Source organism: Nocardia sp. NPDC058499 (assembly GCF_042719915.1).
GTDB lineage: Bacteria > Actinomycetota > Actinomycetes > Mycobacteriales > Mycobacteriaceae > Nocardia.
In genome coordinates, this window is sequence record NZ_JBHXMZ010000001.1 from 775,221 (window position 1) to 825,515 (window position 50,295).

The window sequence follows — 50,295 nt, forward strand, 5'->3', positions numbered from 1 at the left end:
AGGCTGGTGGGGGGGGGACGTGGTGGGGAAGGGGGCTTCCCCCCCCCTCTTGTGCCTTTTTGGCGTTCAAGAAAAAACGTCCGAGAACAACAACCCCCTTTTTGTTGGTGGAGGCCCCCCCTCTGTCCCCCCGCCACATCTCATCCGGGCAGGATCGCCTCGATCAACCGCGCGAGCCCGTATTCGAAATCGCCGGCCGGATCACCCGGCGCCTGGTACAGCTCGCCGACCGCGGCGCCCACCCGCGTCGACAGCGGGTATTCGGCGGCGGGCATGACCTCGGTCAGCAGGGGACCGTAGGTCTGCCACCAGTCGGCGTCGGATTGCTCGCGCGTGCTGCGGGCCGCGGCGAGCGCGGTCCGGGCGTTACCGGTGGCGAACTGGGTGAGGACCGAGATCACCCGGTCCATCCCGGGATCGTCGAGACCGATACCGTCCACGGCCGCCAGCTGTTGCTCGTAGCGCCGCGTCCGACCCGGCCCCAGCACCATCCGCCACGACGGCACCTCGAACAGCCACGGATGTGCCAGGAACTCGTCGCGGACCTGCCGGGCGACGGCGGACAGCCGCTCCCGGGCGGGTACTTCGATGGGCAACGGTGCGTCGGCCCCGGCCACCGCATCGACCATCAGCACCGTGAGCGCCTCCTTGCTGGGCACATAGGTGTACAGGCTCATGGGCCGCAGCCCCAGCTCGGCGGCGACGGCGCGGATGGACACCTTCTCGTAGCCCTCCCGGTCGGCCAGGCCGATCGCCGCAGTGACGACATCGTCGACACTCACGGTCTGCCGGGGGCCGCGCCCACCCGTCCGCGGCGGCAGGCTGTGCCGCCACAAAAGCTCCAGCAGGGTTCGCGCCGGGTCGCCGGCCCGCTTCGTATCGCTTTCCCGGCTCCCGGCAGAACCTGCTGCGTGACCGTGTTCCGCCGCATTCGGTGCCGACTCGCTCACGCTGTATCCGCCGGTCGGGGTACGGCGGGCTTGTCCGTGCACCGCCGCCGAGCGGTGCACCGGATGATGCCTCCGGCGATCGGCCGATACGGGTAGCCGTCCATGGATCTCCCTGTTCTCGGTCCGGGGCGCCGGCCGTGCGGCAGGGCCCGGGAACAAATCCGGTAGCGTACGCGTTCCGAATATTACTCCGTACGCAATACGATGATATTGGGGGTGCCCCCTGCCGACCGTCGAAACCACCTACCTGCCCGACCGGCACATGTTCGCACTGTGGACGTGGACGGGTCGCGATACCGGACCGCCGCCCCCGGGGCTCGGCGATTTCGCGACTCTGCCGCTGACCGTTCCCGGCGGAACCACAGCGCAGCTCCGCGCGGGCAGCGCCCACCTCCAGATCGCGCAGGTCCACTGCGCTCTGGTGGAACCCGAACGATTCGCCGCTCTCCCGGTCGACCGTCCCGGAAACTCCACACGCGCCTGGCAATCGAATCTGACCGGTACCGCGGCGCAGCTTCCGGTGGCCGCACACGCCGTCCCCAACACCCAGGGCACCGCGATCGTGGACGCCGAGCACGCCCTCTCGGTCCTGCGAGATACCGCCGAGACAGCCGATCGGATGCGGACCGGGTTGAAGGCCGACCTGCGCCCCTATCAGGTACGGGGGATCGCCTGGCTGCGGGACACCGTCGCACACCACGGCGGCGCGGTCCTGGCCGACGAGATGGGCTTGGGGAAAACCTTGCAAACCATCGGGCTACTCACCGAACGCGCCGAGCAGGGCACTCAACTGGTGGTGTGCCCGACCTCCCTCGTCGGCAACTGGGTGCACGAGATCAACCGCTTCGCACCGGGTCTGCGGCCGGCGCCCTGGCGAGGCGGGCCGGTGGAAACCGCACCCGGAACCGTCGTCGTCACCGGCTATCCCGTGCTGCGCCTGCACGGCAGCGGGCTCACCGGCACCGAGTGGGCAACGATCGCCTACGACGAGGCCCAAGCGCTGAAGAATCCGCGAACCCAGGTGGCGAAGGCGGCGCGGGCACTGTCCGCAGGCGCGGTCGTCGCCCTCACCGGGACGCCTGTCGAAAATCACCTCGACGAACTGTGGGCGCTTCTGCATCTCGTCGCACCAGGGATCTTCGGGCACCGCACCCAGTTCCGGCGGCGTTTCGTGAAACCCATCGAACAGGGGTCGTCCGAGGCTGCCGCACGGCTGCGGGATGCGGTCGAACCCGTACTGCTTACGCGCCGCAAGGATCAGGTCGCTGCCTCGCTGCCCGCAAAGATCCACTCGGATCTGCTGTGCGATCTGACCCCGGAACAGGAACGGCTGTACGACAGTCTGCTCGACCGGGCCGTGGACGAGGGTTTCGGCACCGGCGCCGGGCGGCAGACCCGGATCCTGGCGGCGCTGACCGCCTTGAAGCAGGTGTGCAACCATCCCGGGCTCGTCAGCGGCGAAACGACCGAACTCGCCGGGCGATCCGGCAAGCTCGACCTGTGTGCCGATATCGTCGCCAACAATCTCGACAATGCCGCGCCGACACTGATCTTCACCCAGTACCGCGGCACCGGTGAGCTACTGGTCCGGCATCTAGACGAACAGTTCGCGATCACCGCGCCCTTCTTCCACGGCGGGCTTTCGCAGACCGAACGCGCCACCCTCGTCGACGAATTCCAGTCCCCGGAAGGCCCGCCGGTACTGGTTCTGAGCCTGCGGGCGGCCGGCACCGGGCTCACTCTGACCCGGGCCGCCGATGTGATCCATTTCGACCGCTGGTGGAATCCCGCGGTCGAATCCCAGGCCTCCGACCGCGTGCACCGCATCGGCCAGACTCGCACCGTCACCGTCACGACCCTCACCTCGGCCACCACCGTGGAGGAACATATCGCGGATATGCAGCGGCGGAAATCCGCGCTGACCGATTTCGGCGCCGGCACCGGTATCGCCGAACTGGCCCGGCTCGACGACGACCGGCTGGTGGAGATCCTGCGACGGAAGCGAGGCAACTGATGGCGGACAACGAATTCGGTTACACCCGCTGGGGGATGGACTGGGTGCGCCTGGCCGAACCACTGCGCCAGACCCGCCCGGATCCGCTGCTGCCCCGCGCCCGCAGTATCGCCCGCAACAACGGCGTCCGTACCGAGGCCGAGGGCCGGATCGTGCGGGCGCATATCCACCGCGGCGGTCGGGCGTCGGTCACCCATATCGAACTCACACCGCTCCCCCGGCCCGTCGTGACCGCGCTGGCCCCGATTGTGGGAACCGCACCAACGGTGCCGACCGACGAGATGTACGCCGCCGCGGCCGATGCGGGCCTGCCGCTGGCTCCGGTTCCGGCGGCGATCGACTGCTCCTGCACCGCCCGCACCGAACGATGTGTGCACGTTCTGGCGACCTTTTACGCCGTGGCGCGCCAGGTGGACGATAACCCTCGGTTCGGGCTGGACCTACAGGGCTACTGCCACGATCCGGGGCCCGACGATTCCGCGGCACCCACCGAGGCCCCGCGCTGGATACCCCTCAACGCCGTCGATCCCGCAACGTACTTCGAGGTATGAGCGACGCGTCGGATACCGCCGGTTGCCTCGTTCGGCGGGCCTCATCGCTGGGCAGCCTTCTCACCGGCGCGCCGCAGCACGCCACGTGTCGGGTGATGGCTGCCCATACGACGCCACGCTTCCCGGTGATCGACCACCTGTCGAACCGCTGCCGCATAGCGAGGGAGAAACCCGCTGTGCGCGTACCCCAGGACGGTCGCTCATCCGGCCCCAGGGATGCCGAGAAGGGTGCTCAGCGCGGCGGCGCCTTGCAACAGGGCCGCGGAACGGGAGTCGATCCGGGTATCGCGCGCCGTCAGCGCAGTCGCGAGATCGTTCCAGTGGCGCCGCCCGCGGAGCTCGGGGACCAGCTGACGCAGGGATTCGATACCGTAGCCGGCCAGGCGGAGCTGGTGTACCAGCCGCGCGGCCCGTACATCGTCGGGTGAGTAGACACGGGTTTCCCGGGTCTCGGCGCGGCGCGGTACCACCAAACCGGCGGCGTCCCAGTGCCGCAGTGTCGAGGAGCGCACCCCCAGGGCCCGGCCGAGTTCGGAAATACTCATGGCGTCCGTGGGGCGGATATCGGTGAGGGGTTCGTCCGCGATGGTCCGGGCCGCGGTCCGTGCGGCGTGCAGGTCCCGGCGTTCGCGGTCGAGCCGGGCGTGCGCGGTATCGAGCAGCGCGAACACCCGGTGGCGATCTCCGTCGTGCACCGCGCGCAGGATTGTTTTCGCCGAGGCCGGGTCGGTACCGGAGGCCAGCGCGCGATACGCGCGCGCCGACCGGATATGGACCTCGCCGTACACCCGGTACCCGGTTGCGGTCCGGGTCGCCGGGGGCAGCGCACCGTCGCGCTCCAGGTTGCGCACCTGCTGAACGGAGTACCCCGTGCGGCGTGCGACCTCCGCGGTGCGCAGACCTGCGGAGTTGCGAGTTTGCATGTCACCACCTGCCATATTCGGGTCGAAGTCTCCACAAGCAATTCAATGTAACGCTTGAACTCATGACCATCGACGAGATCATCGGATACCTCACCACACTCGACGGCGTCCTGACGCTGCGGCCGGGCCCCGGCGACGGCTCCCCCGAAATCGCCTGGGGCGATACCTTCTTCTACTACGCGCCGGACGGCGAGGTACCGGCCCGGACCCAGCCGTTCGCCACCATCGTGACCAAGAACTATCCAGGCGACGAGCAATCACAGCTCGACCGCCCGGGCAGTTTCCGCCTGAATATCAGCGCCGGCCCGGAAGCGTTCCGCGAGTGGACCGGCCACACGCCTCGCGACGCGAACTCTGCCGAGGACGATCCCAGCGCACGCGACACCGTCATCGCCCATCCCGTGTACGGAACCGCGGGCTGGCTGGCAGTCGTCGACCCGGGGCAACGTACCTCCGCGGCGGTTCGGGAACTACTCGGGACTGCGCACGGCCGCGCCCGCTCACGCACGGAAAAGATATGGTAGACAACCGAGCGCCTGGCCGGCTTCCGCCGGCGGTGAGCGGGCGGTGGCGCCCGTACCGAATATGTCCACGCCCGTGCCCATCGGCACTCGGGGCACTGTTGCATCATCCGATGCGGCTGATGCCTCAGAGCCCGGTTCCGGGCTACGCGTTCGCCTCGCCGCCGACCGTGACGAAGATCCCCCTGATGCCGAGCCCAGCCGGTCCAGCGAGGAACGCGAGTGTGGCAACGTTATCGTCGGCAGCACCGTAGCCCGAGCGGCGCCGTCGGCCGGGCCGACCCGCGGAAAACGTGCCGGCGGATCACATCCGGCGCAGCGCGGCGATGCGTTCGGTAAGCTGATCTGCCGTGGCGAGGGCCGTGGGCGGGCCACCGCACTGGCGGCGCAGTTCGCCGTGGATGACCCCGTGCGGTTTACCCGTGCGGTGGTGGTGCATCGCGACCAGGCTGTTCAGTTCCCGGCGCAGTTCACCCAGTTTGTCGGCGGTCGCCACCCGCTCGGCGGCATTACCGGCGGCGGCCCCACCGGCGGGGTCGGGAACCGGTGTGGTGGAAACCGGTTCGGGCTTGGACCGCTCGGCGACCTGACGCGCCTGACGTTCACGCAGGAGTGCGCGCATCTGCTCGGCGTCGAGAAGGCCCGGAATACCCAGATAATCCGCCTCTTCGGCACTACCGGAGAAGGTTGCCGTGCCGAACGAGGACCCGTCGTAGATCACCTGATCGAGTTCGGCATCGGCGGCCAGCGGAACGAACCGTTTCTCTTCCTCACCCGGTTCGTCGCGCTGCTTGTTCGCCTCGGTCAGCAGCTCGTCGTCGAGACCGTCCTTCTCCCGATGCGGCTTCCCGATCACATGGTCGCGCTGTACCTCCAGTTGCGCGGCCAGGTCCAGCAGAACCGGTACCGAGGGCAGGAACACACTGGCCGTCTCACCGCTGCGGCGGGCACGCACGAAACGTCCGATGGCCTGCGCGAAATACAGGGGTGTGGAGGCGCTGGTGGCGTATACCCCGACCGCCAGCCGCGGGACGTCCACGCCTTCGGAGACCATGCGCACCGCGACCATCCACGGCTGGTTACCGGCGGCGAACTCGCCGATCCGGGCCGAGGACGCCGGATCATCGGACAGCACCAGCACGGGTTTGTTACCCGTGAGATGTTCCAGGAGTTCGGCGTACAGCCGGGCGCGTTCCTGGTCGGAGGCGATCACCAGTCCGCCCGCGTCGGACATACCGCCTTCGCGCAGCTGTGCGAGCCGCATATCCGCGGCGCGCAGGACGGCGTAGATCCAGTCGCCGGCGGGATCGAGCGCGGTACGCCAGGCCCGGGCGGTCTGCTCGGCGTTCAGCGGTTCACCGAGCCGGGCCGTGTACTCCTCGCCCGCGCTGTCGCGCCAATGCGCCTCACCCGAATACGCGAGGAAAACCACCGGGCGCACGACACCGTCGGCCAGCGCCTCCGAATAGCCGTAGGAATGATCCGCCCGCGACCGCGGCAGCCCGGCTTCGTCGGGTTCGTAGGTGACGAACGGGATCTGGCTGTCGTCGCTGCGGAACGGGGTACCGGTCAGTGCCAGCCGCCGGGTGGCGTCGCCGAAAGCCTCGGCCACCGCATCACCCCAGCTCTTGGCGTCACCGGCGTGATGGATCTCGTCCAGAATCACCAAGGTGCGGCGGTTCTCCGTGCGCACCCGATGCTTGAACGGATGCGCCGCCACCTGGGCGTAGGTGACGACCACGCCGTGATAGTCCCCCGACGTGCCGCCGGTCGTATTGGAGAAGTTCGAATCCAGCGCGATCCCCGAACGCGTCGCCGAGGCAGCCCACTGGTGTTTGAGATGTTCGGTCGGCGCGACCACGGTGATCTGGTCCACCGTTCGATCGGCCAGCAGTTCGGCGGCCACCCGCAGCGCGAACGTGGTCTTACCTGCGCCGGGGGTGGCAACAGCAAGGAAATCACGGGGTTTGGTGGCCAGATAACGGGTCAGGGCGCGCCGCTGCCAGGCACGCAGGGATGCGCCCGGAACTGCCGTCGCCGTGGCGCCGTTCGTATCGGTCACGGAGACAAACACTAGCGGCCGCCGCCGCAATGGTGCCAAACCGGCGCGGCCGCCGCGACGGGTGTCACACCTCGATCGCGCCGCGCCGGTCACCGGTGATTCACCTGCCGACCGCCGACACGTTCGCCATGCGCCACGCCACAGGGTGGATCGGTAGGAGATGCTGGACTGACCATGCACAGCTACGGAAACGGATACGGGAGCCCGCGCCGGGATACCTCGTGGCTGCGGCATGCTCTGGTCCAGACGCGGCGGCTGGTCGTCCGGGTGGCCGTGAAGTCCTGGAACGATTCGATCTTCGCCAAATCCGCCGCCGCGGCGTTCTGGCAGACGTTATCGCTGGTACCACTGTTGTTCGGACTGCTGGGCGGCCTGGGCTATGTCAGCGGCCTGTTCGGCCCCGACACCGTCGAGATCGTCGAATCGAAAATCCTGACCTTCAGCCGTGATCTCTTCAACCCCAGCGTTGTCACCGATCTCATCGAGCCGACCGTCCGCGATGTCCTCGGCCAGGGGCGCGCGGCCTTTGTCTCGGTCGGCTTCGTGCTTTCGCTCTGGGCGGGCTCGTCGGCCATGGCGACCTTCGTCGACGCCATCGTGGAAGCACACGGCCAGCAGGACGCGCGCCACCCGGTCTGGCAGCGCATCTTCGCCCTGCTGCTGTACGTGCAGTTCCTGATCGCGGCGGTGTTCATCCTGCCGCTGATCGCGCTGGGGCCGGTGCTGATCGGCCGGATCCTGCCCGACAGCTGGCGCGAACCCGGGCTACGGCTGATCGATTCGTTCTATTACCCCGCGGTGGGGCTACTACTCATCGTCGGCCTGGCCACGCTCTACAAATTCGCGCTGCACAGCTCACTGCCATACCACCGGCTGTTCTGGGGAGCGCTGCTGGCCGGAGTGTTCTTCATGGCGGCCAGCGAAGTGCTGCGCCGCTACCTCACGCTGGTCACCCGCACCGGGGTCACCTACGGCGCGCTGGCGACCCCGATCGCCTTCCTGCTGTTCACGTTCTTCCTCGGTTTCGCGGTGATTCTCGGCGCCGAGTTCAATGCCGCCGTACAGGAGTTCTGGCCGGCGCGGGCGACCCGCATCGAACAGTTCAAGGCTTGGCTCGCCAAACGCCGCGATACACCGCCGGGCGAGGATCGTGAGCCGCCGGAACCGGGTTCGCACCGGATCCCGCCGCAGCACCGCGGGCACGCACGCCACAACGGCACCGGTGGCAAACCGGCGCCGTCGACCACGCGCTGATACGGCGCTCAGTCGCCCTTACGCAGCTGCTCGTAGACCTTCTTGCATTCGGGGCAGACGGGCGAGCCGGGCTTCGCCGAGCGCGTCACCGGGAACACTTCACCGCACAGCGCGACCACCATCGTGCCCATCACGGCACTTTCGGCGATCCGGTCCTTCTTCACATAGTGGAAGAACTTCGGGGTGTCGTCACCGGTGGTTTCGTCGGTGGTCGTATCGGGGCGAACCAGAGTATCGGTACTCACGCACTCCATGATGCCGTACCGCGCGGCCGTCCTCACGCACCGCCGGGTACCCACCGGGGTTACGCCCACGGCGCGGTAGTGCAAGACTCGAAGGTATGCAGCAGCACGGCGAAGACTCCGGGCGCGGCCCGGAGCACATCGACGCCGGTGCGAGCGGTCTCGGTGAAGACATCGGCGCACCGCGGCCGGCGCGTACCCCCCGTTCGTCCGGATACTTTCCCGGTGACGACGCGAAACACGCGGCACTGATCACCGAGGCGGCGCCTTCTTTCCAGGACCAGCATCGCGCCCGGGTACGCCGTTACACGATCATCATGGCGTTCCGGATTCCCGCGCTGATCCTGGCCGGTATCTCCTACTCCGTCTTCGGGAACGCCCTGATCGCGATCCTGATCATGGCGGCCTCGGTCCCCCTGCCGTGGGTCGCGGTGCTCATCGCCAACGATCGCCCGCCCCGGGACAAGAACGAACCCAGCCGCTGGGACCAACCGCGCACCGCGCTCGAGGAACGCAGCCACGACGCGATCGACGGATAGCGCGCTCCCGGCAGCACCACACGCGGGTGGCAGAGTACTGCTGTGCCCATACACGGATCGACCGCCGCCTCACCGCTGACCGCACTGTGCCCGGACCTGCGCGCGGCGCTGATCCGGGTGGGCTACGACGCCGGCACTCTGCTCGACGTCCTGGGCCCGGAGGTGCACAGCGCGCTCGGTCGCGGTGAGCCGGTCCCCGTGCGGCGAGTCGCCCGCACCGCGGGCGACCTGGGCACACTGGTGCGGCTGTTACTCCTCGGCGATGCGGTCCCGGAAACCGAAGTTGCCGCGGCACTGGCGCCGGTCGCGGTGGCCGATGCCGTCGCGGCCGGCCTCCTGTCCACGGAGGGCGATCTGGTGCGCGCGGCCCTCGATCTGCGCCCGCTCGATACCGGCGCGGGTAATCGCTGGGTCCTGTCCGATCTCGACGATTCGATGCACCGCCGGACGCTGACCGAGGACCATGTGCTCGGCGTCGGTCATGCCTCGCTGTCGTTGCTGCGGGCGACCCCGACCGCGCCCGTCGGTTCGGTGCTGGATCTCGGCACCGGCTGCGGTGTCCAAGCGATACACGCCGCCGGCTACGCCCGTTCGGTGACCGCCACCGATATCAATCCGCGCGCCCTGTGGCTGGCCGAAGCGACCGCCGCGCTGAACGAGCTCGACCTCGAACTCCTCCCCGGATCGTGGTTCGAGCCGGTGGCCGGGCGCGCGTTCGACCAGGTGGTCGCCAATCCCCCGTTCGTCGTCGGTCCCGCCCGGATCGAGCACACCTACCGGGATTCCGGGCTCGCCCTCGACGGAGCGAGCGAACTGGTGCTCTCCCGCGTCCCGGACCTGCTCGCACCCGGCGGGACGGCGGCCGTCCTCGCCGCCTGGGTACACAACGAGGACGAGGACTGGCGGCAGCGTGTTTCCGGGTGGCTGCCCGAATACGGCATCGACGCATGGGTCGTCCAGCGCGATATCGCCGACCCCGCCCTCTACGTCGGCACCTGGTTGCGCGACGCCGGCCTGGATCCGCGGAGTCCGGCGGCCCAGGAACGGGCCGGGGAATGGCTCACCGCCCTCGACGGGGCCGGCGTCACCGGAATCGGGTTCGGGTTCGTCTACCTGCGCGCGATCGACGGGCCGACCGAGGTGCTGGCCGAAGATCTGACCCACGGTTTCGAGGACCCGCTCGGCGCGGAGGCACTCGCCCATTTCGAACGGTCGGCCTGGTTGCGTACGGCGGCAGCGGACCCGGCCCGCGCCTGGAATGCCCGCTACCGGGTGGACCCGGCGACCGCGCTGGAACGGGTCTACCTGCCCGGCGACGACGGCTGGGATCAGCGGGTGACCCGCCTGCACCGCGGCGACGGGCCACGCTGGCAACACGAAGTCGACGAGACCACGGTCTCCCTGCTGGCGGGAATGCGATCGGACGGTCTGCCGTTGTACGAACTGATCGAACTGCTGGCATTGTCCCAGGGATCCGACGAGGTGGACCCGGAATTCGCCGCGGCGGCACTGGGGGTGGTCACGGGCTTGGTGCGGCACGGACTGGTGCACCCGGTCTAGACGCTCACCCTGCGGCGGTGGCCGTTCCCGGTGTCCCGGTCTGTTCTGTTCTCAGGAACTTCTCAGAACGCATCGCTGAAAACCGCAGTTCAGAGCGGTTTATCCGCGCCCGGCGAGGGAACTTTCCCTATGTCGGGTCCGTTGTTCGGAGTGAGACACCACCGACAGGAGGCAAGTCATGACAAGCCCCGCCACCACTCGTGTGCGCCCCAGTGATATGGACCTCGACGCCCAGAGCCCCGCCGCCGACCTGGTACGCGTGTACCTGAACGGGATCGGACGGACCGCGCTGCTCACCGCCGCCGACGAAGTGGAACTGGCCAAGCGCATCGAGGCGGGTCTCTATGCCCAGCACCTGCTGGAGACCGGCAAGCGTTTGTCGGCGACCCGCAAGCGTGATCTGGCGATCGTCGTCCGGGAGGGCCAAGCCGCACGGTCGCACCTGCTGGAAGCCAACCTGAGGCTGGTCGTCTCGCTCGCGAAGCGGTACACGGGCCGCGGGATGCCGCTCCTGGACCTGATCCAGGAAGGCAATCTCGGCCTGATCCGCGCGATGGAGAAATTCGACTACGCCAAGGGCTTCAAGTTCTCGACTTATGCCACCTGGTGGATCCGCCAGGCCATCACCCGCGGTATGGCCGATCAGAGCCGCACCATCCGGCTCCCGGTTCATCTCGTGGAGCAGGTCAACAAGCTCGCCCGGATCAAGCGCGAACTGCATCAGCAGCTCGGCCGGGAGGCCACCGACGCGGAACTGGCCGCCGAATCGGGTATCGCGGTGGAGAAGATCTCCGATCTACTCGACCACAGCCGCGATCCGGTGAGCCTGGATATGCCGGTCGGCAACGACGAGGAAGCCCCGCTGGGCGATTTCATCGAGGATTCCGAGGCGACATCGGCCGAAAGCGCCGTGATCGCCGGCCTGCTGCACCACGATGTCCGCAGCGTGCTGAACACCCTCGACGAACGCGAACAGCAGGTCATCCGGTTGCGGTTCGGCTTGGATGACGGGCAGCCGCGCACTCTCGATCAGATCGGAAAACTGTTCGGTCTGTCCCGTGAGCGGGTCCGACAGATAGAGCGCGAGGTCATGTCGAAACTCCGCAAGGGCGAACGAGCCGACCGGTTGCGCGCCTACGCCAGCTGAGCGCCGAACACCCCAGAAAAGCAACGATGACCGGCCACCTCGGCCGGTCATCGGTCGTTCGGGGAGACGATCGGCCGCATCCGGCTGCGCACGGGGCCGGCCCGGCCGCCCGTCCCTATTCATTCCCATCCGGCGCTGATCGGATCACATTTGCACGGCGGTCCGCCGGATTTGCGGCCCCGGTTTCCGAACCATGCCCCGGCCGGAGAGCCGCCATCACAACCCCGAAGCGGTAGCTCCGACCGTGCACCTCTCGGTGCCGAGACGAATGCGATTTGCGCACCGGCCCCGGACCTGCCGCGGCACCTGGACTGCCGGTCGACCGCCACGGCCGGTACCCGGCGTCAGCCCAGGCGCCGGGGGCCGGTGTCGAAACGGCTGGGCTGCGGGCCGATGCGGGCGCGGGCGTACAGGATCGCGGCCGATTCCGGACTGGCCAATACCGGCTCGCAGGACAGTTCCCGCATTTCGGGGAGGTCGTCGAACAGGGCCGATATACGCCGGGTCAGGTCGATCAGGGCGGCCTTGTCGACCCGGGGGCTGGCCGGGGTGCCATTCAGCAGCGGCGCGGCCCGGGGGGCGTCGATCAGGGCGGCGGCCTCCTCCGCGGACAGTGGTAGCGCGCGATAGGCCCGATCACCCAGAAGTTCGATAATCGGTCCCGACAGCCCGAATTCGATGACCGAGCCGAATGCCGGATCGTCCTGAACCCGCAGCACGCAGCCCACACCTTTGGGTGCCATGCGCTGGATATGCAGCAGTGGATCGCCGCACAATTCCACCAGATCACGGTAGGCCTGGCGTACCGCCTCGGGCCGCCACAAATCTAAACGCACCCAGCTCATATCGGGCCGCCGCCGCCAGCTTTCGTTCGTCGCCTTCGCGGCCACCGGATACCCGAGCTCCGCGGCCGCGGCCACCGCCGAATCGGCATCGCGGACCGCACGGAAGTCGACGACGGAGATTCCGTAGCAGGCAAGTAGCGCGACGGTCTCGTCATCGGCCAGCCGTCGACCGCTACCCGAATCGCCCATCCATCCGGCCATCAAGGCGACCGCTCGTTCGCTGTCGATCCCGGCCGGCCGGCACTGTTCGGCTTCCGGCCGGGCGGTGCCGTCGTGTCCCGGCGTCACCGGACGATCACGCCAGCGGGCATAACGCTGTACCCGCGCCAGTGCCCGCACCGCGCGCGCCGGATCCGGGAACGACGGGATGGAGCCGCGGATGGCCGCCGCACCGGGACCGCGCACCGCGAGCAGATCAGGAATACCGTCCCCACTGGCGAACGTGGTGAGTACCGGCTTATCGCCGGATACGGTGGCCACCGCGGTGCGGATGGCTTCCGCATAACCGGTCTGCGGTAAGGGGATCGGCGGCGCGAAAATAACGATCACCGCATCGGTTTCGTCCGACCGCAGCGCCGCGGTCACGGCGGTGAGGTAATCCTCGGGCATTGCCTGCGGCCCGAGATCCACCGGTTCCGCGGCACTCAGCCCCTCGCTGCGTGCGGCGTCGGCGGTGAGCCAGTTCAGGGCCGTGCTGTTTCCCACGATCGCCGGGCGTGGACCGCGCGGTAGCGGCTGGTAGCCCAGCAGCGCCGCACAGTCGAACATTTCCGAGATCGACTCCGCCTGAACGATACCCGACTGTGCGAACAGATCGCGAACGACGGCGCGGTCCAGTTCCCCGCCCGAATCCCCACGCGCCGCCAGCCGGCTCGGGCTCACGGCCACGATCGGTTTGTTCCGCGCGACCCGGCGCGCGATCCGGGAGAACTTCCGCGGGTTACCGAAACTCTCCAGGTACAGCAGGATCACATCGGTATCGGGATCGGTATCCCAGTACTGCAGCAGATCGTTGCCGGAGACGTCGGCGCGATTACCGGCGGAGACGAAGGTGGACAGGCCAAGATTCCGGGTGGCCGCCTCGGCCAGGATCGCCACCCCCAAAGGGCCCGACTGGCAGAAGAACCCGATTCGCCCGCGACCGGGCAACACCGTCGCCAACGTCGCGTTGAGGCCGATCGCGGGATCTGTGTTGGCGATCCCGAGGGCGCTGGGGCCGACCACCCGCATCCCGTGGCCGCGGGCGGCCGCGACCAATTCCGCTTCGGGGCCGCGGCCCTGCTCCCCCGTTTCACTGAATCCGGCCGACAACACGAGCAGACCTTTGACGCCCTTGGCCATACAGTCGTCGAGCACCGAACCGATCTCGGCGGCCGGTACCGCCACCACCGCCAGATCCACCTCGTCGGGGATATCGCGCACCGTGGCATAGGCGTGCACTCCCCGGACCGAACGACGGCCGGGATTCACCGGATACACCGCACCGTGGTAGGAACCGTCGAGCAGGTTCGCCAGGACCACCCCACCGACCCGCCCTGTACTGGGGGTGGCACCGATCACCGCTACCGAACGCGGCGCGAGCAGGTTGCCGACACTGCGGGCCTCCGAGGCCCGCTCGCGCGCATCCCGGACCGAACGCAGCGCCTCGGTGGGATCGATGGCGAACTCGAGGTGCAGCACCGACCCGTCGCGGCTGCGTTCCACCTGGTAACCGGCCTCCCGGAATACGGTGACCATCACCGTATTCTCCGCCAGCACCTCCGCGACGAAGGTTTCGATCCCGTTCTCCGCCGCCGCCCCCGCCAGATGCTCCAGCAGGATCGAACCGAGGCCGCGGCCCTGATGACCGTCCGCCACGACGAACGCGACCTCCGCGGAACGCTTCCCCGAGCGGTCGAGCAGTTCGTAGCGGCCCACGGCGATGATCGAATCCCCCAGGACGACGACCAGACCTACCCGATCGCGATAGTCGACGTGGGTGGTGCGGTACAGATCCTTCGGGGAGATCCGCGGATAGGGCCCGAAATAACGCAGGTACCGGGTGCGTTCCGAGAGCGCGGTATGGAAGCGCTGCAGTTCGTCGGCGTCCGCGGGGGTGATCGGGCGTAACCGCACCACGCCGCCGTCGGAGGCCAGGACGTCGGCGTGCCAGTGCTGCGGCGCGGGGGCCGGGTCGTCGGGAACGCTATCGGCCGATTCAGTCACGCGGGTCCTCCGGATCCAGGCCGAGCGGGCCGAAGCACGCACGGCGGGTGGCGAGGACGGCGGTATCGACCGCACGCTGCGCGCGGTCGATCCGGGCATCCCCGGTTTCCGCGGTCCCCCCCGGACCGTCCCAGTGCTGGAACGCGATGTCCACACCGTCGCCCATCGTGCGGGGCGGCGATATCCGCGGCCTTTCGGTGTGCACGAGATCGATCCAATCCTGCGGTATCGCGGTCGCCGGGTCCACCGGGCGGTCCAGCGCGAGAGCCAGGAGCTGGGTCCACGCCCGCGGCACCACCCGGACCAGGCCGTACCCGCCACCGCCGACCGCCAGCCAGCGACCCTCGGCGTACCGATCGGCCAGGTCCCGCATGGCGGCGAAGGCGGCCACCTGGCCCTCGATGCCGAGGTCGAGATCGGCCAGCGGATCCTCCCGGTGGGTGTCGACTCCGCACTGGCTGATGATCAGCTGCGGCCGGAACGCCGCGATCGCACCGGGGACGACCGCATGGAAGGCGCGCAACCATTGCGGGTCACGGGTGCCCGGTAGCAGCGGCAGGTTGATCGCGGTGCCGTCGCCGGACCCGCTGCCCGTTTCCTCCGGCCACCCCGTATTCGGCCACAGCGTCGCGGGGTGCTGGTGGATCGAGAGGGTGAGAACGCGCGGATCCCGGTAGAACGCGTGCTGGACACCGTCCCCGTGGTGGACGTCCACATCGACGTAGGCGATCCGGTCGAAACCGTGGTCGAGCAGCCAGGAGATCGCTACCGCGACGTCGTTGTACACGCAGAAGCCGGCCGCCCGCGCCGGCATGGCATGGTGCATCCCGCCGCCGATGCTCACCGCGCGCCGGGTGGTTCCGCCCGCGATCGCCCGGGCTGCGGCCAGGGTGCCGCCGACGATCACCGACGAAGCCTCGTGCATTCGGGGAAAGACCGGGTTGTCGGTCGAGCCGAGGCCGTAGGGCGGGTCCGCCGGTTCCGCGCCGGGTACCGCCGTGGGTACGGCGCGGCGGACCGCCTCGATGTAGTCCCCGGTGTGCACCCGGAGCAGCTCGCCGGTATCGGCCGCGGCCGGCTCCAGCGTTTCGATACCGTCCAGCACGCCGAGCGCCTGCGCCAGCGCCATGGTGTACCGCAACCGGGCCGGTTTCATCGGGTGCTCGGGGGTCCAGGAGTACTCGAGGAACCGGTCGGTCCACACGACGGTCGCCGCCTGCGGGTCGCCGCATTCTGCCCGCGGTGCTGAAGTGGCCATGATCGCAACCGTATCGGGAAGGGCGGAACCCCATCCGACGTTGTCATGCAGTAGAAATACATGTATGTGCGACAGCGGCGCCGAACCGCGCGCCGCCGGTATTCCCATCGCGTCATGCGACCCGCTCCGTCCGACCGGGGTCGCTGGTGCGCAGGTAGAATTCGTGCCGACGAAGGGGCAACAGTGAAGGATCTGGTCGACACCACGGAGATGTATCTCCGTACCATCTACGACCTCGAGGAGGAGGGCGTAGTACCCCTGCGCGCCCGGATCGCGGAGCGCCTCGAGCAGAGCGGGCCGACGGTGAGTCAGACCGTGGCACGGATGGAGCGCGACGGGCTGCTCCTGGTCGCGGGCGACCGGCACCTCGAGCTGACCGACAAGGGCCGCAGCATGGCGGTCGCGGTGATGCGCAAACACCGGCTGGCCGAACGACTGCTGGTCGATATCATCGGCCTGGACTGGCAGAACGTGCACGCCGAGGCCTGCCGCTGGGAACATGTGATGAGCGAGGACGTCGAGCGGCGGCTGGTCGAGGTGCTCAACCATCCCACCACCTCGCCGTACGGCAACCCCATCCCCGGGTTGGACGAACTCGGTCTCAATGCCGCCGATCTGCTCGAGGAACCACTCAAGCGGCTCTCCGAGCTGCCGCAGGGCCGGACGCATGCCGTGGTGGTGCGGCGGCTGGCCGAACATATCCAGACCGATCCGGAAGTGATCGGCCGATTGCGGGAGGCCGGTGTCGTACCCGATGCCCGCGTTACGGTCGAGAGCAAACCGGGGGCCGTGGTGATCACCGTTCCGGGGCACGGGGGTTTCGAACTTCCCGACGAAATGGCCCACGCCGTCCAGGTGAAGCTGGTCTGATCGATGGAACTCCTGGTCACCGGCGGTGCCGGTTATGTGGGTGGGGTATGCGCGCTCGTCCTGCGCGAGCAGGGACACGAAGTGGTCGTGGTGGACGATCTGTCGACCGGTAATGCGGACGGGGTGCCGGCGGGCGTCGAATTCGTCGAAGGTGATGTGGCCGAGGTCGCGCCGGATCTGCTGCGCACCCGGCGCTTCGACGGGGTTCTGCATTTCGCGGCGCAATCGCTGGTCGGTGAATCGGTACAGCAGCCCGAGAAATACTGGCACGGCAATGTGGTGAAAACCCTCACGCTGCTCGAGGCCATCCGGGAGACCGGAACACCGCGGCTGGTGTTCTCCTCGACCGCGGCGGTGTACGGCGAACCTGAGCAGGTTCCGATCACCGAGGATGCGCCGGCCCGGCCCACCAACCCCTATGGTGCGTCCAAACTGGCCATCGACCATGCGATCACGTCGTATTCGGTGGCGCACGGCCTGGCCGCCACCAGTCTGCGCTATTTCAATGTGGCCGGCGCCTACGGCGGCCTCGGCGAGAACCGGGTGGTGGAAACCCATCTGATTCCGCTGGTGTTGCAGGTCGCGGCGGGCCATCGGGATTCCATCTCGGTATTCGGTACCGATTGGCCCACGCCGGACGGGACCGCGGTACGCGATTACATCCATATTCTGGATCTGGCGCAGGCGCATCTGCTGGCCCTGGAAACCGCTACCGCGGGCACCCACCGGGTGTTCAATCTCGGTAGCGGCACGGGGTTCTCGGTACGCGAGGTGATTTCGGCGTGCCGGCGGGTCACCGGCCATCCGATCACCGCGGTCGACGCGCCCCGCCGCGCGGGCGACCCGGCGGTGCTCATCGCTTCCAGCCGGCGGGCGGTCGACGAACTCGGCTGGAAACCCGAGCACAACGATCTCGACGAGATCGTCTCCGCCGCGTGGGCCTACCTGCAGAGCCTCGGCTCCCGCGCGCACAGCGCCCGCTGATCTCGGTACACCGTTCACCACCGCGCGGTATCCATATCCACGCCGAGAGTGGCGGCACAGTCCTTACCGCACCGCGCCAGGTCGCGGAGGCGCTCCGGACGCATCCCGGCCTCCAGCGCGGTGTGCAGCAGGGTGGCCATGGAATGGTGCGGGTCCGCGTCGAGGGCGGCGTCCAAGGCGATCCCGGCGAACGGGCCGTCGCCGCGGACATAGGCGAAATAGCCCAGCAGCATGGCTGTTTCGGCCCGGTCGGCGCCCTCGAGCGCCCGCGCCAGCCGGGACCACACCTGCTCGGCCGCTTCGGCGTGCACGGTTGCGGCGAGCGCGAACATACAGTCGCGCAGTTCCCGGTCGCGTAGTGCGACCGCGATATCGGCGAGTTCGCGGGCGGCGAGATCGGCACCGGATTCGGTGTTCGAAATCAGCCAGAGCACGGTGACGAGTTCGCCACGCAGGAATCCGATCGGATCCGCATGCCGGGCGGCCGTGGCGTACCGGTCCTTGGCGCGGGCCCGGGCCGCACCCAGCTCGGCCGAAACTTCGGCGCGCAATGCGGGATCCGGCGCGACCAGTGCGGTGAGTTCGTCTCGGCACCGCCGGATCGGCCGGCCGTCCAGGACTCGATTCAGCGTCACCCAGGAGGCCACCGGATCGGCGATCAGACCGCGCCGGCCCGGATCGGTGAGACTCCACCAGGCCCGGCCGCCACCGATCGAGTGGGCCGCCCATACGGCCCGCACCGGGACGGCAGCGGCCGCCATCCGGCGCTCCAATGCGGTGAGCACCGGAATCGGTTGCGGTAGCGATCGTTCCGGATCCGGCAATCCCTCGTCGACCAGGATGACGAGCACCCCCACCACACCTGGCCGGCCACATACCCGCGATGCCGCCGCCGCGACGGTGCTCTCATCGGACGGCCGCCCGGTGGCGGGCTGCCGGAGATCGAACCGGACGACGAGATCGATGACGGCGCTGTCGGGGGCATCGGGCGCGGCACACAGCACCGCCAGCACCAGCGAACGTTCGGGCCGGAATCCGAGCATGGCGGGAATCGCCGCGATGAGATCACCCGGGTCGTCGAGCCGCGCCGGACCACCGGGCCGGGCGAGCCGATCGTATTCGCCTGTCGCTCCCTCGGCGCAGCGGAGCAGCGCCGAGCCGGCCGGTTTGTCGCCGGCCCGGGCAGGTGGCGCACCGGGCGCGGCAGCGGCCGGTGCGGACCCCCGGGCGGTCAGTGCCCGGGCGGTCGGGCAACGGCCACCGGTGCCCGTGCCGGTGGCCGCCCGGCCTGTGGGACCCGGATGACCGGCTGCGGACAGCGGGGCGGCGGGAGGCTGTGAGATGGGGGTCGCTGCGGGTGTCATGGACCGATCATGCGGCGGACGTTCTCCCAGCTCGCCGTCGTGAGCTGGGACGATGCCGGGAACAGACAAGTCTGTGGATAACTTCGGGTTGTGCATGGATTCGCCCTCCCGGCGACCGGATATCCGGCCGCGGGAAACCACCGAACCGAAAGCGGGTGCATCCGCGCGAGGGCTGTGCCACACTCCCTTCGTTCACCGGCCGCGCACCACCCCTACCGGTATCGAGGCCGCTCGGGGCCGGGAATTCACCGGCGGCGGCCGCTGTTGTCACCGCAGAGAGCCGATGCACGGCCCCGTGTGGCCGTTCATCGTCATGGGGGACAATGAAGTGTGATTCGCGGCTCGCGGCGCGGCAGCGGACACAGCAGTTGCCCGACCGGCCCGCCGACGGATCGCGCAGGAAGGAGTACGCGATGGACTACGAGTCGCGAATGTACGAACTGGAGTTCCCCGCTCCGCAGCTGTCCTCCGACGACGGCTCCGGGCCGGTTCTGGTGCACGGCCTCGAGGGTTACTCCGACGCCGGCCACGCCGTCCGGCTCGCGACGACCCATCTGCGGGAAAGCCTGGAAAGCGAACTGGTCGCGTCGTTCGATGTCGACGAGCTGCTCGACTACCGGTCGCGGCGACCGTTGATGACCTTCAAAACGGATCATTTCGCCGACTACGCCGAACCCGAACTGAATCTGTGGGCCGTACGCGATACCGCGGGCACGCCGTTCCTGCTCCTCGCCGGAATGGAACCCGACCTGCGCTGGGAGAAGTTCACCACCGCGGTGCGGCTGCTGGCCGAACAGCTCGGAGTGAGCCGCAGTATCGGTCTCAGCGCCATCCCGATGGCGATTCCGCATACCCGTCCGCTGGGTGTGACGGCGCATTCCTCGAACCGCGATCTCATCCCGGACAATCAGCGCTGGCCCGGTGAGCTGCAGGTTCCGGCCAGCGCCTCCACTCTGCTGGAGTACCGGATGGCCCAGCACGGCCACGAATCGCTGGGGTTCTCGGTGCACGTTCCGCATTATCTGGCGCAGACGTCCTACCCGGAGGCCGCGCAGACCCTGCTCGAACATCTCGGCGAGAACTCCGGTCTGCAATTCCCGCTGGCGGCCCTCGGCGAGGCGGCGGCGCGGGTCCGCGAACAGGTCAACGAGCATATCGCCGGCAACGCCGAGGTGGAGACGGTCGTCCAGGCGCTGGAGCGCCAGTACGACACCTTCGTCACCGCCCAGGAACGCCAGTCCAGTCTGCTGGTCGGTGAAGGCGAGCTGCCCAGCGGGGAGGAACTGGGGGCAGAATTCGAACGCTTCCTCGCCGAACAGGGTGGCTACTCCGACGACGAGCAGAACTGAGCGACGCGATCACCGGCACACGGCCACCGTGCCGGTGACCGGGACCGGGCACGACGTAGGGTGTCCCGGGTGGATCTGACCGAACTGCTGGAGATACCGGGAACCGACGCCGACGCGTTGTACGAGTCGTTCGCGATATGGGCAGCCGATCAGGGCACACCGCTGTATCCGGCGCAGGACGAGGCGCTGATGGAACTGGCGTCCGGCTCCCATGTCATCCTCTCCACCCCGACCGGCTCGGGAAAATCACTGGTCGCGGTCGGTGCGCACCTGTTCGCCCTGGCGGGGGGCCGGCGTACGTATTACACCGCCCCCATCAAAGCGCTGGTGAGCGAGAAATTCTTCGCGCTGTGCGAGGTGTTCGGTGCCGAACGGGTCGGCATGGTGACCGGCGATGCGGCGGTCAATCCGACCGCACCGATCATCTGCGCCACCGCCGAAATCCTGGCCAACCTCGCGTTGCGCGAAGGCGCGGGCGCCGATATCGGCCAGGTGGTGATGGACGAGTTCCACTTCTACGCCGACCCCGATCGGGGCTGGGCCTGGCAGGTTCCGCTGCTGGAGCTACCGCACGCACAGTTCCTGCTGATGTCCGCGACGCTCGGCGAGGTCGATTTCTTCGCGACCGACCTCGAGCGGCGCACCGGCCGCAGTGCCGCGGTGGTGGCCGGTACCGAACGCCCGGTGCCGCTGAACTTCTCCTACGCCCGCACACCGATCACCGAAACCCTCACCGAACTGGTGACCACCCATCAGGCGCCGGTCTATGTCGTCCATTTCACCCAGGCCGCCGCGCTGGAGCGGGCACAAGCGCTGACCAGCGCCAACTTCTCCAGCCGGGCCGAGAAGGATGCGATCGCCGAGGCGCTCGGCGAGTTCCGGTTCTCCTCCGGCTTCGGGCGGACCCTGTCGCGGCTGATCCGGCACGGGATCGGCGTGCACCATGCGGGGATGCTGCCCAAGTACCGGCGGCTCGTCGAACGCCTCGCGCAGGAAGGGCTGCTGAAAGTCGTCTGCGGTACCGACACGCTCGGTGTGGGCATCAACGTGCCCATCCGCACGGTATTGCTGACCGGGCTCACCAAATTCGACGGTGTCCGGACCCGGCGGCTCAAAGCCCGCGAATTCCATCAGATCGCCGGCCGCGCCGGGCGGGCCGGTTACGACACGATGGGCACCGTGGTGGTGCAGGCGCCGGAGCACGAGGTCGAGAACGCCAGGCTGCTGGCGAAGGCAGGTAACGACCCGAAGAAGATGCGTAAGGTGCAGCGCCGCAAACCGCCCGAGGGTTTCGTGTCGTGGAGCGAGGAAACCTTTCAGCGCCTGGTCGCCGCCGCGCCCGAACCGATGGTGTCGCGGTTCGCGGTGACCAACGCCATGCTGCTGAACGTGATCGCGCGCCCGGGCAACTGTTTCGAGGCGATGCGCCATCTGCTGGAGGACAATCACGAGCCCCGGCCGGCGCAGCGGCGGCATATTCTGCGGGCCGTGCGGCTGTATCGGGCGCTGCGTGACGCCGGGGTGGTGCAACAGCTGCCGGAACCCGATGAGCATGGCCGTTACGCCCGGCTCACCGTGGATCTGCAGCGCGATTTCGCGTTGGACCAGCCGCTGTCGCCGTTCGCCTTGGCGGCGTTCGAACTACTCGACCGGGGTTCGCCGAGTTATGCGCTGGATATGGTGTCGCTGGTCGAGGCCACGCTCGAGGATCCGCGCCAGCTGCTGATGGCCCAGCAGCACAAGGCCCGCGGCGAGGCGGTGGCCGAGATGAAGGCCGAAGGGATCGACTACGACGAGCGGATGGAACTGCTCGAGGAGATCACCTGGCCGAAACCGCTGGCGGAACTGATCGAGGCAGCCTACGAGACCTACCGGGCCGGACACCCCTGGCTGTCGGAGTTCGCGCCGTCTCCGAAATCGGTGGTGCGCGATATGGTCGAGCGGGCGATGACCTTCACCGAGCTGATCTCCTATTACGAGCTGGCCCGGTCGGAAGGTGTTGTCCTGCGGTATCTCGCCGACGCCTACCGGGCGCTGCGGCGCACCGTGCCGGAGGCGGCCCGGACCGAGGAATTGGACGATCTCACCGAATGGCTGGGTGAACTGGTCCGCCAGGTGGATTCGAGCCTGCTCGACGAATGGGAGCAGCTGACGGGCGCCGGCGCCGAAACCGATGCCGAACAGCTCGCGTTCGGCGCCGAAACCGTCCGTCCCATCACGGCCAACGAACGCGCCTTCAAGGTGATGGTGCGCAACGCGATGTTCCGCCGGGTCGAACTGGCGGCCCGCCGCCGCTGGGCCGAGCTGGCGGATCTGTCCCCGGGCCCGGACTGGGCGGCCGATCTCGGACCCTATTTCGCCGAATACGACGCTATCGGTACGGGCCCGGACGCTCGCGGCCCGCAGCTGTTCCGGATCGAGACCCGCCCCGGTTTCTGGCAGGTACGGCAGATCATCGACGACCCGGCCGGCGATCACGGCTGGGCGGTGCTCGCCACCGTGGACCTGGCCGAATCCGATGCCGCGGGTGATGTGGTGTTCGACGAGGTCACGGTGGTATCCGGGTGATCGCCGAGAACAAATGAGCGAGGTCGACGGGCTGTGACGGCGGAGTTCACCGGCCGGCATGTGCTGGCCGAGTTCGGCGGGGTCGACAGTGCGCTGTGCGACGACCTGGACGGGCTCACGGCGGCCCTGCACGCGGCGCTGACCACCGCGGGCGTCACCATCTGCGAGATGGTGAGCAAGCAGTTCGAACCGCACGGGGTCACCGTGCTGGCGTTGCTGGCCGAATCACACGCTTCCCTGCATACGTATCCGGAGACCGGTGACATCTTCGTCGATGTCTTCACCTGCGGGACCTCCGCCGACAGCGCCGAAGCCGTCGCCGAGCATCTGCGCACCGCGCTGGCACCGCGCCGGGTGCAGATCTCGACGGTGCGGCGCGGCCGAGCACCGGCGTCCGAAAGGGGTGGGGCCGGAATCCTCGGCAGATAACTTACTGCCCGCCGCGCCTGTCCCGTCATACCCCCGCTCTACCGGCAGCCGCGTCGCTCGGTCCTGGTTCGGCCGTAGCCGGCGGAACTGGCCGACTGGCTTTGCCTCGCCGTGCGCCGGTGGCCTGCTCCGGGCAGGACAGTTCACCGGGGGCGCGGCGCGCTCCGGCCGACGACGCCTGGGTGCATCCGGCAGTCCGTCGCCGCTGCCCTGGCCACGATCGGGGTGAGGGGCGGCGGCGAGCCGGCGCCCGGACGTTGCACGGGCACGTCGCAACCGGCCGAGGAGGACAGCGCGGGTTCGCTCACCGGAACGCGGCGGCGGCCAGCATGTAGGCCATCCCGAGATCCATGATCACGTGCGGTAGTACCCCGACCGGCAATCCGCGTCCCGGCGCGGCGGTATGCCCAGCCCACCACAGACGACCTCCACGCAGCGCGGCCACAACCACCGCGATCGCATCGGCCAGGAACAACAGCGCGAGGGCGGTTACCGGTACAACCCCCTGCCCGCCGCCGTGCCCGCCGGCGGAATGACCCGACATGGTCGCCAGCATCACACCCGCCGCGAGGAGGTGATAACCGAGCGCACCGGCCTGCCCCGGGCGGGGCGAGCGGGTCCGCACGATCCGGGCCACCGCGAGCAGGCCGAAGACCAGCGTCATCGCGAGCAGTACACCGTGCAGCGCGTGGGCGTGTACCCGATCGGGGAACAACACCATGACCGACATCACGGCGCACATCAGGAGATGCGCCGCATCGGATTCGTGGTCGCCGCCCGCGCTTCCGCAGCCCGCGCCGACGCGATCCCGCTGCCCCGCCTGCGGCGTCACCCGGGCCAGCACCACCGCGGCCGCGACGGTGAAGGCGAGCGCGGCACCTATCCTTATCGCCATCTGGTCGAGCTCGAATTCACCCATGCCGCACTGCCTTTCGCGATGGAAGCACCATCGGACATGGTCGCACGATAACCCCGGCCGGAGCACGGCTTCGACCGGAACGGAGCCAACCGACGTATCGCACCTCCGCTCGGCTGCCGCCCGGCCGAAGCGCCCCGGGAGCGTGCGCCGCACGGTGGCGCAGTCCGTCCGGCCGTCGATCGCGTGGCGCCCCGCCGCGACCGCCGCCGGTGGCCGCCCGGGGTTTCGTTACGCTGGTTGTCGCAATGACCAGGACTGCCGTCACTCACCGGGAGCTTCGTACCCGGTTGGCCTCACTCACCCTCCGCGACGAACACCGGCTGCGCAAACAGCTCGACCGGGTACGCGGCGGGGACCTCGCCCGGATCGAATCCGAGATCGGTGCCGCCGAACAACGCGTCGCCGCCCGGCGCACGGCGCTACCCGCGATCACCTACCCGGAGCAACTCCCGGTGACGGCGCGGCGCGCCGATATCGCCGCCGCCATCGCCGCCAACCAGGTAGTGGTCGTCGCCGGCGAGACCGGGTCCGGTAAAACCACGCAGATCCCGAAGATCTGCCTCGAATTGGGCCGGGGTATCCGCGGTGCAATCGGGCATACCCAGCCGCGCCGGCTGGCGGCCCGTACGGTCGCGGAGCGGATCGCCACGGAGCTGGATACCGAACTGGGTGACGCGGTCGGCTATACGGTGCGGTTCACCGATCAGGCGGCCGAGCACACCCTGGTCAAACTGATGACCGACGGAATCCTGCTCGCGGAGATACAGCGCGACCGCATGCTGTGGGCCTACGACACGATCATCATCGATGAGGCCCATGAGCGCAGTCTCAATATCGACTTCCTGCTCGGTTATCTGAAACAGCTGCTGCCGCGCCGGCCGGATCTGAAGATCATCATCACGTCGGCCACCATCGACCCGGAGTTGTTCGCCCGGCATTTCGCGGACGAAGCGGGTGATCCGGCACCGATCGTCGAGGTATCGGGCCGGTCGTATCCCGTCGAGCTCCGGTACCGGCCGCTGGCGCTGCCGGTCGCGGCCGATACCGACGACGACGAGGACCGGGCGGTGGACCGCGACCCGGTCGATGCCATCTGCGATGCCGTGGTCGAACTGTTCGCCGAAGGCGACGGCGATGTGCTGGTATTCCTGTCCGGCGAACGGGAGATCCGCGATACCGCCGACGCCCTCACCGATCTGAAACTCCCCCGCACCGAGATCCTGCCGCTGTATGCGCGGCTGTCGGCAGCCGAACAGCACCGCGTCTTCGCACCACATACCGGACGCCGGGTGGTCCTGGCAACGAATGTCGCCGAGACGTCGTTGACCGTTCCGGGAATCCGCTACGTCGTCGACCCCGGCACCGCGCGGATCTCCCGGTACTCGATGCGGACCAAGGTACAGCGGCTGCCGATCGAACCGATTTCCCAGGCCTCGGCGCGGCAGCGGTCGGGTCGCTGCGGCCGGGTGGCCGACGGTATCTGCATCCGCCTGTACTCCGAGGACGATTTCGACGCGCGCCCGGCGTTCACGGACCCGGAGATCCTGCGCACCAATCTCGCCGCGGTCATTCTGCAGATGACTTCGCTCGGCCTCGGCGATATCGAACGATTCCCGTTCGTCGAGGCGCCGGACAGCAGGGCGGTCCGCGACGGTGTCGCACTGCTCGAGGAACTCGGCGCCCTGGTCGGCCGGACAGCGGAATCGCGGGCGGCCGGCTCGCCGGACTCGCGCGCCGGGGACGGCTCGAGCTCCACCGACCGATCGGGCGCCGGTATTCGGTCCACCGCCGAGCCCACCGGACCGGAGGAGCCGGCCGGATCCGCCGGACCGGAAGCGGACTCCACGATGTCCCGGCAGGGTCGGCGCCACACACGTCCGGGTGGTCCGGCATCGGGGCATACACTCACCGCGACCGGGCGGGAGATGGCCCGGCTGCCGGTGGATCCCCGGATGGGCCGCATGCTCGTCGAGGCGCACCGCACCGGCTGCCTGGCCGATGTGCTGGTGATCGTGGCCGCGCTGTCGATCCAGGATGTCCGCGAACGGCCGGCCGATCAGCAGCAGGCCGCCGATACCGCACACGCCCGGTTCAGTGTGCCGAACTCGGATTTCCTGGCGTATCTGCGGCTGTGGGAGTACCTCAACGGTCAGCGACAGGCTCTGTCGGCCAACCGGTTCCGGCGGATGTGCCGGGAGGAGTTCCTGCACTATCTGCGGATCCGGGAGTGGCAGGATCTCTACGGCCAGTTGCGCACCATCACCAAGGGTATGGGCTGGTCGCTGCACAACGGCTCGGCCGAATCCGTGCCGGCGCAGCGCCCCACCGCGGCGGAAACCTCCGACCGGGCCACAGATTCCCGGCGACGGGGTCGCCACACCAGGAAACCGGAGCGCACAGCGGGCGGCCGCGATACCGGTACCGCTCATCCCCTCCCGTCCGGCCCGCGGCCGCTCGACGAGATGACACCCGATACCGATCCGTGGGATTCGACGTCGATCCATCAGGCGCTGCTATCGGGCATGCTGTCGCATATCGGTGTCCGCGAGGCCGAATCCCGGGAGTTCCTCGGTGCGCGCAACGCCAAGTTCATGATCTTCCCGGGATCCGGGCTGGCCAAGAAACCGCCGCGCTGGGTGATGGCGGCGGAACTGGTGGAAACCTCCCGGCTGTGGGGGCGGATGGCGGCCCGGATCGAACCCGAGTGGGCCGAACGGCTCGCCGGGAACCTGGTGAAACGCCACTATTCCGAACCGCATTGGTCGTCGCGGCGCGGCACCGCCCGCGCCTACGAACGTGTAACGCTCTACGGGGTTCCGCTGGTCAGCGGACGGCTCGTCGATTACGGCCGGATCGACCCGGAAACCACCCGGGAACTGTTCCTGCGCCACGCCCTGGTCCAGGGCGAATGGCAGACCCGGCACGAGTTCTTCCACCGCAACCGCGCCCTGCTCGACGATATCGCCGATCTGGAGCACCGGGCCCGGCGCCGCGATATCCTCGTCGACGACGAGGTGCTGTTCGATTTCTACGATCAGCGGATACCGGCCGATATCGTTTCGGTCCGGCATTTCGACACGTGGTGGAAGGCTGCCCGGCGCAGCGACCCGCACCAACTCGATTTCACCACCGACGCCGTGGTCAACGAGGGCGCCGACCGGCTGGACCCGGCCGCTTTCCCGGACACCTGGCGTCAGGGCGAACTATCGTTCCCGCTCACCTACCAGTTCGAGCCGGGGCAGGCCGACGACGGTGTGACGGTACGGATTCCGGTCGCGCAGCTGGCCCATGTCCGGGCGGTCGGCTTCGACTGGCTGGTGCCCGGGATGCGGGCGGAGCTGGCCGCGGCGCTCATCAAATCCCTGCCCAAGCAGTTGCGGCGGACGGTGGTGCCCGCCCCGGATTTCGCCAACGCCGCGCTGTCCGCGCTCACTGCCCGCGCCGAACCGTTGCGCACCGGATTGGCCCGCGAGCTCACCCGGCTGGCGGGTATCCCCATTGCCCCGGCCGATCTGAACCCCGCCGCGCTCCCCGCCCATCTGCGCATGACCTTCGCCGCCGTCGACACCGACGGCCGGGTCCTGGATACAAGCAAGAGCCTGGCCGAGCTCAGAACCCGGCTGTCCGACCAGGTTTCGGCGTCGGTGGCGGCGGCAACGGCCGGAGACGAACGGGCCGCTGCCACGGTGTGGACATCGGAATCGCTGGGCACCCTGCCCGCGACGGTGCGCCGGGAGGTCGCCGGCCAGCCGGTCACCGGCTATCCCGCGCTGGTGCCGGAAACCGGCGGTGTCGCGGTCCGGGTGCTCAAAACACCGGGCGAACAGGCCCGGGCCATGCGCGCCGGAACGCGGGCACTGGCGCTGGCCGCGATCCCGACGTCCACCCGTGCGGTGACCGCCGGCCTGTCACCGGCGGACCGGTTGGTGCTGAGCCAGAATCCGTACGGGTCGGTCGAGGCGCTGGTGGAGGATTGCCGCGCGGCGGCCGCCGATCAGCTCATCACCGCCGCCGGCGGACCGGTCCGCGACCCGGAGCGGTTCGACCGGCTCGTGGCGGGGATCCGGCCGAAGTTCAACGACGTGGTGGCCCGGATAATCCGCCTGGTGGTCCCGGTACTCGCCGCGGCGCACGAGGTTTCGGCCGCCCTGCCGGGGGTCCGGGAATCCGATATCGCCGACGATGTGCGAGAGCAGCTGGCGGAACTGGTTTTCGACGGTTTCGTTTCGGAGTGGGGTCCGGCGCGGTTGCGGGAACTGCCCCGCTACCTCCGAGGCGCCACCGCCCGGCTCGCGGCGCTGCCCGGTTCGGCCGACCGCGACCGCCGGGCCATGGCGGAAATGGATGCTGCGGCTGCCGTCTACGATCGCCTGATCGCCGGTTCTCCGGAATCGCGGCGCCGGTTGCCCGCGGTGACCGAGGTCTGGTGGATGCTCCAGGAATTGCGGGTGAGCCTGTTCGCGCAAAAACTCGGGACGCCGTATCCGGTGTCGGTCAAACGGATACAGAAGGCAGCAGACGCCGCCCGGCGCTGAAGGCGAGCACCGCCGCAGCCGAGACGACGACGCACACGTCGTTCGCCCGTCCGCGCCCGGCCGACGCGCACGGCACATCGCCGATCGACCTGGGGCCGGTTTCCCGCGCCCACGGCATGCGGTGGGCAGCGCCGGGCCGAGACCACGGTCCACGGCCGAACGAGTTCTGCCCATCGCCGAACGGGTCCGGCGTCGGCGGCCACATGACCACTGTGCCGCTCCGGTTTTTGCTATGGGAACGAAGGCCCTGAACGGACTCCGACGAATGCCGATGCGGCGGACGATCCTGCCGGGCCGGACCGGTGGGACCGCGTTCCTGGGTGGATGGCTGTGGCGCGGCGGGTGCGCTGACGGGAACGAGAGGGCGCGCCGGTCAAAGGCGAGCCGGTCACCGGCGCGCTCCGGGCCGGCCGCCCGGCGGTACCGGATCAGTCGCTCGCGGCGACCGCCGCACGCGCCTCGCGTATCTCCTGGATCTCGCGTTCGAAATCCTCGGCTGAGGTGAACGATCGATACACCGAGGCGAAGCGCAGATACGCCACCTCGTCCAGTTCGCGTAGCGGCCCGAGTATCGCCAGCCCGACCTCATGGCTCGGCACCTCGGGCGATCCCTTGGCCCGGACGGCGTCCTCGACCTGCTGGGCCAGCAGATTCAGTGCGTCGTCGTCGACCTCGCGGCCCTGACAGGCACGGCGCACACCGCGAATAACCTTCTCGCGGCTGAAGGGTTCGGTGACTCCGCTGCGTTTGACCACGGAGAGAATCGCCGTTTCCACGGTGGTGAATCGGCGGCCGCATTCCGGGCATGCCCGTCTGCGGCGAATGGCGGCGCCCTCGTCGGCCAGTCGCGAGTCGACGACCCGGGAGTCGGGGTGTCGGCAGTACGGGCAGTGCATCCGGGGTCCTTCGTCGCTGCGAACGCTCGCGGCCGAACCGGCGGCGGTCGCGGGTCCGGCGAGCGCTGGCACCGGGTGGCTGCCCGGCACCGGGAGGGCCGGTGCCAGGCACCGGCTCATCTGCATAACACATCGAGAATACCGGCACGGGGTGTGCCGCGCTCTCCCTCACCCCGGGACGGCGCGCGGACGGGTGCACGACCTACCGGACTCCGGCCGCACCACCGGGCGCCGCGGGCACCGCCACGGCCGGAATTCCGGGCAGTTCCGGGGCCGGTGGCGGCTCGGGGGCACGCAGATGGGCGAGTGCCAGGAAGCCCGCCACCACCGCGGCGGTGAGCAGGGCCGTCACCGCCGTCGCCGCGAACCCGGCACGGGCGCGCTGGACGAGTTCGGCGGGTTCCCGCGAGCCGGCCCGACCCCGGGCGGCGGGGTCGGGCCGCAGGGCGGCGGGCGCGCGACCGCCGGGCCGTGCCCCCGGCCGCGCGACCGCGGCGCAGGGCCGGGACGTGCGGCCGGGGTGCGGGACCCGCACCGGTGACTCGCCCTCGCCCGGACGGCAACTACCGGTCTCCGTCGGCGGTAGGGGAACGAGTGCCGTTCGGGTGGTGGCGTCTTCCCACGCACCGGTGCCGGTCACGCTGATCGCAGTGTTCATCGGATGGACCTCCGTGCTGGTCGCTCGCGGAACCTCGGGCGGTTATTCGATCAAATGTTCGACGAACTGATGTTCGATTTCTACCATGCAAAGGGGGATGATGTCAGTAGCAACGCCGGACATACCTCGAACAGATGTTTGATAGATCGCAGCGGTCGGACTAGATTCACTGCACGGTATGAACTTCGGGTACGTACGGAGCGGATCCGCCCGCCGGGCGCGGGTCCAGCGGACGCGGAGACCGACGAGAAAGGGCGGTTGTGGTGAGCCAATCAGACACGGGTGACGGGGCCGGGACCGGCGCCGGTCCCGAGCCGGCGGCAACCGGGGCGGATCTCACCGTGCGTCAGCGCAAAGTGCTCGACGTGATCCGTTCCTCGGTGAGCCTGCGCGGCTACCCGCCCAGCATCCGCGAGATCGGGGACGCGGTGGGGTTGAACTCCACCTCCTCGGTCGCCCACCAGTTGCGCACCCTGGAACGCAAGGGCTATCTACGCCGCGACCCCAATCGTCCGCGCGCCGTGGATGTCCGCGGTATGGACGAAGCCGTCCGTTCGGTCACCACCTTGGCGCCCGCCGATACCGCGGTGGGAGCGGCTGCGGTCCCGGCCACCGAGGACGGCAACGCCGATCAGCCCGTCCCCACCTACGTACCGGTCCTCGGGCGGATCGCCGCCGGTGGCCCGATCCTGGCCGAACAGGCGGTGGAGGACGTGTTCCCACTACCCCGCGAACTCGTCGGCGACGGCTCGCTGTTCCTGTTGAAGGTGGTCGGCGAGTCCATGGTCGACGCCGCGATCTGCGACGGCGACTGGGTGGTCGTGCGCCAGCAGAACGTGGCCGATAACGGCGATATCGTCGCCGCCATGCTCGACGGGGAGGCCACGGTCAAAACGTTCAAACGCAGCGGTGAGGATGTCTGGCTGATGCCGCACAACCCGTTGTTCGAACCGATCCCGGGTAACGACGCGCGCATCCTCGGCAAGGTCGTCACGGTGATCCGCAAGATCTGAGCACCGATACCCCTGCGCGGTCGCCGCGAATCACCCGGAGGGATGTGGTCGCGGCACCTTCCCGCTCAGACGGCAAGGCCCGGCTTGTGACCGGCGCGCTCCGGGCATGCGGAGCACCGGGCGCGGTCGGCAACGGAACGGGGTGAACTCGGATGGCCGGCAACAGCATTCCGGTAGCGCGCCCACGCTGCAGCACCGAGGACACCGGCCTGGTGTGGTACGCGGCCTACGGGTCGAATGCGGACCCGGACCGCCTGGCCTGTTACCTCGTCGGTGACACCCCGGACGGCGCACTGGCTACGCCCGGCACGGTATCGAGTGCGGACGGTTCCGGCCGGCCGCCGATTCACGGTTGCCGGGACCGTACGCCGCCCGCCCGGTCGATCGGAATCGTTCTCCCCGGAGTCCTCTATTTCGCCACCGAATCGGCGATCTGGACCGGCGGCCGGGCCTTCTACGATCCTGTAACGCCCGCCGAAACAGCTGCTCGCGCCTACCTGCTCACCCGCGCCCAGTTCAGCGATATCGCTGCGCAGGAGATGTACCGGTCGCCCGGAACCGATCTGGATCTCACCGAGGCACTGCGCACCGGCCGGACGCGGTTCGGCCCCGGCCGCTACGAAACCCTTGTGTGCCCCGGTTCTTACGAGGGTGTGCCGATCGTGACGTGCACTGCCGATCGGCGCTGGCGCGACCTGCCCGGAAATCCGCCGGCACCGGCCTATCTGCGCCGGATCGCCATCGGCCTGCGCGCGGCGCACCGCTGGTGCGATGCCGATACGGCCGCCTATCTCTCCACCCGCCCGGGCGCGGCGGGGTATTGGACCCCGCGCATGGTCGCCGAACTACTCAGCGACGACTGAACGAGCCGGCCGGTTCCGCCGCCCCGGAACCGGCTCCGCGCGCACCGTCGCTCGAACGGCGCGAGGAGCTGTGGCGCATCGCCGCAGAGGCCGGGGCCGGCACCCGGCACGACTTCTACAGAACCGGTCGGGCGCGGCCACGGGCCCCTCACGGTGACCGGTCGAGCCCCGGGCCGGTTTGCTCGCGCGCTTCCAGCGCCACCGAGATCGCCTGGGCTCCCACCTTGATGAGCTGCGCATAGCGCTCCCGGTCGGCCGGACCCACCTCTGCGCGCAACGGGCCGAACTGGACTTCGTACGGGACCTCGTCGCCGCGGAACACCGGCGCGGAGACGTAGCTGACCGGAAGCGACCGGGGGGTCACGATATCGGCTGTGGTGTATGCCCGCGAGGTCAGCCGGGAAAGCTGGCGCAGCAGTTTCGCGCGCAGGGCCGGCTGCAGGAGTTCGGCGCCGAGCGCGCCGAACAGTTCGGTGAGCACGTCGACCAGCCCGGCATCGTCGTCCTTCGGCCGGAACATCGCGAATCCGTGGGTGGTGACGAAGTAGAGCAGATCCCGGGCGCCCTCGCGGCCGGCCGCCGAGCGCAACCATCGTTCCCGTTCATCGGTCGACCGCCATGGCATCACCGCCGCCCCGGCGGGGTATGCCAGCGGAATCGACTGCCCCACCGACAGGCCCGGCACGATCGTCTCGCCCGCATAGTGTTTCGCGACGATGGTGAGCCGGTCGCCGGCGATCCGGCTCAGTGTCGCCCCGCATCCGGCCGCCTCCGCCAGTGCGGCGAGTTCCGCGCCGACAGCCCCGCCCGCCTCGACGGCTTCGGTGCCGGCCAGACGGGACAGGGCCGGTCCCGGGCGGTACGCCAGGCTCGCATCACGGGTCGCCCACTGCGCCGCGCACAGTTCGGTGAGTACGGCCGTGACCGTCGCCCGCGCCAGCGAGAGCCGATCCACGATCTCGGTTACCGTGAGCGCTCGCGGTGACTCCGCGAGCAGTTCGACCACCGCCACGACCCGCCGGGTGGGCGGAGATCCCGAAGCCGCCATCTCGATCCACTCCCTTGTCGCCGGCCCGGGTGAGCCCTACACTGCATCGACTATTCGGTATCAGATTGTCGAATAGTCGTCATCAGTGTAGTAGACACTTCAGGAGGAGACCATGATTCTGGACAGGTTCCGGCTCGACGACCGAGTCGCGATCGTCACCGGCGCCGGACGCGGTCTGGGCGCCGCGATCGCGCTGGGCTTCGCCGAGGCCGGTGCGGACGTGGTGATCGCCGCCCGCACCGAAACGGATCTGAACGCGGTCGCCGGGCAGATCCGCGACCTCGGCCGGCGAGCCCATACCGTGGTGGCCGATCTCTCCGACGCCGACGCCTGCGCCGCGTTGGCCGGTACCGCGGCGGCAGAATTCGGCCGGCTCGATATCGTGGTGAACAATGTCGGCGGCGCGATGCCCAAACCCCTGCTCGACACCTCCCCGGACACCATGACGGAAGCATTCGAGTTCAATGTCGCCAACGCGCATGCCCTGATCCGGGCTGCCGTACCGATCATGCTCGATACCGCCGACGGCGGTTCGATCATCAATATCACCTCGACCATGGGCCGCCTGCCGGGCCGGGCCTTCGCTGCCTACGGCACCGCGAAGGCCGCGCTCGCCCACTACACCCGGCTGTCCGCGATGGATCTGTGCCCGCGTATCCGGGTCAACGCCATCGCCCCCGGTTCCATCTCGACCTCGTCGTTGAAGGTTGTCGCCGACGACGACAATCTGCGCGGTGCACTGGAGAAGGCAACCCCGCTGGGGCGGATCGGCGATCCGGCCGATATCGCTGCCACCGCCCTGTTCCTGGCCTCCCCCGCCGGCGGGTACCTGACCGGCAAGGTGATCGAAACCGACGGCGGACTGATCGCTCCGAATCTCGATATGCCGATCCCGGATCTGTGAGGTGACCTCATGACCTATCGCGTCGTGCACTGGGGCACCGGCAATGTCGGCAGGCACGCCCTGGCCGGCATCATCGGCGACCCACGGCTCGAGCTCGTCGGCGTTCGAGTTTCCAGCAGCGAAAAGGAGGGTCGCGACGCCGGTGAGCTCGCCGGCCTCGAGATCCGGACCGGCATATCGGCGACCATCGATACGGCGGCGCTGCTCGCCGCGAAACCCGATGTGGTGGTCTACACCGCCATGACCGATAACCGGCTCATGGAGGCTCTCGGCGATCTGCGGACGATTCTGTCGGCGGGTATCGATGTCGTGGCCAGCGCGCCGGTGTTCCTGCAGTACCCGTGGAAAGTCCTGCCGGAGGACCTGCTGCGCCCCGTCGAGGAGGCCGCGGCGGCGGGCGGCGCCTCGCTGTTCGTCAACGGGATCGATCCCGGGTTCGCCAATGATCTCCTGCCCCTGGCGCTCGCGGGTACCTGCCGCCGGGTCGACCGGATCCGCTGTATGGAGATCGTCGACTACGCCACCTACGACAACGCGGCCGTGATGTTCGACATCATGGGGTTCGGGAAATCCCTGGACGAAACGCCCATGCTGCTCCAGCCCGGGGTGCTGTCGCTCGCCTGGGGCAGCGTGGTGCGGCAGTTGGCGGCGGGTCTCGGGGTGGAATTGGACAGCGTCACCGAAACCCACCAAAGGATTCCCGCGCCGGAGGATTTCGAGATCGCGGCGGGCGCGATCTCGGCCGGCACCACCGCCGGGCTGCGGTTCGAGGTTCGCGGGATGGTCGGTGACGAGGTGGTCACGGTGCTCGAACACGTCACCCGGCTGCGCGCCGACCTGGCCCCGGACTGGCCGCAGCCGGCGCAGGAGGGCGGGTCCTACCGGGTGGAGATCACCGGTGAACCGCACTACCGCATGGATATCTGCCTGGCCAGCGATCACGGCGACCACAACCATGCCGGGCTCGTGGCCACGGCGATGCGCGTGGTCAATGCGATTCCCGCGGTGGTGGCGGCGGCACCGGGTATCCGGACCACCCTGGATCTCCCCCTGGTCACCGGCCCCGGCCGGGAAATGAACACTCCCAGTTCATGATTCGACCCGCACGGCGGGTGGGCACATCGCAGATGGCATACCCACCCGCCGTGGCAATGCCCATTGACACAGCGCCGTTTGCTCCGGCCGCGCCGTCCTCCGCCCCGAGCCACCTGGGACTTCGACCTACCGGATTCGATTGAGCGGGTCCCACCCACCCGGACTCTCATCGCACCTCGACCGGCTCCGAGTGGTTGGCTGCGATCCGGAATGTCACCGGCGGCCGGTGACCCGGTGGCCGCAGGGCCGCGCCGGCCGCGGTTATCAGCACCGAAGCGAAATGAGCCGGTGCGCAGCGTGACCCGGCACCAGGTCCGGGCGCACGGCGCCGGCGATACGGCGAGGGGCAAGGATCCGCGGATACCTTGCCCCTCGGTGTATTCACCCCGAATTGCGGTGCGTTACCCGGATCCGGTCAGGAGAGTTTCAGGCTGCGCCCGATGATCTCTTTCATGATCTCGGTGGTGCCGCCGTAGATGGTCTGCACGCGCGCATCCAGGTAGGCCTGGGCGATCGGGTACTCGCGCATATAGCCGTACCCGCCGTGCAGCTGCAGGCAGCGATCGATCAGGGCGACCTGCTCCTCGGTGCTCCACCACTTGGCCATGGCCGCGTCCTCGACCGACAGCGTGCCCGCGTTCAGCTCGGTGATGCAGCGGTCCACCAGCACCCGCACCGCGGTGGTCTTGGTGGCCAGCTCGGCCAGCACGAAGCGGGTGTTCTGCAGCGCGCCGATCGGTTTGCCGAAGGCCTTGCGGTCACGGACGTACTGGCAGGTCATATCCAGGCAGGCTTCCATCGCCGCGGCCGCCATGACCGCGATCGAGAGCCGCTCCTGCGGCAGGTTCTGCATCAGGTGGATGAAGCCCATCCCCTCCTGACCCAGGAGGTTCGCGGCGGGCACCCGGACATCGGTGAAGCTGAGTTCGGCGGTGTCCTGCGCCTTCAGGCCGAGCTTGTCCAGGTTGCGCCCGCGTTCGAAGCCCGGCATACCGCGCTCGACCACCAGCAGGCTGAAGCCCTGGGCGCCCTTCTCCGGGTCGGTCTGCGCGACCACGATGACGATATCGGAGTGGATGCCGTTGGTGATGAAGGTTTTCGCACCGTTGAGCACCCAGTCGTCACCGTCGCGGACCGCGCGGGTCTTGATGCCCTGCAGGTCCGAACCGGTGCCCGGTTCGGTCATCGCGATAGCGGTGATGAGCTCACCGGAACAGAACTTGGGCAGCCAGCGCTTCTTCTGCTCCTCGTTGGCCAGTTCCAGCAGATACGGAGCGATGACATCGTTGTGCAGCGAGAAACCGAGGCCGGAGTACTGTCCGCGCACCGTCTCCTCGGTGATGATCGAGTTGTAGCGGAAATCCTTCACCCCGCCGCCGCCGTACTCTTCCGGCATAGCCATACCGAGAAAGCCTTGTTTGCCGGCTTCCAGCCAGACGGAACGGTCCACGGCGCCCTGCTCCGCCCACTGGTCGTGGAAGGGCGCCACATGCGTCTCGAGAAACTTGCGGTACGACTCCCGGAACAGGTCGTGCTCGGGTTCGAACAGTGTGCGCTCCACACCTACCTCCTAGTGAACACTCCGACGGGGCCGCACCGGCCCGTCGCTGTGATCCACCGTACCCGGAGTGCGAATGGTTGTTTACTTCGCTCCTGGAATTCGCTGGTGTTCCTGCTCCGTGTCCGATCTCCGCTCCGCCGTACCATTCACCCACGGCGGGTGCGGCGCTCAGACCGGGAGCAGCTCGCGCAGCCGCCCGGCGAGCGTGCGGCCGCGGTCACGGTCGCGTTCGCCGAGCAGGAAGGTCAGTTCCTCGCGTACGGCCTTCTGCACCGTGAGCGACAACTGCTGCGCGGCCTCGTCGAGATCGTGCGCCTCCCGCCACGGCTGCGGATCGATCGCGGTACCGACCGAGAAATAGAAGCGCTCGGGGCGCGGGATGGCGGTGGGCCCCAGCCCGCGCACCAGCGGCGGGGTGAGTTCGGCGTGGATACCGAGCGCCTCGACCACCCGCCGCAGTGGCCGCAACAGCAGGTCGTCCTTGTCGGCGAGGATGTCGTAGGCGTCATCGATCCCGATCATCGCCACCGGCAGGATCGGGGCCCCGCATTCGATCGCCATCCGGGCGAATCCGGTGCGACCTTCCCAGCGCAGCGTGTACTTCTCCCCCTTGCGGCGGATCGCCTCGCGGCCGCCGCCGGGGAAGACGATCACCGCTTCGCCGTGTTCGAGCAGCGTCCGGCAGTTCTCCCGGGTACCGCGCACCGAACCGTAGTGGTGCAGCATATGCCGCACGCCCGGAACGCGGATCAGCACATTCTCGGCGAGCCCGCGGATCAGCCTGCCCCGCCGCCGCAGGACCTCCGGCAGCAGCAGCGGAGCGTCGATCAAGCCGAGCAAATTGTGGTTCGCGACCAGCAGCACCGGCCCGGACTCGGGGATATTCGGCAATCCGAAGAACCGGGGATCGCTCCAGGCCCGCACCGGCGCCAGCAGCGCCTCCAGGAAACGGAGATCGACGCCGCCGAGGTCGACCGTCAACGGCGCCCCGTCGCTGAGCCGCGGCAGTACCGCATCATCGTGCTGCCGGTCCCGTCCGGCTGTGGAGCGTTCGCCCGTGTTCCCCATGAATCCCTCCTGAAGTCGATCGATATTGATTGTGAATCGACATCAGCGGTATTCACACCCGGTTATGCGAAGTACCACACTCCGGGACAAGAAATCAGCGCGCAGGTAACCCTCACGTTTCCGCGGCGCCCACATGCGCGTAATCGGACAGCGCGGCGGCGAGCGCACGCGGTACCCGCGCCTGTACCCGGGTGCCGTGCTCGGTGTGCTCGGACTGCGAGATCCGGCCGTCGGCGTGGATCCGGGCCAGCAGATCGCCGCGGCTGTACGGAAGCAAGACGCTCACTTCCACATCCAGGCCGCCGAGGACCTCGCCCAGCCGCGTCCGCAGCCGGTCGATACCGAGATCCTTGTGCACGGAAACGAATTCGGCATCCGGCAGCAGCCCGCGCAGCCGGGTCAGCTCCAGCGGATCGATCTCGTCGATCTTGTTCACCACGAGCAGCTCCGGTGGCGCCGGCAGACCCGATTCGCGTACCACATCGGTGACGACCTCGCGTACCGCCTTGATCTGCTCGACCGGCAGCGCATCGGAACCGTCCACCACATGCAGCAGCAGATCGGCGCCGGTGACTTCCTCCAGCGTGGAGCGGAATGCCTCGACCAGCTGGGTCGGCAGATGCCGGACGAATCCGACGGTATCGGTGAACACCACCTCGCGGCCGTCCTCGAGCTGTGCCCGGCGCGTGGTCGGATCCAGCGTGGCGAACAGCGCGTCCTGCACCAGTACCCCGGAGCCGGTCAGCGCGTTCATCAGACTCGATTTACCGGCGTTGGTGTAGCCCACGATCGCCACGGCCGGTACCCCGCTCGATGTGCGACGCGCGCGTTTGGTGTCGCGGGCGGTTTTCATCTCGCGGATCTCGCGGCGCAGTTTGGCCATCCGTTCCCGGATCCGGCGGCGATCGGTCTCGATCTTGGTCTCACCGGGACCACGCAGACCCACACCGCCGTTACTACCGGCCCGGCCGCCCGCCTGCCGTGACATGGACTCACCCCAGCCGCGCAGCCGCGGCAGCATGTACTCCATCTGGGCCAGCGCGACCTGCGCCTTACCTTCGCGTGAGGTGGCGTGCTGGGCGAAGATATCGAGAATCAACGCGGTCCGATCGACCACCTTGACCTTGACGACCTTCTCCAGCGCGGTCAGCTGAGCGGGTGTGAGCTCACCGTCACAGATGACGGTATCCGCGCCGGTGGACAACACCACCGCGCGCAACTCCTCGGCCTTACCGGAACCGATATAGGTGGCCGGGTCGGGGCGATCACGGCGCTGGATGAGCGCCTCGAGCACCTCGGATCCCGCGGTTTCGGCGAGCCGGGCCAGTTCGGCCATGCTCGCATCCGCGCTCGCGGCGCTGCCCTCGGTCCAGACCCCGACCAGTACCACGCGTTCCAGGCGCAGCTGCCGGTACTCGACCTCGGTGATATCGGTGAGCTCGGTGGACAGACCGGCAATACGCCGTAGCGCGCTGCGATCCTCCAGTTGGAGTTCACCGGTGGTGGGATCGGCTGTCCAGCCGTCCCGGCGACCGGGCGCGGCGTCACCGCCGTCGTGACCCGCGACGCTGATATCGACAGCGTCCCCGGAATCATCCGGATCGTATCCGGCGGATTCCGCGTCGAACGCTGCATGGGACCATTCGCCGGTCCCGGACGTGTCAGTGCTTCTCATACACCTTCCATGCTGCCACCCTGCGCTGGTCGGCGCATTCGAATTTCCCGGTAGGGGGCTTACTGCGCATCCCACCAGTCCGCGGCCAGCTCGCCGCTCGCCACCAGTTCCGACGGGCCACGCAACCACGCCGCACCCTCGCGGACACCCACCCGGACCTCCCCGCCGGGAACCCGGACGGTGACCTCGCCGCCGCCCGTGGCCAGATCGAAACCGTCCGCTGCCAGCGCCGCCGCTGCCGCCGCGACCGTGCCGGTACCGCAGGACCGGGTCTCGCCGACGCCCCGCTCGTACACCCGCATATCGACACCGCCACCGGTATCGAGCCCGGTCAGGATCTCGATATTGACTCCCCGCGGGAACATATCCGGGTCGTATCCGGGGGGCGCTGTGAGATCCAGTTCGGCCAGTGATTCGGCCGTCAGTGAGCTGTCGACGCAGGCGAGATGCGGATTACCGACATCCACACCCAGTCCCCCGTAACCCCAACCGGCCAGCGTGGCCGTCGATTTCCCGAGGACCCGCAGCGCGCCCATATCCACCGTCACCTCGCCGAGCACCGCACCGGCGCTGTGCACGACGACCGGGCGCGCGCCCGCCCGGCTGCCCACCACGAAACGCTCACCCTCGGCCAGCCCGCGCCACACGAGATAGTGCGCGAAAACACGCACTCCGTTACCGCACATCTCGGCTACCGACCCGTCGGCGTTGCGGTAATCCATGAACCAATCGTCCGGGCCCACCCCCGCGGGCAGTTCCGCCAGCACACCGGCCGCGTGCAACCGGCCGGCGGTCGCGACCCGCAGCACACCGTCGGCGCCGAGCCCACGACGCCGGTCACACAGCGCGGCCACCCGGGCCGGGGTGAGGTCCAGCCGCACCTGCGGGTCGGGCAGCACCACGAAATCGTTCTGGGTGCCGTGCCCCTTGGTGAATTCGACGGCTTCCCCGTTGCGGGTGCTCACGTCTTCGCCTCCGTGCACGTCGGTCGGTTCTCCTCGATTGTCATTTGGCAAACGTCCGGCGCTGCCGGGAAATTTCGTACAGCGCCACCGCCGCGGCCGACGGCGCACCCAGCGAACTGGCGGTGCCGCCCATCGGAATGTTGACCGTATCGTCGCAGGCCGCCGACCAGGCGGCGCTCATACCGCTGGTCTCATTGCCGAGCACCAGGATCGTGGCATCGATCAGATCCTGATCGAAGACGGCGCGGTCGCCGCGCTCGTCGGTACCCACGATCCGCGTCGGTATCCCTCGCTCGACCTGCCGGTCCCGGAATGCGAGCACATCGGCCGGACCCGCCACCCGGAACACCGGCATCGAGAACAGCGAACCGGTGGACGCGCGGACACAGCGCGGGTCGTACTGGTCGGCGCCGTGCCCGCTGACCACCACCGCCGAGGCACCGAACGCATCGGCAGAGCGGATAAGAGTGCCGAGGTTGCCCGGCGAATTCGGCCGATCGAAGACGACGACAACCGGAGCTTCACCAGGGTCGCCGGCCTCGTAGCCGGCCAGATCGGCGGGGACCTGCTCGGCGACCGCGACCAGTTCGGGAGCGCCTGCGCTCTTCTCCCCCAATTCCGCCATCAGCTCCGGCGCCAGCCCGACCGCCGATACCGGACTGCTGTCGAGAACATCGCGCGCCCACGAGGACAATCCGGGATCGTCGCCCAGCCGGTACAGCAGGGTTTCCAGCGGCCAGTCGCAGGCCAGGGCCTGCGTGATCGGCCGGACCCCGTGCACCAGGAACCGGCCGTCCCGATTCCGGGTGGCCCGGTTGTCCAGATAGGCCGTCCACACCTGGACGGCGGCATTGCGGCTGTGTATCTGCCGGGTCACGGCCGGGTCGACTCCTTCGCTGTGGATTCCTCCGCCGGGGATCCCGTGGGATCGTGCATCGGCGGCTCGTTCGGGCCGGGCGCCGGCGCGACATCGGGATCGAACGCCGTCGGCGCACCAGGATCGCGCGCCAGCGGGGCAGCCGCGTCGCGCACCGGGGAGGCAGCAACACTGTGCGCGCCGGGCGCCGCGGCGGAGCGGGCGTCGGAAACCGTGCCGGATCCCACGTCGGCGACTGCGCCTGCGCTTGGGCGCACCGTATTGGGGCCCGTAGAGTCTTCCAGCAGCGATAGCGCGATCTCGGTGGCGGCCGGGTTCGCCGCATCCACCCAGCGCACCCGGTGATCCCGGCGGAACCAGGAGCGCTGCCGCCGCACATAGCGGCGAGTACCGATGAAGGTCCGTTCCCGGGCCGCGTCCAGGTCGTACTCCTCATCCAGGAAGGCCAGCACCTGGGCGTAACCGATCGCACGGCGCGCGGTCTGCCCCTCCCGCAAACCGCGGCCGATCAGCCCACGCACCTCCTCTACCAGCCCCGCATCGAACATCGACGCCGTCCGTTGGGCAATCCGCGTGTCCAGCTCGGCGGTCTCACGATCCACGCCCAGAATCCGGGTGCCCCAGCGCGGTTCTCCGACCGCCGGTGCGGACGCCGCGAACGGTTTGCCGGTCAGTTCGACGACCTCCAGCGCGCGCACCATCCGGCGACCGTCGGTGGGCAGAATGGTGGCCGCGGCGGCCGGATCCGCCTGCCGCAACGCCGCGTGCACCGCGGCGACACCCCCCTCGGCCAGCAATTCCTCCCATCTGGCCCGCACCTGTGGATCGGTGGCCGGGAACTCCCACTGGTCCATCAGAGCCTGGACGTACATCATCGAACCGCCCACGATGATCGGCAGCCGCCCGCGCGACATGATCGCCTCGATATCGGCCGAGGCGGTCGCCTGGTACGCGGCGACCGTCGCGGTTTCGGTCACCTCGAGCACGTCGAGCTGGTGATGCGGGATGCCGCGGCGCTGATCCGGCGGAAGTTTCGCGGTCCCGATATCCATTCCCCGGTACAGCTGCATGGCGTCGATATTGACGATTTCGCCGTCGAGCCGTTCGGCCAACTCGAGCGCGAGATCCGATTTCCCGGTGGCGGTCGGTCCGACCACCGCGACCGGACGCACGGTCTCGGTCACCGGCCTGCCCCGCCCGGTCGCCACAGCCCGGCGTAGTAGCCGACCCCGTAGGGCGCGTCCCGGTACCGCTCGGCAGCCACCGGCGGTTCGGGGTCACCGGCGAACAACCCCGCCAGCGCCTGGTAGGCGACCCGTCCGGACAGCATCAGCTCGGCACACAGCGCGGGATCCAGAGCGAGCAGCGCGGCCCGGTCACCCAAGGCCAGGGCCTGCTCCACTCCGGCCTGTACCGCCTCGGCGCGGGGGTCGAAATAGCCGGGCGCGGCCGTAGACAAGGTCGCGGCGCCGTCCGCGACGACCAGGACGCCCCGCGGTTCGTCCACGGCATCGAGTTCGGCCCGCAATTTGGCACCGGCCTCGGCACAGCGCGCCGGCGAACTGCCGGCTGCCAGCAACTGTGCCCGGACCAGCGCATCCGGCGCCACCGCGCCGCGTAGCCAGCCGGCGATGAGCACCGCCAGCGGCAGATCGGGATCCGGCCCGGATGTCTCGGGCGGCCCGCCCAGCGATACCGTCACCTCCGGGCCGAAGCCCCGGAACGTGCCCGTGACACCGGAGTCGTAGGCCTGATCGGCCGCGCCGGATCCCAGCACCGTCCACTGTGACGCGACCTCGGCCAGCTCCCGTCCGACGGCGAGAACGGCAGCCCGCAACGCCGCCACGGCAGGTTCTCCCGGGGACACCGGGCCCGCCCCACCGGCAGGCGCCGCGCCACCGCACAGTTCGGGAACCAGAACCGGCGGCGAGGGGATGAGAGCCGCAAGACAGAACACGACGTCAACCGTAGCCCGTGCCCGTACAGCTGGGCTGCGCTCGGTCGCTCCGGCGCGACCGCGGCCAGGGGACGGGTATGAGTGTCTCTCCCGGAAACCGGGTGGTAATTGCTAGGGTGCGAGGTATCCGGAAGTGGTACCGGTCGGTCCGGATCCGCAGGTCGGGCCGTATGCGCCGGTTCGGCGCAGTGGCGGCCCGGAGCGCGAACAACAGGCGGACGACCGACCGGCATCACGCCCGCGCGGGCCGTACCGAGCGGCGGATGTGGCCAGATCGAGCGGGCGTAGCCAGAATGAGCAGAGCATAGCCATAATGCGCAGCGCGTAAACCAGGCAGCCGTGACGCGCGGCAGGGACGAGGAGCAATGACCCACAGCAACGGAACCGCCAAACCCGGCCCCGGCACCGCCGGTCGCCCGTCGCCCGCTCCCAAGCCCGGTAACCGTCCCAAACCCGGCGAGCCGCACCCGTCGCCCGCGGCAATGAAACCGGCGGGTCCGGCCACCGAACATCCGCATCCGGTCGTGGTGCCCACCACCACGGACCCGAGTAGATGGGGCCGGGTGGACGAGGACGGCACCGCGTGGGTGAAGACCGCCGACGGGGAACGGATCGTCGGTTCCTGGCAGGCCGGTAACGCCGCCGACGGGCTCGCCCATTTCGGCCGCCGGTTCGACGATCTCGCCACCGAGGTCGCCCTGCTCGAGGCCCGCCTCGCCGCCGGCACCGACGCCCGCAAGACCAAGGCCGCCGCCCTGGCGCTGGCCGAAACCCTGCCCACGGCCGCCGTCATCGGCGATATCGAGGGGCTGGCCGCCCGCCTGCGTGCCATTGCCGAACACTCCGAGGAAGCGGCAGCGCACGCCAAGGAGGAGAAAGAACGCACCCGGCACGAGCACACCGAACGCAAGGAGGCGCTCGCCGCCGAGGCCGAGCAGATCGCCGCAGAATCCACCCAGTGGAAGGCCGCCGGTGACCGGCTGCGCGAAATCCTCGACGAATGGAAAACCATCCGCGGCGTCGACCGCAAGGTCGACGATGCATTGTGGCGGCGGTATTCGAAGGCACGCGAGGCGTTCAACCGTCGCCGCGGCGCCCATTTCGCCGAACTCGACCGGGAACGCGCCGCCGCCAAGACCCGCAAAGAAGAACTGTGCGTCCGCGCCGAGGAACTGTCCGGTTCCACCGATTGGCCGGCGACGGCCGCGGTGTTCCGGGAGCTTCTCGTCGAATGGAAGAACGCCGGCCGGGCTCCGCGGGAGGCCGACGAAGCGCTGTGGCGGCGTTTCAAGAGCGCCCAGGACGTGTTCTTCGCCGCCCGCAATGCCGCGGCCTCCGAACGCGATGCCGAATTCGCCGATAACGCGACCGCGAAAGAAGAACTACTCACCAGCTACGAACCGCTGATAGATCCCGACGCCGATCTCGAAGGCGCCCGGGCGGCACTGCGTGACCTGCAGGAACGCTGGGATGCTGTCGGTAAGGTGCCCCGCGAGCGGATGCACGACCTGGAAGGCCGGCTGCGGGCACTGGAAAAGCGGGTACGCCAGGCCGCCGACGCGCAGTGGCGCCGGACCGATCCGGAGGCGCTGGCCCGGGCCGCGCAATTCCGCGAACGGGTGGCGCAGTTCGAAGAGCAGGCCGCGAAGGCCAGCGCCGCGGGCAAGACCCGCGATGCGGAGAAGGCACTCGAACAGGCCCGCCAGTGGCGCGAATGGGCCGAAGCCGCGGAGGGCGCGGTCAGCAACCTCTGAGTAGCGCCGGGCAGCGCCGGCGCTCACTCGCCGGTACGCCACCCCACGCCGGGTTCAGTCGTCGCCGAGCCGGCGGCGCCACTCCCGGTCCTCATCGCGGGCCGCGGCGATACGCCGCTGTTCCTCCGCCGCGAGCTGCAGCGCGGTACGGCTCCACACGACCTTCACCCAGTGGAAGGTCAGCACCATGATCGCGAGCGTGCCCAGGATCAGCCCGAACCCCGGGCCGGCACCCACGTAGTTGTTGATCCCCGGCGTCTGCCGATGCCAGATCGAGAAAACACCGAACGCACTGCCGATCGCCGAACCGGCCACGGCCAGCCACGCGAGTGCCCAGCGCCGGGTCATCAGTGCCAGCAGCGAGAACCCGATCCCGAATATCAGCGCGAACCAGACGAAGATCCGCGACGGCAGCCCGATGTGCTCGAGGCCGGCCACCTCCGAACCGAGCAGCACATCGAAACCGCGCGCATCGCCGGCGTGCGGTAGGACCAGCGATACCAGCAGGACGAACACTGCGCCCGCCACCACCATGGCACGTACCCCGGGGTCGATCTCCCCCGCGATCCGGCGTTCCACCGCGTCCAGATCCTCGCGGTACTCCTCGAACTTCTCGGTCGTCTCGGCCGGGTTCACTGCATCCTCGTTTCCATCGGCTGATTCGTCGTCTCGCGCCGCCGGGTCACCGGCCGGCGGCGGCACCGGGCCGGGAGCGCCGGACTCGTCCGCCCGCTCCCGATCGTCGTCACCCGGCAGGGTCATACCGCGCACCCGGTGGAGCATCCCGAGCCGACCGGTTCCGGCTCCGGCGCACCGATCCGCGGCAACCCGAGACCCACCCCGATAGGCGCGGTCTTGGGCGTGGTCCCGGCCTCGTGGGCATCACCGGCACGGGTACGCCGATGCGTGCGGACCCCACTGTCGGCGACGAGATGATGCGGTGCCGCGCCCGTCACCGCCACGGTGACCACATCGCCCGGCCGGATCGGCTCGGCCGCACCGTCGGGCCGGAAATGCACCAGCCGGCCGTCGCGGGCGCGTCCGCTCATCCGGGCGGTCGCGGCATTCTTCTTCCCGGCACCGTCGGCCACCAGCAGCTCCACCTCCGTCCCGACGAGCTCGCGATTGGCCTCCAGGCAGATCTGGTCCTGCAGCGCGATGAGCCGGTCGTAGCGCTCCTGCACCACCTGTTTGGGCACCTGATCGGCCATCTCCGCCGCCGGAGTTCCCGGACGCGGCGAATACTGGAAGGTGAAAGCGCTGGTGAACCGGGCTTTCCGCACGACCTCGAGGGTGTGCTGGAAATCTTCCTCGGTCTCCCCCGGGAAACCGACGATGATATCGGTGGTGATCGCGGCATGCGGCATCGCCGCCCGCACCTTGTCGATGATGCCGAGGAAGCGGGCCTGCCGGTACGAGCGCCGCATCGACTTCAGCACCCGGTCCGAACCCGATTGCAGCGGCATATGCAGTTGCGGGCACACGTTCGGCGTCTCGGCCATCGCCTCGATCACATCGTCGGTGAACTCGGCCGGATGCGGCGAGGTGAAACGCACCCGCTCCAGCCCGTCGATACCCCCGCACGCCCGCAGCAGTTTCGCGAACGCGCCGCGGTCACGAGGCTGGTCGGGGTCGGCGAAAGAAGCTCCGTAGGAATTGACGTTCTGCCCGAGCAGCGTCACTTCGAGAACACCCTGGTCCACCAGTGCCTGCACTTCGGCCAGCACATCGCCCGGGCGCCGGTCGACCTCCTTACCGCGCAGCGACGGCACGATGCAGAACGTGCAGGTGTTGTTGCATCCGACGGAGATCGAAACCCATCCCGCGTACGCCGATTCCCGCCGCGCCGGCAGCGTCGACGGAAAAGCCTCCAGCGATTCCAGGATCTCCACCTCGGCGGCATCGTTGTGCCGGGCACGTTCGAGCAGCACGGGCAGCGAACCGAGATTGTGCGTGCCGAACACCACATCGACCCACGGCGCCTTGCGCAGCACCGTATCGCGATCCTTCTGGGCCAGACAGCCGCCGACGGCGATCTGCATACCCGGCCGCGACGCCTTGACCGGCGCGAGATGACCGAGCGTGCCGTACAGCTTGTTATCGGCGTTCTCCCGCACCGCGCAGGTATTGAACACGACGAGATCGGCCGGCGCGCCGGGCGCAGCCCGTGTGTAGCCCGCGTCCTCGAGCAGGCCGGACAAGCGTTCGGAATCGTGCACGTTCATCTGGCAACCGAAGGTGCGGACCTCGTAACTACGCGTTCCGGCCGGCTCGACCCTGGTAGGAAGCGTTACCTGTCCGATCGAATCCACCCGTCCAGGGTACGGGGTATCGTTTCGGCGCCGTCTCCGGCGTCGCAGGATGGGGGCGCTGTCGAACCCTGCGCTCCTCCGCTTCGCTCACCGCTGGGTCCGGTGCCGCTTCTGGGCGTGGGATGGGTCGGATGACCACGGGCTCGGAGCAGACCATCCTTGATCACGAGGCCTGGAATAGACCATCCGTTGACTACGGGGACTCGGAGTAGACCATCCGCTGACCACGGGACTCGGAGTAGGCCATCCGTGAAGGGGCGGGGCTGTAATTTTGGAGGCGCTCCGCGCCTCGAGGGGTGGGGCCCTTACGGGCCCGGTTCTTCACTCCTGCGCTCCTCCGCTTCGCTCACCCGCTCCGTCGCTCCAGAACCGGGCGGGCCCCACCCAGGGAAGGTGAACCATCGATTCAGGTGCGATACGGGGTAGGTGGAGCTGTGCGGGCGCGGCTGGATCACTCGGCATCCGTCGATCGGGCGAGGAGCCCTCCGGAGCCCGGGTCGCCGGCGAAGCACCCCGCACTCGGACCGTTCCCTGTTATCGGGCACACTGGCCGGGTCCGGGGCGCCGGCCGGTTGCTCCGGCGGCAAATCGCCGACGAGCGAACGGATTACGGCGGATTGCGGTCCGGTTAAGGCCGTATGTCGGGTCGGTGTGGCGGCCGGGTGTGTCGCCGAAAGGCGCGCAAATCCGGAAATTCGGCTTAAGGTCATCTGCATGACCGACGCCACCGACGCCGACGCGCCAGGTGCGGCGGGCGATACCGCCACGCCGCCGATGATCTCCCTACGCGCTGTCGACAAGCACTTCGGCGCCCTGCACGTTCTGCGCGATATCAACCTCGAGGTGCCCCGCGGGCAAGTGGTGATCGTGCTCGGCCCCTCGGGTTCCGGAAAATCGACACTGTGCCGCACGATCAACCGGCTGGAACCGATCGACACCGGTGAGATCCGGGTCGATGGCATCCCGCTGCCCGCGGAGGGCCGGGGTCTGGCCGCCCTGCGCGCCGATGTCGGCATGGTCTTCCAGTCCTTCAACTTGTTCGCGCACAAGACGATCGTCGAGAACGTCATGCTCGCGCCGATGAAGGTGCGCAAGGCCAAAAAAGAAGACGCCCGCACACGGGCGATGGAACTGCTGAAACGCGTCGGTATCGCCGACCAGGCGGACAAGTACCCGGCGCAGCTGTCCGGGGGCCAGCAGCAGCGGGTCGCGATCGCCCGTGCCCTGGCGATGAGCCCGAAGGTCATGCTGTTCGACGAACCCACCTCGGCCCTCGACCCCGAAATGGTCAACGAGGTTCTCGATGTGATGGTCTCGCTCGCCAAAGAGGGGATGACCATGCTGGTGGTCACCCATGAGATGGGATTCGCGCGCCGCGCCGGCGACCGCGTGCTGTTCATGGCCGACGGCCAGGTCGTGGAAGACACCGACCCGGAAACCTTCTTCAGTGCACCCGAGTCCGATCGCGCCAAGGACTTCCTGGGCAAGATACTCAGCCACTGACAGCCACGATGGCCGGCCCGGTTCCGCGCACAGCGTGGCAGCCGGCGCGATCGGCGCGGCAGCACAGCACCATCGAGAAGATGAGGGAAGGAAAACCCGATGAGGATCAACCGAGCATTCCGCCTCGCGGTCGGAGCGGTCGCCGTGGCCGTGACCGCAGCCACCACCGCCGCCTGCGGTGGCGGCAGCGATAAGACCGCCCTGGAGAACGCCCAGGAGGGCGAGCTCACCATCGGCATCAAGTACGACCAGCCCGGTCTCGGCTTGCGCAACACCGACGGCACCTACAGCGGCTTCGACGTCGAAGTGGCCAAATACGTGGCCTCCAAACTCGGTGTCCAGCCGGATGCCATCACCTTCAAGGAAGCACCGTCCGCGCAGCGCGAAACGCTGATCGAGAACGGCCAGGTCGATTTCGTGGTCGCCACCTATTCGATCACCGACGCCCGTAAGGAGAAGGTCGATTTCGCCGGCCCCTACTACGTGGCCGGGCAGAGCCTGCTGGTGCGCGCGGACAACAACGAGATCACCGGCCCGGAGAGTATCGCCGGAAAGACCGTGTGCTCGGTGACCGGTTCCACCCCGGCGCAGAACATCCAGAAGAAGTTCCCCGACACCCAGCTGCAGACCTACGACACCTACTCGCTGTGCCTGGAAGGCCTGAACAGCGGCGCGGTGGCGGCGATGACCACCGATGACATCATCCTGGCCGGCTACGCCTCGCAGGCACCCGGCAAGTACAAGGTCGTGGGTGAGAAGTTCACCACCGAGAACTACGGGATCGGTGTGAAGAAGGGCGATCAGGAAACCCGCGACAAGATCAACGACGCGATCGAGGAAATGATCAGCTCGGGCGCCTGGGACACCGCGTTCCAGGAATCGGTCGGCAAGGCCGCCAGCTACGAAACCCCGGAGGCACCGCAGGTGGACCGGTACTGATCACTACATCGGCGGGGCGGGGAGGGGAACGCCCCGCCCCCCCACCCCCGCCCCTCCCCCCCCCCCGAAGAGCGCACCCCCCCCGTTTTATTTTGTTTTTGGTTGCGACACCCCCCCT

39 protein-coding genes and 1 pseudogene are annotated in these 50,295 nt (G+C 68.8%); 20 read left to right on the plus strand and 20 right to left on the minus strand.

What is annotated here, in order from left to right; genetic code table 11:
• Positions 1–140: 140 nt before the first annotated feature.
• On the minus strand, positions 141–950 hold the full coding sequence (locus ACFWPH_RS03565) for a TetR/AcrR family transcriptional regulator (RefSeq protein ID WP_378747882.1): 810 nt from the start codon (positions 948–950) through the stop codon (positions 141–143).
• A gap of 262 nt (positions 951–1,212) precedes the next feature.
• On the opposite strand from ACFWPH_RS03565, the gene ACFWPH_RS03570 reads away from it, so the two are divergent.
• Both ACFWPH_RS03570 and ACFWPH_RS03575 read left to right on the plus strand, forming a co-directional pair.
• Positions 1,213–2,964 (plus strand): DEAD/DEAH box helicase, encoded by a 1,752-nt coding sequence (locus tag ACFWPH_RS03570; protein ID WP_378747883.1) that lies wholly within the window; start codon positions 1,213–1,215, stop codon positions 2,962–2,964.
• The gene (locus ACFWPH_RS03575; protein WP_378747884.1) at positions 2,964–3,515 is read left to right on the plus strand and encodes a hypothetical protein; all 552 of its coding nucleotides are present in this window, start codon (positions 2,964–2,966) and stop codon (positions 3,513–3,515) included. Before ACFWPH_RS03570 ends, ACFWPH_RS03575 begins: the two co-directional genes overlap by 1 nt.
• Positions 3,516–3,715: 200 nt before the next feature.
• Here the strand turns inward: ACFWPH_RS03575 and ACFWPH_RS03580 are convergent, their stop codons facing one another.
• Complete coding sequence (locus tag ACFWPH_RS03580) at positions 3,716–4,438, minus strand: MerR family transcriptional regulator (RefSeq protein WP_378747886.1); 723 nt, start codon at positions 4,436–4,438, stop codon at positions 3,716–3,718.
• A 62-nt stretch (positions 4,439–4,500) separates the two neighbouring features.
• On the opposite strand from ACFWPH_RS03580, the gene ACFWPH_RS03585 reads away from it, so the two are divergent.
• A complete protein-coding gene (locus ACFWPH_RS03585; RefSeq protein WP_378747887.1) occupies positions 4,501–4,962 on the plus strand; it encodes a DUF6194 family protein in 462 nt (153 codons plus the stop codon).
• 301 nt (positions 4,963–5,263) lie between these two features.
• Here the strand turns inward: ACFWPH_RS03585 and ACFWPH_RS03590 are convergent, their stop codons facing one another.
• Positions 5,264–7,021: a DEAD/DEAH box helicase gene (locus ACFWPH_RS03590; RefSeq protein WP_378747888.1), complete on the minus strand. Its 1,758-nt coding sequence runs from the start codon at positions 7,019–7,021 to the stop codon at positions 5,264–5,266.
• A 174-nt stretch (positions 7,022–7,195) separates the two neighbouring features.
• Between ACFWPH_RS03590 and ACFWPH_RS03595 the strand changes: the two genes are divergently transcribed.
• Positions 7,196–8,275 (plus strand): YihY/virulence factor BrkB family protein, encoded by a 1,080-nt coding sequence (locus ACFWPH_RS03595; protein ID WP_378747889.1) that lies wholly within the window; start codon positions 7,196–7,198, stop codon positions 8,273–8,275.
• Between the two features lie 8 nt (positions 8,276–8,283).
• On the opposite strand, the gene ACFWPH_RS03600 is transcribed toward ACFWPH_RS03595, so the two are convergent.
• On the minus strand, positions 8,284–8,520 hold the full coding sequence (locus ACFWPH_RS03600; RefSeq protein WP_033242248.1) for a DUF3039 domain-containing protein: 237 nt from the start codon (positions 8,518–8,520) through the stop codon (positions 8,284–8,286).
• A gap of 170 nt (positions 8,521–8,690) precedes the next feature.
• Between ACFWPH_RS03600 and ACFWPH_RS03605 the strand changes: the two genes are divergently transcribed.
• The 3 genes from ACFWPH_RS03605 to ACFWPH_RS03615 all read left to right on the plus strand — a co-directional run bounded on the left by ACFWPH_RS03605 (position 8,691) and on the right by ACFWPH_RS03615 (position 11,763).
• Positions 8,691–9,056, plus strand: coding sequence for a DUF3099 domain-containing protein (locus ACFWPH_RS03605; RefSeq protein WP_378748232.1), 366 nt, complete (start codon positions 8,691–8,693; stop codon positions 9,054–9,056).
• A 42-nt stretch (positions 9,057–9,098) separates the two neighbouring features.
• The gene (locus ACFWPH_RS03610; RefSeq protein WP_378747891.1) at positions 9,099–10,616 is read left to right on the plus strand and encodes a methyltransferase; all 1,518 of its coding nucleotides are present in this window, start codon (positions 9,099–9,101) and stop codon (positions 10,614–10,616) included.
• Positions 10,617–10,794: 178 nt separating this feature from the next.
• Positions 10,795–11,763 (plus strand): sigma-70 family RNA polymerase sigma factor, encoded by a 969-nt coding sequence (locus ACFWPH_RS03615; RefSeq protein ID WP_033241495.1) that lies wholly within the window; start codon positions 10,795–10,797, stop codon positions 11,761–11,763.
• 344 nt (positions 11,764–12,107) lie between these two features.
• Here the strand turns inward: ACFWPH_RS03615 and ACFWPH_RS03620 are convergent, their stop codons facing one another.
• Entirely contained in the window at positions 12,108–14,813 is a 2,706-nt protein-coding gene (locus tag ACFWPH_RS03620) for a GNAT family N-acetyltransferase (protein ID WP_378747892.1), read from the minus strand.
• Positions 14,806–16,071 carry an acetoin utilization protein AcuC gene (locus ACFWPH_RS03625; RefSeq protein WP_378747893.1) on the minus strand — a complete coding sequence of 422 codons (1,266 nt, stop codon included), beginning with the start codon at positions 16,069–16,071 and terminating at the stop codon, positions 14,806–14,808. The genes ACFWPH_RS03620 and ACFWPH_RS03625 overlap by 8 nt, the downstream gene beginning before the upstream one ends.
• A gap of 183 nt (positions 16,072–16,254) precedes the next feature.
• On the opposite strand from ACFWPH_RS03625, the gene ACFWPH_RS03630 reads away from it, so the two are divergent.
• Complete coding sequence (locus ACFWPH_RS03630) at positions 16,255–16,941, plus strand: metal-dependent transcriptional regulator (protein ID WP_378747894.1); 687 nt, start codon at positions 16,255–16,257, stop codon at positions 16,939–16,941.
• 3 nt (positions 16,942–16,944) lie between these two features.
• On the plus strand, positions 16,945–17,925 hold the full coding sequence (gene galE, locus ACFWPH_RS03635) for a UDP-glucose 4-epimerase GalE (protein WP_378747895.1): 981 nt from the start codon (positions 16,945–16,947) through the stop codon (positions 17,923–17,925).
• Positions 17,926–17,939: 14 nt separating this feature from the next.
• Here the strand turns inward: galE and ACFWPH_RS03640 are convergent, their stop codons facing one another.
• Complete coding sequence (locus ACFWPH_RS03640) at positions 17,940–19,289, minus strand: DUF4192 domain-containing protein (protein ID WP_378747896.1); 1,350 nt, start codon at positions 19,287–19,289, stop codon at positions 17,940–17,942.
• A 413-nt stretch (positions 19,290–19,702) separates the two neighbouring features.
• Between ACFWPH_RS03640 and ACFWPH_RS03645 the strand changes: the two genes are divergently transcribed.
• From ACFWPH_RS03645 to speD, 3 genes are all read left to right on the plus strand, one after another.
• Complete coding sequence (locus tag ACFWPH_RS03645; RefSeq protein WP_280417008.1) at positions 19,703–20,638, plus strand: PAC2 family protein; 936 nt, start codon at positions 19,703–19,705, stop codon at positions 20,636–20,638.
• A gap of 93 nt (positions 20,639–20,731) precedes the next feature.
• Positions 20,732–23,206 carry a DEAD/DEAH box helicase gene (locus ACFWPH_RS03650; protein WP_378748233.1) on the plus strand — a complete coding sequence of 825 codons (2,475 nt, stop codon included), beginning with the start codon at positions 20,732–20,734 and terminating at the stop codon, positions 23,204–23,206.
• A gap of 33 nt (positions 23,207–23,239) precedes the next feature.
• Complete coding sequence (speD, locus tag ACFWPH_RS03655; protein WP_378747898.1) at positions 23,240–23,635, plus strand: adenosylmethionine decarboxylase; 396 nt, start codon at positions 23,240–23,242, stop codon at positions 23,633–23,635.
• A gap of 304 nt (positions 23,636–23,939) precedes the next feature.
• Here speD and ACFWPH_RS03660 read toward each other — a convergent pair whose 3' ends face one another.
• Positions 23,940–24,554 carry a DUF5134 domain-containing protein gene (locus ACFWPH_RS03660; RefSeq protein WP_378747899.1) on the minus strand — a complete coding sequence of 205 codons (615 nt, stop codon included), beginning with the start codon at positions 24,552–24,554 and terminating at the stop codon, positions 23,940–23,942.
• 245 nt (positions 24,555–24,799) lie between these two features.
• Here ACFWPH_RS03660 and hrpA point away from each other — a divergent pair, with 245 nt between their 5' ends.
• Positions 24,800–29,089 carry an ATP-dependent RNA helicase HrpA gene (hrpA, locus tag ACFWPH_RS03665; RefSeq protein ID WP_378747901.1) on the plus strand — a complete coding sequence of 1,430 codons (4,290 nt, stop codon included), beginning with the start codon at positions 24,800–24,802 and terminating at the stop codon, positions 29,087–29,089.
• A gap of 428 nt (positions 29,090–29,517) precedes the next feature.
• On the opposite strand, the gene nrdR is transcribed toward hrpA, so the two are convergent.
• Positions 29,518–29,985, minus strand: a complete 468-nt coding sequence (gene nrdR / locus ACFWPH_RS03670; RefSeq protein WP_378748234.1) for a transcriptional regulator NrdR — start codon at positions 29,983–29,985, stop codon at positions 29,518–29,520.
• A gap of 202 nt (positions 29,986–30,187) precedes the next feature.
• On the minus strand, positions 30,188–30,643 hold the full coding sequence (locus ACFWPH_RS03675; protein ID WP_378747902.1) for a hypothetical protein: 456 nt from the start codon (positions 30,641–30,643) through the stop codon (positions 30,188–30,190).
• Between the two features lie 263 nt (positions 30,644–30,906).
• Here ACFWPH_RS03675 and lexA point away from each other — a divergent pair, with 263 nt between their 5' ends.
• Together lexA and ACFWPH_RS03685 are read left to right on the plus strand one after the other, a co-directional pair.
• Entirely contained in the window at positions 30,907–31,656 is a 750-nt protein-coding gene (lexA, locus tag ACFWPH_RS03680; RefSeq protein ID WP_378747903.1) for a transcriptional repressor LexA, read from the plus strand.
• 152 nt (positions 31,657–31,808) lie between these two features.
• Positions 31,809–32,519: a histone deacetylase gene (locus tag ACFWPH_RS03685; RefSeq protein WP_378747905.1), complete on the plus strand. Its 711-nt coding sequence runs from the start codon at positions 31,809–31,811 to the stop codon at positions 32,517–32,519.
• Between the two features lie 148 nt (positions 32,520–32,667).
• On the opposite strand, the gene ACFWPH_RS03690 is transcribed toward ACFWPH_RS03685, so the two are convergent.
• Positions 32,668–33,567 carry a helix-turn-helix domain-containing protein gene (locus ACFWPH_RS03690; protein ID WP_378747906.1) on the minus strand — a complete coding sequence of 300 codons (900 nt, stop codon included), beginning with the start codon at positions 33,565–33,567 and terminating at the stop codon, positions 32,668–32,670.
• A gap of 112 nt (positions 33,568–33,679) precedes the next feature.
• Here ACFWPH_RS03690 and ACFWPH_RS03695 point away from each other — a divergent pair, with 112 nt between their 5' ends.
• Together ACFWPH_RS03695 and ACFWPH_RS03700 are read left to right on the plus strand one after the other, a co-directional pair.
• Positions 33,680–34,471 (plus strand): SDR family oxidoreductase, encoded by a 792-nt coding sequence (locus ACFWPH_RS03695; protein WP_280460580.1) that lies wholly within the window; start codon positions 33,680–33,682, stop codon positions 34,469–34,471.
• Between the two features lie 9 nt (positions 34,472–34,480).
• Positions 34,481–35,566: a diacylglycerol kinase gene (locus ACFWPH_RS03700; RefSeq protein WP_378747908.1), complete on the plus strand. Its 1,086-nt coding sequence runs from the start codon at positions 34,481–34,483 to the stop codon at positions 35,564–35,566.
• Positions 35,567–35,981: 415 nt separating this feature from the next.
• Here the strand turns inward: ACFWPH_RS03700 and ACFWPH_RS03705 are convergent, their stop codons facing one another.
• The 7 genes and pseudogenes from ACFWPH_RS03705 to ACFWPH_RS03735 all read right to left on the minus strand — a co-directional run bounded on the left by ACFWPH_RS03705 (position 35,982) and on the right by ACFWPH_RS03735 (position 43,669).
• Complete coding sequence (locus ACFWPH_RS03705; protein ID WP_378747909.1) at positions 35,982–37,127, minus strand: acyl-CoA dehydrogenase family protein; 1,146 nt, start codon at positions 37,125–37,127, stop codon at positions 35,982–35,984.
• Between the two features lie 168 nt (positions 37,128–37,295).
• Positions 37,296–38,195 (minus strand): lysophospholipid acyltransferase family protein, encoded by a 900-nt coding sequence (locus ACFWPH_RS03710; protein WP_378747911.1) that lies wholly within the window; start codon positions 38,193–38,195, stop codon positions 37,296–37,298.
• Positions 38,196–38,307: 112 nt separating this feature from the next.
• Positions 38,308–39,870 carry a GTPase HflX gene (gene hflX / locus ACFWPH_RS03715; protein ID WP_378747912.1) on the minus strand — a complete coding sequence of 521 codons (1,563 nt, stop codon included), beginning with the start codon at positions 39,868–39,870 and terminating at the stop codon, positions 38,308–38,310.
• Positions 39,871–39,929: 59 nt separating this feature from the next.
• The gene (gene dapF, locus ACFWPH_RS03720; RefSeq protein ID WP_378747914.1) at positions 39,930–40,835 is read right to left on the minus strand and encodes a diaminopimelate epimerase; all 906 of its coding nucleotides are present in this window, start codon (positions 40,833–40,835) and stop codon (positions 39,930–39,932) included.
• 40 nt (positions 40,836–40,875) lie between these two features.
• Positions 40,876–41,712 (minus strand): TrmH family RNA methyltransferase, encoded by an 837-nt coding sequence (locus ACFWPH_RS03725; protein ID WP_378747915.1) that lies wholly within the window; start codon positions 41,710–41,712, stop codon positions 40,876–40,878.
• Between the two features lie 272 nt (positions 41,713–41,984).
• Positions 41,985–42,896: pseudogene (gene miaA / locus ACFWPH_RS03730) on the minus strand (tRNA (adenosine(37)-N6)-dimethylallyltransferase MiaA); the annotation flags it as partial.
• On the minus strand, positions 42,893–43,669 hold the full coding sequence (locus ACFWPH_RS03735) for a hypothetical protein (protein ID WP_378747916.1): 777 nt from the start codon (positions 43,667–43,669) through the stop codon (positions 42,893–42,895). The gene ACFWPH_RS03735 and the pseudogene miaA, both read right to left, overlap by 4 nt.
• A gap of 365 nt (positions 43,670–44,034) precedes the next feature.
• Between ACFWPH_RS03735 and ACFWPH_RS03740 the strand changes: the two genes are divergently transcribed.
• The gene (locus tag ACFWPH_RS03740) at positions 44,035–45,423 is read left to right on the plus strand and encodes a DUF349 domain-containing protein (protein WP_280417028.1); all 1,389 of its coding nucleotides are present in this window, start codon (positions 44,035–44,037) and stop codon (positions 45,421–45,423) included.
• 54 nt (positions 45,424–45,477) lie between these two features.
• Here ACFWPH_RS03740 and ACFWPH_RS03745 read toward each other — a convergent pair whose 3' ends face one another.
• Entirely contained in the window at positions 45,478–46,185 is a 708-nt protein-coding gene (locus ACFWPH_RS03745) for a hypothetical protein (RefSeq protein ID WP_378747917.1), read from the minus strand.
• A complete protein-coding gene (gene miaB, locus ACFWPH_RS03750; protein WP_378747918.1) occupies positions 46,182–47,735 on the minus strand; it encodes a tRNA (N6-isopentenyl adenosine(37)-C2)-methylthiotransferase MiaB in 1,554 nt (517 codons plus the stop codon). The genes ACFWPH_RS03745 and miaB overlap by 4 nt, the downstream gene beginning before the upstream one ends.
• 774 nt (positions 47,736–48,509) lie before the next feature.
• Here miaB and ACFWPH_RS03755 point away from each other — a divergent pair.
• Positions 48,510–49,238, plus strand: a complete 729-nt coding sequence (locus ACFWPH_RS03755) for an amino acid ABC transporter ATP-binding protein (RefSeq protein ID WP_378748235.1) — start codon at positions 48,510–48,512, stop codon at positions 49,236–49,238.
• Between the two features lie 99 nt (positions 49,239–49,337).
• Positions 49,338–50,177 carry a glutamate ABC transporter substrate-binding protein gene (locus ACFWPH_RS03760; RefSeq protein WP_378747919.1) on the plus strand — a complete coding sequence of 280 codons (840 nt, stop codon included), beginning with the start codon at positions 49,338–49,340 and terminating at the stop codon, positions 50,175–50,177.
• Positions 50,178–50,295 lie beyond the last annotated feature (118 nt).

What these genes read in the sequence shown, in the direction of transcription:
- ACFWPH_RS03700 (WP_378747908.1), top strand. Translation starts at nt 34,481, where the DNA reads ATGACCTATCGCGTCGTGCACTGGGGCACCGGCAATGTCGGCAGGCAC.
- ACFWPH_RS03625 (WP_378747893.1), bottom strand. Translation starts at nt 16,071, where the DNA reads ATGGCCACTTCAGCACCGCGGGCAGAATGCGGCGACCCGCAGGCGGCG.
- ACFWPH_RS03755 (WP_378748235.1), top strand. Translation starts at nt 48,510, where the DNA reads ATGATCTCCCTACGCGCTGTCGACAAGCACTTCGGCGCCCTGCACGTT.
- hflX (WP_378747912.1), bottom strand. Translation starts at nt 39,870, where the DNA reads ATGAGAAGCACTGACACGTCCGGGACCGGCGAATGGTCCCATGCAGCG.
- ACFWPH_RS03690 (WP_378747906.1), bottom strand. Translation starts at nt 33,567, where the DNA reads ATGGCGGCTTCGGGATCTCCGCCCACCCGGCGGGTCGTGGCGGTGGTC.
- ACFWPH_RS03660 (WP_378747899.1), bottom strand. Translation starts at nt 24,554, where the DNA reads ATGGGTGAATTCGAGCTCGACCAGATGGCGATAAGGATAGGTGCCGCG.
- ACFWPH_RS03640 (WP_378747896.1), bottom strand. Translation starts at nt 19,289, where the DNA reads ATGACACCCGCAGCGACCCCCATCTCACAGCCTCCCGCCGCCCCGCTG.
- ACFWPH_RS03675 (WP_378747902.1), bottom strand. Translation starts at nt 30,643, where the DNA reads ATGAACACTGCGATCAGCGTGACCGGCACCGGTGCGTGGGAAGACGCC.
- ACFWPH_RS03740 (WP_280417028.1), top strand. Translation starts at nt 44,035, where the DNA reads ATGACCCACAGCAACGGAACCGCCAAACCCGGCCCCGGCACCGCCGGT.
- galE (WP_378747895.1), top strand. Translation starts at nt 16,945, where the DNA reads ATGGAACTCCTGGTCACCGGCGGTGCCGGTTATGTGGGTGGGGTATGC.
- ACFWPH_RS03595 (WP_378747889.1), top strand. Translation starts at nt 7,196, where the DNA reads ATGCACAGCTACGGAAACGGATACGGGAGCCCGCGCCGGGATACCTCG.
- nrdR (WP_378748234.1), bottom strand. Translation starts at nt 29,985, where the DNA reads ATGCACTGCCCGTACTGCCGACACCCCGACTCCCGGGTCGTCGACTCG.
- ACFWPH_RS03585 (WP_378747887.1), top strand. Translation starts at nt 4,501, where the DNA reads ATGACCATCGACGAGATCATCGGATACCTCACCACACTCGACGGCGTC.
- ACFWPH_RS03575 (WP_378747884.1), top strand. Translation starts at nt 2,964, where the DNA reads ATGGCGGACAACGAATTCGGTTACACCCGCTGGGGGATGGACTGGGTG.
- ACFWPH_RS03695 (WP_280460580.1), top strand. Translation starts at nt 33,680, where the DNA reads ATGATTCTGGACAGGTTCCGGCTCGACGACCGAGTCGCGATCGTCACC.
- ACFWPH_RS03645 (WP_280417008.1), top strand. Translation starts at nt 19,703, where the DNA reads ATGGACTACGAGTCGCGAATGTACGAACTGGAGTTCCCCGCTCCGCAG.
- ACFWPH_RS03760 (WP_378747919.1), top strand. Translation starts at nt 49,338, where the DNA reads ATGAGGATCAACCGAGCATTCCGCCTCGCGGTCGGAGCGGTCGCCGTG.
- ACFWPH_RS03580 (WP_378747886.1), bottom strand. Translation starts at nt 4,438, where the DNA reads ATGCAAACTCGCAACTCCGCAGGTCTGCGCACCGCGGAGGTCGCACGC.
- ACFWPH_RS03685 (WP_378747905.1), top strand. Translation starts at nt 31,809, where the DNA reads ATGGCCGGCAACAGCATTCCGGTAGCGCGCCCACGCTGCAGCACCGAG.
- ACFWPH_RS03570 (WP_378747883.1), top strand. Translation starts at nt 1,213, where the DNA reads ATGTTCGCACTGTGGACGTGGACGGGTCGCGATACCGGACCGCCGCCC.
- hrpA (WP_378747901.1), top strand. Translation starts at nt 24,800, where the DNA reads ATGACCAGGACTGCCGTCACTCACCGGGAGCTTCGTACCCGGTTGGCC.
- ACFWPH_RS03710 (WP_378747911.1), bottom strand. Translation starts at nt 38,195, where the DNA reads ATGGGGAACACGGGCGAACGCTCCACAGCCGGACGGGACCGGCAGCAC.
- ACFWPH_RS03615 (WP_033241495.1), top strand. Translation starts at nt 10,795, where the DNA reads ATGACAAGCCCCGCCACCACTCGTGTGCGCCCCAGTGATATGGACCTC.
- ACFWPH_RS03745 (WP_378747917.1), bottom strand. Translation starts at nt 46,185, where the DNA reads ATGACCCTGCCGGGTGACGACGATCGGGAGCGGGCGGACGAGTCCGGC.